50 protein-coding genes and 2 pseudogenes (1 of these 52 cut by a window edge) are annotated in these 56,080 nt (G+C 74.3%); 29 read left to right on the plus strand and 23 right to left on the minus strand.

Translation table 11 applies throughout. The annotated features are described in order from the left end of the window. Window positions 1-183: 183 nt before the first annotated feature. Both AB0O82_RS19445 and AB0O82_RS19450 read left to right on the plus strand, forming a co-directional pair. Complete coding sequence (locus AB0O82_RS19445) at window positions 184-1,311, plus strand: NUDIX hydrolase (protein WP_363585192.1); 1,128 nt, start codon at window positions 184-186, stop codon at window positions 1,309-1,311. 154 nt (window positions 1,312-1,465) lie between these two features. Beyond that, entirely contained in the window at window positions 1,466-1,882 is a 417-nt protein-coding gene (locus tag AB0O82_RS19450) for a DUF6188 family protein (RefSeq protein ID WP_363585194.1), read from the plus strand. Between the two features lie 71 nt (window positions 1,883-1,953). Here the strand turns inward: AB0O82_RS19450 and AB0O82_RS19455 are convergent, their stop codons facing one another. The 5 genes from AB0O82_RS19455 to AB0O82_RS19475 form a co-directional block, all read right to left on the minus strand. Beyond that, entirely contained in the window at window positions 1,954-2,328 is a 375-nt protein-coding gene (locus AB0O82_RS19455) for a hypothetical protein (protein ID WP_063350272.1), read from the minus strand. 77 nt (window positions 2,329-2,405) lie between these two features. Further along, window positions 2,406-2,801, minus strand: coding sequence for a roadblock/LC7 domain-containing protein (locus AB0O82_RS19460; protein ID WP_350879110.1), 396 nt, complete (start codon window positions 2,799-2,801; stop codon window positions 2,406-2,408). Window positions 2,802-2,883: 82 nt separating this feature from the next. Next, on the minus strand, window positions 2,884-3,924 hold the full coding sequence (locus AB0O82_RS19465; protein ID WP_363585197.1) for a hypothetical protein: 1,041 nt from the start codon (window positions 3,922-3,924) through the stop codon (window positions 2,884-2,886). Window positions 3,925-4,012: 88 nt separating this feature from the next. Further along, window positions 4,013-4,396: a hypothetical protein gene (locus AB0O82_RS19470; protein WP_063350270.1), complete on the minus strand. Its 384-nt coding sequence runs from the start codon at window positions 4,394-4,396 to the stop codon at window positions 4,013-4,015. A 667-nt stretch (window positions 4,397-5,063) separates the two neighbouring features. Further along, complete coding sequence (locus AB0O82_RS19475; protein WP_363585199.1) at window positions 5,064-5,672, minus strand: TetR/AcrR family transcriptional regulator C-terminal domain-containing protein; 609 nt, start codon at window positions 5,670-5,672, stop codon at window positions 5,064-5,066. 271 nt (window positions 5,673-5,943) lie between these two features. Here AB0O82_RS19475 and AB0O82_RS19480 point away from each other — a divergent pair, with 271 nt between their 5' ends. Beyond that, window positions 5,944-7,554, plus strand: a complete 1,611-nt coding sequence (locus AB0O82_RS19480) for an amidohydrolase (RefSeq protein WP_363585201.1) — start codon at window positions 5,944-5,946, stop codon at window positions 7,552-7,554. A 147-nt stretch (window positions 7,555-7,701) separates the two neighbouring features. Beyond that, entirely contained in the window at window positions 7,702-9,264 is a 1,563-nt protein-coding gene (locus tag AB0O82_RS19485) for an APC family permease (RefSeq protein ID WP_363585203.1), read from the plus strand. A 73-nt stretch (window positions 9,265-9,337) separates the two neighbouring features. On the opposite strand, the gene AB0O82_RS19490 is transcribed toward AB0O82_RS19485, so the two are convergent. Continuing rightward, window positions 9,338-10,327 carry an MsnO8 family LLM class oxidoreductase gene (locus AB0O82_RS19490; protein WP_363585205.1) on the minus strand — a complete coding sequence of 330 codons (990 nt, stop codon included), beginning with the start codon at window positions 10,325-10,327 and terminating at the stop codon, window positions 9,338-9,340. An 89-nt stretch (window positions 10,328-10,416) separates the two neighbouring features. Next, window positions 10,417-11,607 (minus strand): peptidoglycan-binding protein, encoded by a 1,191-nt coding sequence (locus AB0O82_RS19495; protein WP_363585207.1) that lies wholly within the window; start codon window positions 11,605-11,607, stop codon window positions 10,417-10,419. A gap of 374 nt (window positions 11,608-11,981) precedes the next feature. On the opposite strand from AB0O82_RS19495, the gene AB0O82_RS19500 reads away from it, so the two are divergent. The 13 genes and pseudogenes from AB0O82_RS19500 to AB0O82_RS19560 all read left to right on the plus strand — a co-directional run bounded on the left by AB0O82_RS19500 (window position 11,982) and on the right by AB0O82_RS19560 (window position 27,370). Beyond that, window positions 11,982-13,307: a DUF6271 family protein gene (locus tag AB0O82_RS19500; RefSeq protein ID WP_363585209.1), complete on the plus strand. Its 1,326-nt coding sequence runs from the start codon at window positions 11,982-11,984 to the stop codon at window positions 13,305-13,307. Next, window positions 13,304-13,807, plus strand: coding sequence for a GNAT family N-acetyltransferase (locus AB0O82_RS19505; protein WP_363585211.1), 504 nt, complete (start codon window positions 13,304-13,306; stop codon window positions 13,805-13,807). The genes AB0O82_RS19500 and AB0O82_RS19505 overlap by 4 nt, the downstream gene beginning before the upstream one ends. A 109-nt stretch (window positions 13,808-13,916) precedes the next feature. Beyond that, window positions 13,917-14,930 carry an alcohol dehydrogenase AdhP gene (gene adhP, locus AB0O82_RS19510; RefSeq protein WP_363585213.1) on the plus strand — a complete coding sequence of 338 codons (1,014 nt, stop codon included), beginning with the start codon at window positions 13,917-13,919 and terminating at the stop codon, window positions 14,928-14,930. A gap of 301 nt (window positions 14,931-15,231) precedes the next feature. Continuing rightward, on the plus strand, window positions 15,232-16,221 hold the full coding sequence (locus AB0O82_RS19515; protein WP_363585215.1) for a hypothetical protein: 990 nt from the start codon (window positions 15,232-15,234) through the stop codon (window positions 16,219-16,221). 209 nt (window positions 16,222-16,430) lie between these two features. Continuing rightward, a pseudogene (locus AB0O82_RS19520) lies at window positions 16,431-18,029 on the plus strand (AMP-binding protein); the annotation flags it as partial. A gap of 57 nt (window positions 18,030-18,086) precedes the next feature. Further along, window positions 18,087-18,458, plus strand: a pseudogene (locus AB0O82_RS19525) (thioesterase family protein); the annotation flags it as partial. Window positions 18,459-18,508: 50 nt separating this feature from the next. Beyond that, on the plus strand, window positions 18,509-20,875 hold the full coding sequence (locus AB0O82_RS19530; protein WP_363585312.1) for an FAD-dependent monooxygenase: 2,367 nt from the start codon (window positions 18,509-18,511) through the stop codon (window positions 20,873-20,875). 17 nt (window positions 20,876-20,892) lie between these two features. Continuing rightward, complete coding sequence (locus AB0O82_RS19535) at window positions 20,893-21,864, plus strand: carbon-nitrogen hydrolase family protein (protein WP_363585217.1); 972 nt, start codon at window positions 20,893-20,895, stop codon at window positions 21,862-21,864. After that, a complete protein-coding gene (locus AB0O82_RS19540) occupies window positions 21,861-23,078 on the plus strand; it encodes a cupin domain-containing protein (protein WP_363585219.1) in 1,218 nt (405 codons plus the stop codon). Before AB0O82_RS19535 ends, AB0O82_RS19540 begins: the two co-directional genes overlap by 4 nt. Window positions 23,079-23,130: 52 nt before the next feature. Further along, the gene (locus tag AB0O82_RS19545) at window positions 23,131-24,033 is read left to right on the plus strand and encodes a fumarylacetoacetate hydrolase family protein (protein ID WP_363585221.1); all 903 of its coding nucleotides are present in this window, start codon (window positions 23,131-23,133) and stop codon (window positions 24,031-24,033) included. Window positions 24,034-24,081: 48 nt separating this feature from the next. Continuing rightward, on the plus strand, window positions 24,082-24,840 hold the full coding sequence (locus tag AB0O82_RS19550; protein WP_363585223.1) for an Asp/Glu racemase: 759 nt from the start codon (window positions 24,082-24,084) through the stop codon (window positions 24,838-24,840). 53 nt (window positions 24,841-24,893) lie between these two features. Then, complete coding sequence (locus AB0O82_RS19555; RefSeq protein WP_363585225.1) at window positions 24,894-25,748, plus strand: PaaX family transcriptional regulator C-terminal domain-containing protein; 855 nt, start codon at window positions 24,894-24,896, stop codon at window positions 25,746-25,748. Continuing rightward, window positions 25,745-27,370, plus strand: coding sequence for an amidohydrolase (locus AB0O82_RS19560; RefSeq protein WP_363585227.1), 1,626 nt, complete (start codon window positions 25,745-25,747; stop codon window positions 27,368-27,370). The genes AB0O82_RS19555 and AB0O82_RS19560 overlap by 4 nt, the downstream gene beginning before the upstream one ends. Here AB0O82_RS19560 and AB0O82_RS19565 read toward each other — a convergent pair. From AB0O82_RS19565 to AB0O82_RS19585, 5 genes are all read right to left on the minus strand, one after another. After that, window positions 27,367-27,954, minus strand: a complete 588-nt coding sequence (locus tag AB0O82_RS19565) for a hypothetical protein (RefSeq protein ID WP_363585229.1) — start codon at window positions 27,952-27,954, stop codon at window positions 27,367-27,369. The genes AB0O82_RS19560 and AB0O82_RS19565 overlap by 4 nt on opposite strands. Window positions 27,955-28,051: 97 nt before the next feature. Then, entirely contained in the window at window positions 28,052-30,445 is a 2,394-nt protein-coding gene (locus AB0O82_RS19570; protein ID WP_363585313.1) for an excinuclease ABC subunit UvrA, read from the minus strand. 261 nt (window positions 30,446-30,706) lie between these two features. After that, window positions 30,707-31,498, minus strand: a complete 792-nt coding sequence (locus AB0O82_RS19575; RefSeq protein WP_363585314.1) for a carbohydrate ABC transporter permease — start codon at window positions 31,496-31,498, stop codon at window positions 30,707-30,709. Window positions 31,499-31,626: 128 nt separating this feature from the next. Beyond that, window positions 31,627-32,607 carry a sugar ABC transporter permease gene (locus AB0O82_RS19580; protein ID WP_063350256.1) on the minus strand — a complete coding sequence of 327 codons (981 nt, stop codon included), beginning with the start codon at window positions 32,605-32,607 and terminating at the stop codon, window positions 31,627-31,629. Window positions 32,608-32,732: 125 nt separating this feature from the next. Further along, window positions 32,733-34,043, minus strand: a complete 1,311-nt coding sequence (locus AB0O82_RS19585) for an extracellular solute-binding protein (RefSeq protein WP_363585231.1) — start codon at window positions 34,041-34,043, stop codon at window positions 32,733-32,735. Window positions 34,044-34,469: 426 nt separating this feature from the next. Here AB0O82_RS19585 and AB0O82_RS19590 point away from each other — a divergent pair, with 426 nt between their 5' ends. Next, window positions 34,470-35,363, plus strand: a complete 894-nt coding sequence (locus AB0O82_RS19590; protein ID WP_079136066.1) for an IclR family transcriptional regulator — start codon at window positions 34,470-34,472, stop codon at window positions 35,361-35,363. Window positions 35,364-35,925: 562 nt separating this feature from the next. Beyond that, complete coding sequence (locus tag AB0O82_RS19595) at window positions 35,926-36,648, plus strand: alpha/beta hydrolase (RefSeq protein ID WP_363585233.1); 723 nt, start codon at window positions 35,926-35,928, stop codon at window positions 36,646-36,648. Window positions 36,649-36,675: 27 nt separating this feature from the next. On the opposite strand, the gene AB0O82_RS19600 is transcribed toward AB0O82_RS19595, so the two are convergent. The 3 genes from AB0O82_RS19600 to AB0O82_RS19610 all read right to left on the minus strand — a co-directional run bounded on the left by AB0O82_RS19600 (window position 36,676) and on the right by AB0O82_RS19610 (window position 38,339). Beyond that, window positions 36,676-37,233: a universal stress protein gene (locus tag AB0O82_RS19600; protein WP_363585235.1), complete on the minus strand. Its 558-nt coding sequence runs from the start codon at window positions 37,231-37,233 to the stop codon at window positions 36,676-36,678. A 145-nt stretch (window positions 37,234-37,378) separates the two neighbouring features. Next, window positions 37,379-37,561 carry a hypothetical protein gene (locus AB0O82_RS19605; protein ID WP_363585237.1) on the minus strand — a complete coding sequence of 61 codons (183 nt, stop codon included), beginning with the start codon at window positions 37,559-37,561 and terminating at the stop codon, window positions 37,379-37,381. 106 nt (window positions 37,562-37,667) lie between these two features. After that, window positions 37,668-38,339 (minus strand): helix-turn-helix domain-containing protein, encoded by a 672-nt coding sequence (locus tag AB0O82_RS19610; RefSeq protein ID WP_363585239.1) that lies wholly within the window; start codon window positions 38,337-38,339, stop codon window positions 37,668-37,670. Between the two features lie 124 nt (window positions 38,340-38,463). Between AB0O82_RS19610 and AB0O82_RS19615 the strand changes: the two genes are divergently transcribed. Then, window positions 38,464-39,282, plus strand: coding sequence for an MOSC N-terminal beta barrel domain-containing protein (locus tag AB0O82_RS19615; RefSeq protein ID WP_363585241.1), 819 nt, complete (start codon window positions 38,464-38,466; stop codon window positions 39,280-39,282). Between the two features lie 122 nt (window positions 39,283-39,404). Here AB0O82_RS19615 and AB0O82_RS19620 read toward each other — a convergent pair whose 3' ends face one another. Then, window positions 39,405-39,737 (minus strand): ribonuclease, encoded by a 333-nt coding sequence (locus AB0O82_RS19620; protein ID WP_363585315.1) that lies wholly within the window; start codon window positions 39,735-39,737, stop codon window positions 39,405-39,407. Window positions 39,738-40,087: 350 nt separating this feature from the next. Between AB0O82_RS19620 and AB0O82_RS19625 the strand changes: the two genes are divergently transcribed. Next, the gene (locus AB0O82_RS19625) at window positions 40,088-41,689 is read left to right on the plus strand and encodes a carboxyl transferase domain-containing protein (RefSeq protein WP_363585243.1); all 1,602 of its coding nucleotides are present in this window, start codon (window positions 40,088-40,090) and stop codon (window positions 41,687-41,689) included. Between the two features lie 511 nt (window positions 41,690-42,200). Then, window positions 42,201-42,575, plus strand: a complete 375-nt coding sequence (locus AB0O82_RS19630; RefSeq protein ID WP_350879079.1) for a transglycosylase SLT domain-containing protein — start codon at window positions 42,201-42,203, stop codon at window positions 42,573-42,575. A gap of 290 nt (window positions 42,576-42,865) precedes the next feature. On the opposite strand, the gene AB0O82_RS19635 is transcribed toward AB0O82_RS19630, so the two are convergent. After that, a complete protein-coding gene (locus AB0O82_RS19635; protein ID WP_363585245.1) occupies window positions 42,866-43,345 on the minus strand; it encodes an HD domain-containing protein in 480 nt (159 codons plus the stop codon). 108 nt (window positions 43,346-43,453) lie between these two features. On the opposite strand from AB0O82_RS19635, the gene AB0O82_RS19640 reads away from it, so the two are divergent. The 4 genes from AB0O82_RS19640 (at window position 43,454) to AB0O82_RS19655 (ending at window position 46,617) form a co-directional block, all read left to right on the plus strand. Continuing rightward, window positions 43,454-44,377, plus strand: coding sequence for an AEC family transporter (locus AB0O82_RS19640; RefSeq protein ID WP_363585247.1), 924 nt, complete (start codon window positions 43,454-43,456; stop codon window positions 44,375-44,377). 119 nt (window positions 44,378-44,496) lie between these two features. Next, a complete protein-coding gene (locus AB0O82_RS19645) occupies window positions 44,497-44,844 on the plus strand; it encodes a hypothetical protein (protein ID WP_363585249.1) in 348 nt (115 codons plus the stop codon). Window positions 44,845-45,010: 166 nt separating this feature from the next. Then, window positions 45,011-45,898, plus strand: coding sequence for an alpha/beta fold hydrolase (locus AB0O82_RS19650; RefSeq protein WP_363585251.1), 888 nt, complete (start codon window positions 45,011-45,013; stop codon window positions 45,896-45,898). 191 nt (window positions 45,899-46,089) lie between these two features. Further along, window positions 46,090-46,617: a hypothetical protein gene (locus AB0O82_RS19655; protein ID WP_363585253.1), complete on the plus strand. Its 528-nt coding sequence runs from the start codon at window positions 46,090-46,092 to the stop codon at window positions 46,615-46,617. 58 nt (window positions 46,618-46,675) lie between these two features. Here AB0O82_RS19655 and AB0O82_RS19660 read toward each other — a convergent pair whose 3' ends face one another. Then, complete coding sequence (locus AB0O82_RS19660; protein WP_063350242.1) at window positions 46,676-46,939, minus strand: dsRBD fold-containing protein; 264 nt, start codon at window positions 46,937-46,939, stop codon at window positions 46,676-46,678. A gap of 303 nt (window positions 46,940-47,242) precedes the next feature. Here AB0O82_RS19660 and AB0O82_RS19665 point away from each other — a divergent pair, with 303 nt between their 5' ends. After that, window positions 47,243-48,181 (plus strand): DMT family transporter, encoded by a 939-nt coding sequence (locus tag AB0O82_RS19665; protein ID WP_363585255.1) that lies wholly within the window; start codon window positions 47,243-47,245, stop codon window positions 48,179-48,181. A gap of 110 nt (window positions 48,182-48,291) precedes the next feature. After that, window positions 48,292-49,521 carry a GNAT family N-acetyltransferase gene (locus AB0O82_RS19670; protein ID WP_363585257.1) on the plus strand — a complete coding sequence of 410 codons (1,230 nt, stop codon included), beginning with the start codon at window positions 48,292-48,294 and terminating at the stop codon, window positions 49,519-49,521. Window positions 49,522-49,584: 63 nt separating this feature from the next. On the opposite strand, the gene AB0O82_RS19675 is transcribed toward AB0O82_RS19670, so the two are convergent. From AB0O82_RS19675 to AB0O82_RS19685, 3 genes are all read right to left on the minus strand, one after another. Further along, on the minus strand, window positions 49,585-51,000 hold the full coding sequence (locus AB0O82_RS19675) for an MFS transporter (protein ID WP_363585259.1): 1,416 nt from the start codon (window positions 50,998-51,000) through the stop codon (window positions 49,585-49,587). Then, complete coding sequence (locus AB0O82_RS19680) at window positions 50,997-51,650, minus strand: helix-turn-helix domain-containing protein (protein ID WP_363585261.1); 654 nt, start codon at window positions 51,648-51,650, stop codon at window positions 50,997-50,999. The genes AB0O82_RS19675 and AB0O82_RS19680 overlap by 4 nt, the downstream gene beginning before the upstream one ends. Window positions 51,651-51,764: 114 nt before the next feature. Then, window positions 51,765-52,469, minus strand: a complete 705-nt coding sequence (locus AB0O82_RS19685) for a hypothetical protein (RefSeq protein WP_363585263.1) — start codon at window positions 52,467-52,469, stop codon at window positions 51,765-51,767. Window positions 52,470-52,786: 317 nt separating this feature from the next. Between AB0O82_RS19685 and polX the strand changes: the two genes are divergently transcribed. Continuing rightward, entirely contained in the window at window positions 52,787-54,556 is a 1,770-nt protein-coding gene (gene polX / locus AB0O82_RS19690) for a DNA polymerase/3'-5' exonuclease PolX (protein WP_363585265.1), read from the plus strand. 134 nt (window positions 54,557-54,690) lie between these two features. On the opposite strand, the gene AB0O82_RS19695 is transcribed toward polX, so the two are convergent. Beyond that, window positions 54,691-55,569 (minus strand): PfkB family carbohydrate kinase, encoded by an 879-nt coding sequence (locus tag AB0O82_RS19695; RefSeq protein WP_363585267.1) that lies wholly within the window; start codon window positions 55,567-55,569, stop codon window positions 54,691-54,693. A gap of 3 nt (window positions 55,570-55,572) precedes the next feature. Next, a protein-coding gene (locus AB0O82_RS19700) for a pseudouridine-5'-phosphate glycosidase (protein ID WP_363585269.1) crosses the window boundary here: on the minus strand, window positions 55,573-56,080 show its 3' portion. 476 nt of this gene lie beyond the right edge of the window; the window shows 508 of its 984 coding nt (coding positions 477-984); its start codon lies beyond the right edge, outside the window; it ends in the stop codon at window positions 55,573-55,575.

Genomic DNA, 56,080 nt, shown 5'->3' on the forward strand with positions numbered 1-56,080 from the left:
GCCACCAGGTTCGACAAGACCGCCGTGTCCTACCAAGCCGCCGCCACCCTCGCCTCACTCCTCATGTGGGCCTGACCTTTGACGACACTGCCTAGGACGGCTCGTGGGGGGAACCATGAAAGGGGTCCGCCGAGTCGTCGGGGGGACACGGCCTTCGAACCGGGCCTGACGGAGGGAGCAGCGGTGGACGCGTCATCCGGGAGCGGGCGGGAGTTGCTGGCGGCGGCGGGGGTGCTGTTCCCGGACGGGCGGGGGCGGGTGCTGGTGGTGCGGTTGCCGTACGACCGGAAGCATCCGGTGGCGATCCCGGGCGGCGGGTGGGAGCCGCAGGACCGGTCCCCACGGGAGACCGCGCTGCGCGAGGTGGTGGAGGAACTCGGGTTCACGCCCCGGCTGGGGCCGCTGGCCTGCGTCGACTGGACGCTCGACCACTTCCGGCCGCCGATCGCCGCGTACCTGTACTGGGCGCAGCCACTCACCGCCGAACAGGCCGCGGCGATCCGGCCGGACGCGGCGGAGGTCGGCGGCTGGGCCTGGCTGACCCCGGACCAGGCGGGCCACGCGCTGCCGCCCCTGCTGTCCCGCCGGGTCACGGCCTGCCTGCGGGCGCCGCGGTCGGCCGGTCCGCTGGAGCTGGAGGACAGCAGGCCCGTGGGGCACACCCTCGACCACCTGCCGGCGGACGAACCGCCGCCCGCGTACACCGGGCTGGCCGGGGTCACCGCCCTGGGCCCCGCCCCCGGCGGGCCGGCGGCGGGGCCCGGGTACGAGCCGCCGATGGACCGGGCCACCTACATCGCCACCCGCCCGCGGATCCGGGCCAAAGCCCGGGCCCTGTTCACCGACGACGCCGGGCGGGTCCTGCTGGTCCGGCTGCGGCCGTGGGACGGGCCGCGCGGCCGGGTGCCGTACTGGACGCTGCCGGGCGGCGGGATCGAGGCGGACCGGGAACTGCCCCGGGCGGCCGTCCGGCGCGAGATCCGCGAGGAACTCGGCTGGGAGGTCGAACCGGGGCGGCTGCTGGCGCTGGACTGGCAGCCCGGGTCGGCCGCCGACCCGGAGGCCGACCCGGCGACCGGGCGGGACACCGCCGTGCTGGTGTCCGTGTTCGACGGGGGCACGGTAACGGAGCGGATGCTCGGTTCGATCGCGCTGCCGGAGGAGGAGCTGGTGGAGTGGCGGCTCTGCGGCCCCGCCGAGGCACGGGCGCTGCTGACCGGCCCGTCCTGGGCCCGGACGGCCGCCGCGCTGGCCGCGCGGGAGCGGGCGGGCGGGCCGGCCGAGCTGGTGCGCGGACGCACCGCCGGGTAGCGGCGGGCGGGCCGGGCGAGCTCAGGAGGGTTCAGGAGGGTTCAGGAGGGCGAGTCGGGGGGGGACCGGCCGGGTGGGTTGGTCGGACCGGCTGGTCGGACGGGGCTGTCGGGCAGGGCGGACAGGGCCGGGTCGGGTGGGTCACACTGGGGCCATGCAGAACGGGATCACGCAGCACGGGATCACGGAGGCGCTGGCCGGCCGGCGAGTGGCGTCGGTCAGCGGCGGCGACCGGCTGGACCTCACCCTCGACGGGCCGGTGACCGTCCGGGTGGCGCACGAGTTCCGCCTCGCCGCGCCCTCCTTCACCGCCCCGGCGGAGGTCGAGCACTACTTTCCGGCGCTGACCATCCGCCCGACCGGCACCCTGCTCGCGCTCGTCGGCCGGACCGTCGACACCGCCGAGATCACCCTCGCCGGCGGCCTGGAGCTGGCCTTCGCGGAGGGCGGCGCGCTGTCCGTCCCGCCGCACGCGCAGCTCGCGCCGTGGAGCGTGGAGACCGCGGAGGGGGCGATGTGCGCGGCGCTGCCGGGCGGCGAGGTCCGGTGGACGGCGCCCGGCGCGGCCTGAGCCGACGCCGGGCCGACGCGTCGTCCGGTCGGACTCTCCGGCCTGTCCGCCTGTCCAAGCTGTCCGGCCTGTCAGACCTCCAGGTCGGCCTCGATCCTGGTGAGCTGGTGGCGGGCCATCGCCAGGTTGGCCCGCGCCTTGTCCAGCGCCAGGTAGAGGAAGAGGCCCTTGCCGGTGCGGCCGGCGAGCGGCCGGATCAGGTGGTACTGGCTGCTGAGGGTGATCAGGATGTCCTCGATCCCGTCCTGTAGGCCGAGCATGTCCATGGTGCGCATCTTGGCGCGAACCACGTCCGTGTTCCCCGCCGCGGCCACGTTGAGGTCCAGCCCGCCGGGGCCGTCGAGGGTGGCGAGCGCCATGCCGCTGTTGTAGTCCACGAGTGCCGCGCCGATGGCGCCCTCGATGCTGGTCATGGCCTGCTTGAGCGCGCCGGCTGCGTCGGTCATCTGGGTAACTCCCTTTCGGTGGTGGTGTGCTGGGGTGGTAGGTGCGGTCGGGCCGGGGGCCTGACCGGTCAGGCCGGTCAGGCCGGGTCGCGGGGGTCCTTGGGCAGGAGGCTGTCGCTGAGCAGCCCGGCGATCCGCTGGGCCGAGCGGCGGGCCTCCAGGTGCAGCCGGCCGACATTGACGTCCGGGTGCGCCAGCAGCGCCAGCACGCAACTGCCCCCGGCCGCGTAGGTGGCGACGTAGCCGTGCTCGCCGCGCACCAGCGACTCGCGGAACTCGCCCTGGCCGGTGGTGTCGGCGAGCCGCTGGGCCAGCGACAGCGAGGCCGCCGTCATCGCGGCCAGGCCGGAGGGTTCCGCCCCGTGGGTGTCGTGCGCGACCAACAGGCCGTCCACGCTGGCCACCAGGCCACCCGCGAGGTGCGGGACGCGCTGCTTGACGGCGCGGAGCTCGGCGAGCAGTTCGGTCTCCAAGGCGATCAGTTGTCTCCTTCCGACACGCTGCTTGAGCGCCCGCCTCATGGCCGGGACGGCGGGGTCGCGGGTGGAGAGTGGTTCAAAGTCGGGCCTCCAGAAGGGTTCGGACCCGGGTCAGCAGCGCGATGTCCGGGTCGGGGACGGCCAGCGAGTGGGCCGTGGCCGTGGTGGGCGGGTGATCGGAGTGGGTGGGGGCCACGGGACCGGACGGCGTGGCGCCGGTGAGGGTGGCGCCGGGGACCCGGCGGTGCAGGCCTCCCGGCGGGCGGGCGGGGGCCGACGCCTCGGGGGCCGGCGCCTCGGCTTCCGCGACGGGCGTCGCGGGCCTCGGCGCCCCAGGTACCACAGGCGTCGCGGGTGCCACGGATGTCGCGGGTGCCACGGATGTCGCAGCGCTCGGTGCCACTGCCGGCGCGGCGTGCCGCGGGGCGGCGAGCAGCCCGGCGGCGGCCAGGCGACGGACGTCCGCCGTGACGCCGAAGCCGGACCGGCCGAGCAGGCGCGCGAGGTCCGCCGGGGTTCTTCGGCCGTCGGCGTGGTCCAGCAGTTCGCGCCGGCGGCGGCCGGGCGGGCGGTTCGACGGCCGTGGGACCGGCACCACCGGGCGAACCGGCGCGGTGTCGAGCTGCGGCCAGGGCCAGATCCGTTCCAGCAGCCGGCCCCGGCGCTCGACCTCGCGGCGCAGCCGGCCGGGGTCGACCGTGGCCACCGGGCCCAGCCAGTGCCGGGCGTCGGGCTCGAACCGCCAGACGCCACCGGTCCGGTCGGCGAGGACGAAGAACGCGGCGTCGAAGAGCGTGCCCAGGTGGCCGAGTTCGAGCTCGCCCCGGGTGAGCAGCCGCCGTTCGACCAGGGCCTCACCGACCCGGGCGCGCGGGCCGTGGAGCCGGAGCAGTTCCGCCCACTGCCCGGGGGTGATCCGGCCGCAGCCGGTGAGCAGTTCGGCCAGGCCGGGCGCGCGCGGGGAGTCGGCGTGGGCCACCTGGCCGTCGACGAGGTGCAGGCTGCCGAGCGGGCCGCGCAGGGCGCCGGTGGCGCGGCGGGCGGCGAGCAGGCCGAGGGCCTCGCCGGGGGTCTGCGGCGGTGCGGGCGGGCGGACGGCGGCGGGCGCGGCGGTCATCCGGGCCACCGGCCGGTGGAGCGCGGGCGGCGGGGGCGGCCCGTCCGGCGTGCTGGCCGAAACCCGATGGCCGCGGTGGGCGTCCCGTTCACCCCAGCACCAGTTCCTCGGCGAGCGCCTGGAGGCGGTAGCGGGCGGCGGCGAGGTTGCCCTGGGCACGGTCGAGCCAGAGGTGGAGGACGAGGCGGCTGTCGAAGACGGTGTCGATGAAGCAGATGAGGTGGTAGCTGCGGCCGGCGGTGACGATGACGTCCTGTAACGGCGACCGCCGGTCCTCCGCCCCGGTGAAGGTCTGGCTCTCAACGGCCGCCCGTACCAAGTCGGTTGTCTCGGCGGCCGCGGTCTCGTGGTCGCCGGTCGGGCACTCGCCGAGGCTGCCGAGCGCGAGTCCGCTGCTCCAGTCGACCAGGCTCGCGGAGCGTGCCCCGGAGATCGACATCGCTCCGGCGAGGCATTCGTCGATACCCGGCACACCGGCTCCTTCGAGGGGGTCTGGGCAGCCGGGCGCAGCACGGCACGGCCGGGCCGCCACCAGCAGTGGCGGGCTCGACACGGAAGGCTACTGCCGGATTCCATATGACGAACATTCCAATGGCATATTCACATCAGTAGCATCCACTTCCGGCCAAGGTATGACGAGGCGTCAGCCATCGCCGCCGGGCGAACCCGCTGGCCCGGGGACGGTCGCGGCCCGCAGTCCACCGCCACCCGCCGACCACCTGGCAGGGGAGCTTGGCCGAGAACCGGCCGCACGGCAGGGTTTCGACCGCCGTCATGCGGTAGAAGGACCGGGCGAGCAGGTCTACACCACCGGGTCGCCGCCCGACTGCCGCCGGGGCCCTCGGGCATGACGAAGGAGCCCCGGGCATGACGAAGGGGCCCGTTCCGCTGGACGGAACGAGCCCCTTCGGGTGGAGCGCCAGGCCCGGGTCGCACGGACTCTTCCTACTGAAAGTAGGACGTGCTCTGGTAGCACCGCTGACGCCTGTTCGGGAGGTTGTTTCCCTCCCGACGAGAAGAACATTAGCAGGTCATCACGCCTGCTCAGAAACCGGAGGGAGGAACGGGACCGGACCCGGCGGAACGGCGGCGACCCAACCCCGGCGCGGCGACCCCGACAGCCCTGGCACGGAGGGCGGTCAGGGCAGCAGCGCCCGGTAACCCGCGATCAGGGCGGTGAGGCCCAGCTCGAAGGCCCGGTCGGCGCGTTCGCGGCCGGCGGGGACGGCATCGAGGGCGTCGGCCAGGCGCGGGGTGGCGTCACGGTCGACGGCGTCGACCATGACGTCCGGGGCGACCAGGTCGAGGGCGGAGCCGAGGATGAAGCTCTCCAGGGCGGTGATCACGCCCATCACATCCCGTGCGGCGAAGCCCGCGCCCTCCAGGGTGGCGACGGCGCGCTCGTACAGCGCGTGCATGAACGGTTCGGCGAGCGGGGCGGTGGCGAGCAGGCGCACGATGCCGGGGTGTTCGGCGAAGGCGTCCCGGTAGGCGTGCGCCCAGGTGCGCAGCGCCGCGTCCCAGGGCTGGTCCCACATCGACTGCTCGCCGATGGTGCGGACGAGTTCGGCGCGCATCAGGGCGACGATCTCGGCCCGGCCGGCGACGTGGTGGTAGAGCGCGGAGGGGCTGACCTTGAGGGCGCCGGCGAGGCCGGGGATGGTGAGGTCGCCCGCCTCGTCGACCAGCCGCAACGCGGTGTCGACGATGCGCTGCCGGTCCAGCAGGGGTGTGCGCGGCCTGGCCATGCCGGTTCCTCGTCTTTCGGGGAGTCCTTCGGGGAGTCCTTCGGGGGCCCTCGGGGAGTCCTTCAGGAAGCCTTCCGGAGGATCTTCGGGAGGGCGAGGGGCCGGAGAGCCCTCCGGAGAACCCTCAAGATCATCGTTACCCAAGCGTTACTGAATGGCTTTCAATAAAACTCTTCCGCACCCGCCGGTGCCGCGCCTACGGTAACCGAACCCCATTCGGTTTAGGCAGGTCGTCCTCGTCACCTGCCGCGCCCCGGAGAGGACGCTCCCCATGCGTGCCGACACGATCTTCACCGGCGGCCGGATCCACACCGGAGACCCCGCCCACCCCGCCACCCACGCCCTCGCCGTCACCGCCGGACGGATCACCGCCCTCGGCGACCCGGCGCTCGCCCTGCGCGACGACCGCACCGAGACCGTCGACCTGGCCGGCGGCGCCCTGCTGCCCTCCTTCGGCGACGGCCACCTCCACCCGCTGCTCGGCGCCATCGGGCTGCGCGGCGTGCCGGTGCGCGACTGCACCAGCCTGGAGGAGGTCGTCGAGGCCGTCCGCACCTGGGCCGCCCGGCACCCCGAGGCCGAGTGGATCACCGGGGACGCCGTCAATCCGTGGCTCGCCGAGGGCGGCCTGTTCGACGCCCGGCTGCTCGACGCCGCCGTCCCCGACCGGCCCGTCCTGCTACGCACCATGGACCACCACACCGGCTGGGCCAACAGCGAGGCGCTGCGCCGCGCCGGGTACGGGCCGGACACGCCCGACCCCGTGGGCGGCGAGATCGTCCGCCGCCCGGACGGCTCCCCGCTCGGCACCCTGCGCGAGTTCGGCGCCCTCAACCCCGTCCTCGCGCTCGTCCCGCCGCCCCCGCTCGCCGAACAGGTCGCCGCCCTGCGCGAGACCACCGCCGCACTCGCCGCCGCCGGGCTCACCTGGCTCCAGGACGCCTGGATCGAGCCCGCGCAGGTCGACACCTGGCTCGCCGCCGTCGCCGAGCACGATCTGCCCGTCCGGGCCGGGCTCGCCCTGCTGCTCGAACCGGACGGCTGGCGCGCACGGCTCCCCGCCCTGGCCGCCGACCGGGAGCGGGTCGAGGCCGGCGGGCGCGGCCGGCTCACCGCCCGGGCGGTCAAGTTCTTCGCCGACGGCGTCGTCGAGTCCGGGACGGCCGCCCTGCTGGCGCCCTACAGCGACTGCCCGCACTCCCACGGCGTCGCCAACTGGACCGGCGCCGAACTGGCCGACGCCGTCACCGCCGTCGACGCGCTCGGCTTCCAGCCGCACATCCACGCGATCGGCGACCACGGCGTCCGGATCGCCCTGGACGCCGTCGAGGCCGCCACCCGCCGCAACGGCCTGCGCGCCCGCCGCCCGGTGATCGCCCACGTCCAGCTGGTCGACCCGGCCGACCTGCCCCGCTTCGCCGAACTCGGCGTGATCGCCAACTTCGAACCGCTGTGGGCCCAGACCGACCCGCTGATGACCGAACTCACCCTCCCCCGGCTCGGCCCCGAGCGCGGCGCCCGGCAGTACCAGATCGCCGCGCTGCTGCGCGGTGGCGCCCGGGTCTCCTTCGGCAGCGACTGGCCGGTCACCCGGTACGAGCCGCTGGCCGGTCTCGCCACCGCCGTCACCCGGCAGACCCCGGACGGCCTGCCGGCCGGCGGCTGGCTGCCCGAGGAGCGGATCGGCCTCACCGAGGCCCTCGCCGCGTACTCGGCGGGTGTCGCGCACCAGGCCTTCGAGGAGGCGGAGTGGGGCGTGCTGCGGCCCGGGATGCGGGCCGACCTGGTGCACCTGGCGGCCGACCCCTACGCGGTGCCGGCCGACGAGCTGGCCGCCGTCCCGGTGGCCGGGACCTGGCTCGGCGGCCGACGCACCCACTGAAGCCGACGCACGCACTGACCCAGGGCGGGCCCCCCGTACCCGCCCGCCGAAACGCCCCCCACGGCGTCCGGTCCCCGTCGACCGCCCGCACCCGATCGGCGGCCGACCGCTCTACCCTCGTCCGTACGACCCCAGGAGAGCTCCCCCATGACCCTGCCCTCCGACGCGGCCTCCCCGACCGCACCCGGCTCCCCCCGCACCGGCCCCGGCACCGGCCGCGCCGGGCCCGACACCGGGCCCGACAGCACCGGGCCCGGCACCGCAACCGCCGGCTCCACCGGCCCCGCCCGCCTGGAAGGCGGCGTGCTCGGCACCGGCGACATCGTCTTCTTCGTCGTGGCCGCCGCCGCACCGCTGACCGTGATGGCCGGCGTGGCACCGTTCGCGATCGCCTTCGGCGGCATCGGCACGCCCGTCGCCTACCTGGCCACCGGCGTCATCCTGGCCCTCTTCGCGGTCGGCTTCACCACCATGACCGCGCACATCCGCAACGCCGGCGCGTTCTACGCCTACGTCACCCGCGGCCTCGGCCGCCCCGCCGGGCTCGGCGCCGCGCTGCTCGCGGTGCTCTCGTACAACGCCATCCAGATCGGCATGTACGGCGCCTTCGGCTTCTTCGCCCACACCACCGCCGCCGACCTGCTCGGCCTGGACCTGCCCTGGCCGGTCTGGGCGCTGCTCGGCGTCGCGGTGGTCTGGCTCCTCGGCTACCGCTCGATAGACCTCGGTGCGAAGGTGCTCGGCGCGCTGCTGATCGCCGAGACCGGCATCCTGCTCGTGCTCGCCGTGGCGGTGCTGGTGCGCGGCGGCGCGCACGGGCTCGACCTGTCCTCGTTCGCCCCGCACAACGTGTTCTCCGGGGGCATGGGCGGGGTGCTCGGGCTCTCCTTCGCCGCGTTCATCGGCTTCGAGGCCACCGCCATCTACCGCGAGGAGGCCCGCGAACCACGGCGGACGGTGCCGCGCGCCACCTACGCGGCGATCGCCTTCCTCGGCCTCTTCTACACCTTCATCACCTGGATGATCGTGCAGGCCTTCGGCGCCACCGAGGCCGTCGCGACCGCCACCGCCGACCCGGCCGGGATGTTCTTCACCGCGATGACCGACTACGTCGGCGCCTGGGCCACCGACCTCCAGCGGGTGCTGATCGTGACCAGCCTGCTCGCCGCGCTGCTCGCCTTCCACAACACCATCACCCGCTACGGCTACGCCCTCGCCACCGAGCAGGCCGCCCCGGCCGCGCTCGGCCGGGTCCACCCGCGCCATGGCTCCCCGTGGATCGGCGGCATCGCGCAGTCGGTGCTGGCGGCGGTGGCCGTCGTGGTGGCGGCGCTGATCGGGGCCGACCCGTACAACCAGTTCTTCCTCTGGGTGAACTCCCCCGGCGTGGTCGGCATCCTGGTGTTGCAGGCGCTCGCCGGGCTGTCCGTGTACGCCTTCTTCCGTCGCAATCGCGAGGCGGCCGCGAGCGCCGGGGCGTTCCGGACGGTCGTGGCGCCGGTCGCCGCCACCGTGCTGCTGTGCGGGGCGACGGCGCTGGTGGTGTGGCGGCTGGACCTGTTCACCAATGCCGGACCGGAGGTCAACTGGCCGCTGGTGGCGATCGTGCCGGTGGTGTTCCTGACGGGCGTCGCCATCGCGCTGCGGCTGCGGGCGCGGCGGCCCGAGGTGTACGCCCGGCTCGGGATGTCGGAGGTCGACGCGGGCTGAGCTCGGAGGTCGACGGGCCGAGCAAGGCGGCGCCGCAGGGCTGGCCCACCCGCCTCGGCCCCGGCCGGCGGCCTCAGGCCTGGCCGACCGCCTCGGCGAGCAGCCGGTAGGAGTCGAGGAGGGCGGCGCGGTCGTAGGTGCTGGTGGTGACCAGGAACTCGTCCGCGCCGCTGCGCGCCACCAGGGCGGCGAGTTCGGCGACGGCCCGCTCCGGGGTGTCCGCGATGTGGCCCTTCAGCGACTGCTCGTAGGCGGCCTGCTCGCGCGGGCTCATCGGCAGGGCCAGGATCTCGGTGGCGGGCGCCAGCGGCGGGAACTCGCCGTGGGTGCGGGAGTACGCGCCGGACCACGCCTCCGGAACGAGCAGTTCCCGCGCCCGGTCGGCGCTCCCGGCGACCGCGACCGTGCCCGAGACCACCACGTACGGCTCGGCGGCCTGCGCCGAGGGGCGGAACCGGCTGCGGTAGCGGTCGATCGCCGCGAGCATCCGTTCCTCTCCCCGGACGGCGGCGATGACCAGCGGCAGCCCGGCGTCGGCCGCCAGGTCGGCGCCCGCACCGGTGGCCAGGACGAAGGCCGGCACCCGCAGGCCCTCGGCCGGGCGGGCGTGGACGCCGGGGTGGGCCTGCTGCGAGCCGTCGAAGTAGCCGAGCAGTTCGGCCAGCTGGGCGCCGAAGTCGTCCGCGGAGTCCTTCTCCCGGCCCAGCGCCCGCCGCACGCCGTCGGTGAACCCGACCGAGCGGCCGAGCCCCATGTCGATCCGGCCGGGGAAGAGCGAGGCGAGCACCCCGAACTGCTCGGCCACCACCATGGGCTGGTGGTTGGGCAGCATCACCCCGCCCGTGCCGACCCGGATCCGGGTGGTGGCCGCCGCCACCGCCGCGGCGAGCACCGTCGGCGCCGATCCCGCCACCCCGGGCACGCCGTGGTGCTCGGAGACCCAGAAGCGGTGGTACCCGAGCCGCTCGGCCTCGCGGGCGAAGGCCACCGTGTCCCGCAACGCCTGCGCCGGCTCCTCGCCCCGTCTGGTCCGGGAGCGGTCGAGGACGGAGAGCCTGGTCATGGGCGCAGCGCTGGTCACGCGGTGGACAACGCCCGCCGCCGAGCCGGGCATTCCCCCCTCCGCCATGCCCCGGTACGGACGGGCCCCGGTCAGTCCGTGACGGCGAAGCCCTGCGCCGCGCCCAGCCGGTGCAGCGAGTCCTGCCCCGGGATCCCGTCCGCGGCGGCGTCGGCGTACCCGCACCGGCGCTGCCACCCGGCGTAGGCGGTGACCGTCAGGCTGCCGAACGAGCCGTCCACCCAGCGCTGTTCGAGCAGCCCCTCGTCCGCCAGGGCCTGCTCGACGATCGCCACCTCGGCGCCGTACGTCCGGTGCCCCTGTTCGGCGCCGGGGTCGGTCCGGGCCGCCGCCACGACGTGCGCGAGCGACACCGTCCGGGGACCGGGCAGGTAGCCGAGCAGCCGCCGCAGCGAGCTCTCCCCCGGCACGCCGTCCGCCGCCTGGCCGGAGTAGCCCAGACTCCGCTGGTAGTCCGCGTAGTTCTCGGTGTCCGCGTCGCTCCAGTTCGGCCCGGGGCCGGAGCGGTAGTGGGCGCCGAAGCCCTGGGCGACGAGCCCCCGGCCGACCACGGTGACCTGGTAGCCCTGGGCGCCGTAGCCGTACGGGAGGCCGTTGATGGTGGTCTGGTACCGGGCCGGGGTCGGGTCCGCCGGGGGGTGCTGCGAGGGCGAGGGGATCGGGGTGCCGGGGCCGGCCGTGAAGTCGGGCCAGGAGCCGGGGTCGGTGTGGTCGTTGAACGGGACGTGGGCGTGCGCGTACCAGCCGCCGCTGGCCTCCCACACCTGCTCGTCGCGGTCGCTGGTGAAGTCGACCGGCCGGCCCATCGGCCACACGTCGGGCACGCCCCAGGAGGCGATCCAGGCGTGGATCCGGTCCCAGCCCGCGCACGGGGTGTCGACCAGCCGCGGGTACACGGTGCCCTGGTAGGTGCAGTAGGGGAAGAACACCGCCTCGATCTGGATCACCACGCGCCCGGCCCGGTTGGTGCGGGTCGGGCTCGTCGTCGGGCTGAGCAGGCTCTTCGAGCGGGAGTCGGCCGGGAACAACTGGGCGATCCGGCCGCTGAACGGGTCCCAGACCAGGTGCGGCGCGTCGCCGGCGCCGCTGCCGGTGAAGTAGTTCACCAGGTCCTCGTAGGTGCACCAGTCCTGCGGCGCGGCGGCGGTCGCGTTGCGGTCCCAGGTGATGTGGGCGATGGCTCTCGGGGGGTACTGCTGGTCGGTCGGCGCGTGGTCGCCGAGGTCGTGGATCTCGGCACCGGGCAGCCACAGGTCGGACATGCGGTCTCCTCCAGGCGGCGAACGGACGTCGTTGCGGGTATCGGCAGGTTCGCCCTCCGGATTGACCCCAACGGCGCAATGCACGGCAATGAACCACCCGTGCTCGCGCGCCCGTTCGGATCTGTGACGGGAATTCGTCCTCGCGTACGGACCCGGAGGCCCGCACCGCGTGCCGCCGGACCCGCGCTCCACCCTGCCCGGAAGGAAGCCCGAGAGGCTCCGGAAAGCCGTCGGGCGGGGGCGCATTCCACCCCGCCGCAGCCGCTCTGTCAATCGTTGACTTCGGAACTGGTCTAGTCCACGGTGGTGCGCGAAAAGCACTCATACCGTCATCACCGCCACGATTCTGACGAACCGACGGAGATTCCACCGTTATGCAACGAGTCTGCCTCGCCCTGCCCACCATGCGATCCTGCCCCGACACCATCGTGGAACTCGCCGAGGAGGCGGCCTACGCCGTCGCGAACTTCGACGTCGAGGTGCACCTCCTCATCCTCGACACCACCGACGCCGCCCAGTTCGCGGAGAACGCGGGCGCCGTGGCCGCCCTGGAGCCCACCCCCGGCGTGGTCGTCCACCACCTCGGCAACGCGCAGCAGCGGGAGTTCCTGCGCCGGGTGGCCGAGCGCTCCGGCGCCGCCGACCCGGAACTGCTGCTCGACATGATGCTCCCGCCGGCCGTCGCGTACGGCTCCTGCGTCAACCGGCTCTTCCTGGGCGCGGCCGCCCTGGGCTGCACCTCGGCGCACCTGCGCAACGACGACGCCGACTTCCAGGTCGTCGACGGTCGGAAGATCTTCCCGATCCACCACGAGCTGCTCTCGATCGGCCGACCGGCCGGCGAGGCGGCGGCCGGTGTGACCCGCTCCGAGCTCGACCCGGCCGACGCGGACAAGCCGGTGATGCTGGTCAGCGGCTCCTTCATCGGCGAACTCAACGTGGACATCAGCGAGATCCACGAGTTGGACCCGGACATCTACCGCGACGTGGTGCGCCTGTGGACCCCGCCGGTGTGGCCGGAGGAGGACCGGGACGCGATGGTGGACGTCTCGTTCAAGGGCGCCGGCTCCGAGCCGTTCACCACCGACGAATCCGTCCTCGGCGTGCCCGACATCTGGGACGTCTACATGTGCAACATCGCGCTGGACCACCGGGCCTACGAGGTGCTGCCGCTGCTGCCCTCGGTCAAGACCATCGGCAGCGACTACGCCCTGCTGCACGCCATGGTCCACTCCCGGCTGCCCGGCGTCGTCCACAACCGCCACATCGTCAACTACTACACGCCCGAACGCCGCATCGGCGCCGGCTTCATCTCCTACCAGATGCGGTTCGTCAAGTTCCTGCTGTCGATGCTGTACCTGTACCCGGTCTACGGCGGGATGATCGACCTCGGCCGCGGGCTGCTGGACGAGCGGCACGGGCTGAAGGTCGAGCCGATCCTCGACCTGGTGCGGGGCAGCGTCGACTGGGACCGGGCCGGGAACGAGTACTGCCTGGACGTCCTGGACCGCTCCTACCGCAAGCTTGGCGGCAAGTACGCCGAGCTCGCGGACGCGGTGGCCGAGCAGCGCCAGCAGCTCCTGGACGAGGCGCAGGAGGACGCCGAGCGCTGGGCGGTGCTGATGGGAGCGTGGGCGTCGCTGGTGGCCGCCTCCCGCGCGGAGGGGCTCGGCACCGCCTCGGAGGTTGCGGCCGGGTGAGCGAGGACCTCCGGATCCGGCTCCTGGCCGAGGGCGACTGGGATGCCGTGGTCGCCCTGGAGCACGACGCCTACGCGGCCGACGGACTGTCGGAGGGCCGGGAGGCACTGCAGTCCCGCGCCCTCGCCTCGCCGCGGACCTGCTTCGTGCTGGAGCAGGACGGCGCCGTCCGCGGCTACCTGCTGAGCCTGCCGTACCCACCGCTGCGCTGCCCGGACCTCGACCGGCCGGAGGAGGCGGTGTTCGCGTCGGACAACCTGCACGTGCACGACCTGGTGATCGCCGAGGACCTGCGCGGCCGGGACGTCGCACTGGGGTTCATCCGGCACTTCCGGGAGCAGGCGTCCGAGCAGGGCTTCGAGCGGATCTCCATGGTCGCGGTCCGCGGCACCGACATCCTGCTGCGGCTGCTCGGCTACCGCGCCCACCGCGAGGTGACGGTGCCGTCCTGCTACGGCAAGCGCGCCGTCTACATGTCGATGCCGGTGGCAGCCGGCTGACCTTCACTCGTCCGGAGTAGTCCGGGCTGCGGCACTCACCCCGTCGAGTGATGCTGCTGACGGCTGCGCCCAGCCGCCAGCAGCATCACCACCGACCGAGGGAGAGCGCATGAAGGCCGCCGTCGTCCACGACTTCACCGCGCCGCTGGTCATCGAGGACCGCCCCGTCCCCGAGCCCGCGCCGCACCAGGTCAGGGTCAGGATCGAGGCGTCCGGCCTCTGCCACACCGACATCCACGCCGCCCACGGCGACTGGCCGGTCAAGCCGAGCCCGCCGTTCGTGCCCGGCCACGAGGGCGTGGGGATCGTCGAGGCGGTCGGCGGGGAGGTGCGCAACGTGCGGGTCGGCGAACGGGTCGCCATCCCCTGGCTGGCCGACGCCTGCGGGCGCTGCGACCAGTGCGTCTCCGGCTGGGAGACGCTCTGCCTCCAGCAGCACAACAGCGGCTACTCGGTGGACGGCGCCTACGCCGAGTACGCGCTGGCGCACGGCGACTACGTGGTGCCCGTCCCGGACGGCCTCGACCCGCTCGACGCCGCGCCGCTGTCCTGCGCGGGCGTCACCACCTACAAGGCGCTCAAGGTCTCCGGCGCCCGCCCGGGCACCCGCGTCCTGGTCTCCGGCATCGGCGGGCTCGGCCACCTCGCGCTCCAGTACGCGCGGATCTTCGGCGCCGAGACCATCGCGGTCGACGTCACCGACGACAAGCTCGCCCTGGCCCGCGAACTCGGCGCCGACCACGTCCTCGACGCGCGCACCCAGGACGTCGCGGCGGAGGTCCAGCGGCTCGGCGGCGCCCACGCGGCCATCGCCCTCGCCGTCAGCAACGCCTCCTTCCAGGCCGCTTACGGTGCGCTGCGGCGCGGCGGCACGCTCGTGCTGGTGGCGCTCCCGGCCGGCGGGAAGCTCGAACTGCCGGTGTTCGAAACCGTGTTGAACGGCACCAAGGTGATCGGCTCGATCGTCGGCACCCGCCAGGACCTCGCCGAGGTCTTCCGGCTGCACGCCCTCGGCCGCACCCGCGTCATCCTTGAGCCCCGCCGCTTGGAGGAGGTGAACGCCTGCTTCGACGAGGTGCTGGGTGGCAAGGTCTCCGCCCGGCTGGTCTTCGACCTGCGCTGAGCGGCCTGCGCTGAGCAACCTGCGCTGAACCCGGCCCCGGCCGAACGGGTGCGCCCACCGGTCAGCCGCGCCCGCCGGTTCGCCGCGCCCGGCACCCGTCCGTCCGCCGTCGGGACGCGGCTCGCGGCCGATCCGCCCCCTTGACCGGCCCGTTCGGGCACCAGAGGCCCCGCGGGTCACGCCCGCCCCACCCCCGTCCGGGCCCGGTTGCAGTTCCGTCTCCGTTCCGTCCGGCGGGGGGCGCGGCGCCGCCCGGTCCGGGATCGTGGGGGCAACGACTCGTTGGGCGGGGGGAGTTGCCGTGGGGGACGGCCAGGAGTTGGTGCCCGTGGTGGTGGGCGTGCTGGTGCGGGCGGCCGAGGGGGTGGCGGGCGGCCCGGGGCGGTCGGTGGCGGATCTGGTGCGGGTGCGGCTGCGGGCGACGCCGGAGGGCGCCCGGGCCGTGGACGCGGTCGAGGCGAACCCGGGGGACGCCCGGGCGCGGGGTGGGCTGACCGCCGCCGTCGGCGAACTGCTCACCACGGACCCGGCGTTCGCGCGGTACCTGGCCACCACCGAGCTCGGCCGGCCCGCCGACCCGCCGACCGTCCACCTCCGGGTCGATCCGGCCGTCGCCGGGGCCCAGGCCCGGGCCGCCCGGATCGGCGCCGCCCCCGTCCTCGTCACGCTGGCGCTGATCGTGGTCACCGCCCTGGTCGCCGTCGGGATCAACCTGGGCTCGCGCCCGCTGCTGCGGCCGGGCGGGCCCGACCTGGCCCACGCCGGGCGGACGCTGCGCGACCCGGCCCAGGTGCAGGGCGTGCTACCCGACCTGCGGGCCATGCCGGGCGGCTGGCAGGTGGAGAGCGGCCCACAGTCGGGAGCGGGCCCGGGCGAGGACGTGCCCTGCCTGCTCCCGGACGCCTGTGACCAGCAACTCGCCTACGCCACCGTGACGTTCCGCGCCGTGACCACGCACAGCGCACAGTTCACCGTGGTCACCTTCGCCTCCGCCGACGCCGCCGGCCGGGCCTTCGACGCGATGCTCGCCCACGTCGGCGGCGCCGACGCGGCCGCCGCCGTCCCCCTCCCCTCGATCGGCGACCAGCGCGCCGCCCGGACGCACGGCGCGGAAGGGGCGGAGGCCCTGGTGCGGGTCGGCATCACGCTGCTGTACGTCCGCGATTCGGGCCCGGGCTCCGACGCCGCCACTCCGGTGCTGGCCCTGTTCGCCCGACTGCTGGCCGAACGCGCCCAGCAGGCCGAGGACGGCCGCGAGCCCGACGCCGCCGCCCAGGGGGCCACCGCCTGACCCGGCCGCCCGCAGCCCCTGCTTGAACGCGCCGCACCCCGACCGAACCGGTCGCCGGGTGCGGCTGCCGTTGCGCCGGGACACGGGTGGGGCCACCGGTGAGGCCGCGAGGGGCCCGCTCCCCCGAATGCGTGTATCGCTCTCTTGACTGGCGTCACCAACACGCCATACTGGCCTCACTCCCCGCTCGCACGATGAGGTGCCCGCCCATGGAGCTATCCCCCTCCGCGCACGTGGACACGTTCTGCCGCGACCATCTCCCACCCTTCGACCAGTGGCCAGAACTCCGCTTCGACATACCGGAGTTGTTCTATCCGGACCGGCTGAACTGCGCCCAGGCGCTGCTCGACGGAACGATCGCCCGGTACGGCCCCGACCGCCGCTGCCTGCTCACCCCGACCGGCCAGTGGACCTACGGCGAACTGCGCGACCACGCCGACCGGGTGGCCCGGCTGCTGACCGAGGACCTCGGCCTGGCCACCGGCAACCGGGTGCTGCTCCGCGGCCCCAACACCCCCTGGCTGGTGGCCTGCTGGCTCGGCGTCCTGAAGGCCGGCGGCGTCGCCGTCAGCACCATGCCGCTGCTGCGGGCCGCCGAACTGACCGGACTGCACCGGATCGCCCGGCCCGCCATCGCCCTGTGCGACCACCGCTACCTGGACGACCTCGCCCGGGCCGAGACACCCGGCCTGCGGGTGCTCGCCTTCGGCGGGCCCGGCCCCCAGGACCTGACCGCCCGCTGCGCCGCCAAGAGCGGCGGCTTCACCGCCGTGCCCACCGCCGCCGACGACGTCGCGCTGATCGCCTTCACCTCCGGAACCACCGGACGGCCCAAGGCCACCCTGCACTTCCACCGCGACGTGCTCGCCAACGCCGACACCTTCTCCCGCCACCTCCTGCGCCCCACCCCCGACGACCTGTTCGCCGGCACCCCGCCGCTCGCCTTCACCTTCGGACTCGGCGGCCTGGTGGTCTTCCCGCTGCGCGCCGGCGCCGCCAGCCTCCTGCTGGAGCAGGCCACCCCCGAGCAGCTCGCCGAGCAGGTCCACCGGCACCGGGTCGGCGTGCTGTTCACCGCGCCGACCGCCTACCGGGCGATCCTGGCCGCCGGGCTCGCCGACCGCCTGTCCGGCGTACGGCGTTGCGTCTCGGCCGGCGAGCACCTGCCCGCCGCCCTCTGGGAGGCCTTCCACGCGGCCACCGGGCAGCGGCTGATCGACGGCATCGGCGCCACCGAGCTGCTGCACGTGTTCATCTCCGCCGCCGACGGCGACATCCGCCCCGGCGCGACCGGCCGCCCCGTCCCCGGCTACCGGGCCGCCGTCCTGGACGAGCAGGGCCGGCCGGTGCCGGACGGCGTGCCCGGTCTGCTCGCCGTCAAGGGCCCGACCGGCTGCCGCTACCTGGACGACGAGCGCCAGCGCGACTACGTCCGCAACGGCTGGAACCTCACCGGCGACACCTACGTCCGCGACCGGGACGGCTACTTCTGGTACCAGGCGCGCAACGACGACATGATCGTCTCGGCCGGCTACAACATCGCCGGCCCCGAGGTCGAGCAGGCCCTCGCCGCCCACCCCGACGTCGCCGACTGCGCGGTGGTCGGGGCGCCGGACGAACGGCGCGGCACCGTGGTGAAGGCCTACGTGGTGCTGCGCGAGGGCGCGCCCACCGGGCCGGAGCAGGTGCGGAGCCTCCAGGAGCACGTCAAACGGACCATCGCCCCGTACAAGTACCCGCGCGCGGTCGAGTTCGTCACCCGGCTGCCGCGCACCGCCACCGGCAAGCTGCACCGCGCCGAGCTGCGCCGGCTGGCCGCGACCGCCCCGGCCAGTGTGGCGATCGAGCGCCGGGTCGAGTGGTCCGACACCGACGCGGCCGGTCACTACCACTTCTCGGCCGTCCAGCGCTGGGCCGAGGCCGCGGAGGCGGCGCTGCTGCGCCGGCTGGGCCTGGCCGAGCTGTTCGGGCGGATCCCGCGGGTGCACTTCGAGGCCGACTACCGCGAGCGGCTCTGGTTCGGCGACCTGGTCCGCACCGAGCTGCGGGTGGTCCGGGTCGGCGGCTCCTCGCTGCACTACGCCTTCGAGGTGCACGGCCCGCACGGCCTGGCCGCGTCCGGGCGGATGTCGGTGGTGCACGCCGCGCCGAACGCCAAGGGCGCCGAACCCTGGCCCGCGCCGGTGCGCCGCGCGCTGGCCGAGGCCGGACCGCAACAGCCGGAGGTGGTGCGGTGACCACCGCGGCCCGCACCACCACCACCGCCCGCACCACCGCGGCCCGCCGCATCGCGAACCCCACCACCGCCCGCCGCATCGCGGTGATCGGCGCCGGTCCGGGCGGGCTCTACTTCGCCGCGCTCGCCAAACGGCTGGCACCGCACCGGGAGATCACCGTCTTCGAACGCGACGGCCGGGAGGACGAGTTCGGCTTCGGCGTGGTGTTCTCCGACGAGACGCTGGACGGCATCGCCCAGGCTGACCCGGAGGTCTTCGCCGCCATCGGTGCCGAGTTCGCCCGCTGGAGCGACATCGACGTGCGCTACGCGGGCGAGGTCCGCACCTGCGGCGGGCACGGCTTCGCGGCACTCGACCGCAACCGGCTGCGCGCGATCCTGCAACAGCGCTGCGAGCAGCTCGCGGTGGACGTGCGCTACCGCACCCCCGCCCCTCCGGTCGACCGGCTCGCCGCCGAGTACGACCTGGTGGTCGCCGCCGACGGCATCCACTCGGGCACCCGGGCGGCCTACGCCGACACCTTCCGGCCCGACCTGGACGAGCGGCACTGCCGCTACATCTGGCTCGCCACCGACAAGGTCTTCGAGGCCTTCACCTTCATCGTCGAGCGGTTCGACTTCGGCACCCTCCAGGTGCACGCCTACCCGTACAGCGCGACCCGTTCCACCTTCATCGTGGAGATCGCCGAAGACGCCTGGCGCCGCGCCGGGTTCGCCGCCCTCGCCGCCCGGGAGCCGGCCCGCGGCGCGAGCGACGAGGCGAGCGTGCGGCGCTGCGCGGACCTGCTCGCCGGGCACCTGGACGGCCACCGGCTGATCCCGAACGCCTCCCGCTGGATCCGCTTCACCACCGTGCGCAACGCCCGCTGGCGCCACCGCAACGTGGTGCTGCTCGGCGACGCGGCGCACTCCGCGCACTTCTCGATCGGCTCGGGCACCAAGCTCGCCCTGGAGGACGCCCTCGCGCTCGCCGCGAGCCTGCACGAACAGCCGGCGCTGGAGCAGGCGTTGGCCGCCTACGAGGCGGAGCGGCGCCCGGTGGTGGAGTCCACCCAGCGGGCCGCGCAGGCGAGCCTGGAGTGGTTCGAGACGGTGGAGCGGCGCACCGGGCAGGGCGCCGACCGGTTCGCGTTCAACCTGCTCACCCGCAGCCGCCGGGTCACCTACGGCAACCTGCGGGCCCGCGACCCCGACTTCGTCGACGCGGTGGACGCCGCCGCCGGCGGCCCGCCCGGTGTGCCGCCGATGTTCCGGCCGCTGAAGCTCGGCGCCCTGGAGCTGCGCAACCGCGTCGTGGTGCCCCCGCTCGCCACCTTCACCTCCACCGACACCCTGCCCAGCGGCTTCGACCGGGCCCAGCTGACCGCGCACGCGCTCGGCGGCGCCGGGCTGGTCCTCGCCGGGATGGCCGCCGTCAGCCCCGGGGGCCGGGCCACCGACCGCTGCCCGGGGCTGTGGAACGACCGCCAGGAGACGGCCTGGCGCGAACTCGTCGACGCCGTCCGCGCGGTGAGCGACACCCCGGTCGGCCTCCAGCTGACCCACGCCGGCCGCCGGGGCGCCACCGCCGCACCCGGCCCGGACGGGATCGGGCGTCCACTCGCCGACGGCTGGCCGCTGCTCGCCGCCTCCCCGCTCCCCTGGGGCCCGGACAGCCCTCCCCCGCACGCGGCCACCGCCACCCAACTGGCCACCGTGGTATCGGACTTCACCGAGTCGGCGGAACGCGCGGCACGGGCCGGCTTCGACGCGCTGGAGCTGCAGTTCGGCCACGGCCACCTGCTCTCCGGCTTCCTCTCACCGCTGACCAACCACCGCACCGACCGCTACGGCGGCCGGCTCGCGCACCGGCTGCGGCTGCCGCTGGAGGTGCTGGCGGCCGTCCGCGCGGTCTGGCCTGCCGGGCGGCCGCTACTGGTGCGGATCTCGGCCTGCGACTGGGCGCCCGGCGGCACCACCGGACCGGAGGCCGTCACGATCGGCCGCGCGCTGGCCGACGGCGGGGCGGACGCGGTGGACGTGTCCACCGGCGAGGTGGTCGCCCACCAGCGGCCGCCGTACGGACGCGGGTACCAGACCCCGTTCGCCGAGCTGATCCGCGCCGCCACCGGCCTGCCGACCATCGCGGTCGGCGCGATCTCCGGGCACGACGACGCCAACTCCGTGCTCCTGGCCGGGCGGGCCGACCTGGTCGCGATCGGGCGGGCCCAGCTGTACGACCCGCTCTGGACGCTGCACGCCGCCGCCGAGCAGGGCTACACCGGGCCGGGCGCGCACTGGCCCGGCCCCTGGTCGGCGGGCAGCCGCAGACCACCGGGCCCGAACGCCGACCGGGTCGCACCGCGCCTGCACCTGCTCGCCGAGCCCGCCGCGCCGGTGCACCGCCGCTGGCCGCCGCCCACCCCCGAACCGCGCTGAGCAGCCGAGGAGGAACCATGCCCGACCTGCCCCGCTTCACCGCCGCGGCCGTCCAGGCCGCCCCCGTCTACCTGGACCCGGCCGCCACCGTCGACAAGGCCGTCGCCCTGATCCACGAGGCGGCCGGCCACGGCGCCGCCCTGGTGGTCTTCCCCGAGGTCTTCGTCCCCGGCTACCCGTACTGGAACTGGACGATGAACCCGGTGCAGGGCTCGCCCTGGTACGAGCGCCTCTACCGCGCCGCCGTCGACGTCCCCGGCCCGTACGTCGACACGCTGCGCGCCGCCGCCCGGCAGGCCGGCGTGGTGCTGGTGATCGGCGTCAACGAACGCGGCCAACACAGCCTCGGGGTGCTCCACAACACCTTGCTGATCATCGGCGCGGACGGAGAACTCCTCGCCGTGCACCGCAAGTTGGTGCCGACCTGGGCCGAGAAGCTGACCTGGACGCCCGGCGACGGCAGCTCCCTGCGGGTGCACCGCACGGCCGTCGGCCCGCTCGGCGCGCTCGCCTGCGGCGAGAACACCAACACCCTGGCCCGCTTCACCCTGCTGGCCCAGGGCGAACTCGTCCACGCCGCCAGCTACATCGCCCTGCCGGTGGCCCCCGAGGACTACGACATGGCGGAGGCGATCGCGCTGCGCGCCGCCGCGCACTGCTTCGAGGGCAAGCTGTTCACCGTGGTCTCCTGCTCCACCATCTCGCCCGAGATGGTGGACCTGATCGCCGGCGACGACCACCAGGTGCGCAAGCAACTCGCCCGCCCGCGCAGCGCGTTGTCCGGCATCTTCGGCCCCGACGGACGCCCGGTGGGCGAGCCGCTGGTGGACGAGGAGGGCATCGTCTACGCCGAGATCGACCTCGGCCGGTGCATCCAACCCAAGCAGATGCACGACATCGTCGGCCACTACAACCGCTTCGACGTCTTCCGGCTGCACGTGGACAACCGCCCGCTGCGGCCGCTGGTGTTCCCGGAGGAGCAGGCATGACCAGCGACGACGGCACGACCGACCGCCACGGCACGACCGACCGCCACGGCACCACCGACCCCCACGGCACCGCCAACCCCCACGGCACCACCGACCAGGGCCGCACGGCCGACCACGACGACGACCAGCTCGGCCGCGCCAGGGTCACCGACAGCCCCGAACTCACCGCCTACTACGAGGAACTGGCCGAGCACGAGGCCGGCGCCCTGTGGACGGTGGCGAACGAGATCGAGCCCTGGTACCCGCAGCCCAAGTCGGTGCCGGTGCTCTGGCGCTACGCCGACCTGCGCCCGCTGGTCCGCAAGGCGCTGCCGCTGGTCAAGGCCGACGACGCCGGCCGCCGGGTGGTGATGCTGGTCAACCCCGGGCGCCGCGAACTGAGCGCCGCCGTCGGCCTGCTGTACACCGGCCTCCAGATCATGGGCCCCGGCGAGGCGATGACCGCGCACCGCCACCAGGCCGCCGCCCTGCGCTTCGTCCACGAGGGCACCGGCGCCTGGACGGTCGTGGACGGCCAGAAGCTCAGGGTCGGCCCGCGCGACTTCGCCATCACGCCCAACAACTCCTGGCACGAGCACGGAAACGAGTCCGACGACGCCCCGGTGATCTGGCAGGACGGCCTGGACATCCCGCTGGTCAACATGCTCGACGCGAACTTCTACGAGGTCCACCCGGAGCTGTACCAGCGGCCCGGCCCGGTGGTGAACTCCTCGCTGCTGAGCTACGGCGGCAACCTGCTCCCGTACGGCGTCGAGACCTGGAGCAGGCCCTACTCCCCCCTGCTCGGCTGGCCCTGGGAGCCGAGCTACCACGCGCTGTGCCGACTCGCCCGCGCCACCGGGGGATCGCCGTACGACGGCGTCATCATGGAGTACACCAACCCGGTCACCGGCGGCCCGGTGATGCCGACCATGGCCGCCCACCTGCAACTGCTGCGCCCCGGCCAGGCCACCCGCGCCCACCGCCACACCGGCTCGGTGGTCTACACGGCGGCCAAGGGGCGCGGCGTCTCGGTGATCGCCGGGCGGCGCTTCGAGTGGCAGCAGGGCGACGTCTTCGTCGTCCCGTCCTGGGCCTGGCACGAGCACGCGAACCTCGACCCCGGCGAGGACGCCTGCCTGTTCTCCTTCAACGACTTCCCGGTGATGCACTCGCTCGGCCTCTACCGCGAGGAGGCCCACCCGGCGCACGACGGGCACCAGGGCCCGGCCTGACCCACCGGACACGCGCCCCACCACCGCCCGGCAACCCCGAGGAGCCCCGACCATGCACCTGTTGACCTACTGCGCGGACGGCGACGAGACCCCGCGCCTCGGCGCCCGGCTCGGCGACCAGGTCGCCGACCTGACCGCCCTCGCCACCGCCGCCGGCGCCCGGCTGCCCGACGGCCTGCTCGACCTGGTCCGGGCCGGCGAGGCCGCGCTGGCCACCGCCCGCACGCTGCTGTCCCACGCCGGGCCCGGCCACCCCGCCGTCCGCCCGCTCGCCGAGGTCTCGCTGCGCGCGCCCCTGCGGCCCGGCAAGATCGTCGGTGTCGGCCTCAACTACGTGGAGCACGTCGCCGAATCGCACCGCACCCTGGACACCGAGCGCGAACTGCCCGACCGGCCGGTGCTGTTCAGCAAGCCCGCGACCGCCGTCACCGGCCCGGGCCAGCCCATCCGGCACAACGCCGACCTGACCAAGCAGCTCGACTGGGAGTGCGAACTCGCCGTGGTGATCGGCGAGCCGGCCTTCCGGGTGGCCGAGCGGGACGCCTGGCGGCACGTCTTCGGCTACAGCATCGTCAACGACGTCAGCGCCCGCGACCAGCGCCGTTCCGGGCAGTGGTTCTTCTCCAAAGGACAGGACAGCTACGCGCCGTTCGGCCCGGTCGTGGTCACGGCCGACGAGATCCCCGACCCGCAGGACCTCGACCTTTCACTCAGGGTCAACGGCGAGCTGCGACAGGACTCCAACACCCGCCACATGCTGTTCGGCATCGCCCGCCTGATCGCCGACATCTCCTCCGGCGTCACCCTCGAACCGGGCGACGTGATCGCCACCGGCTCCCCGTCCGGCGTCGGCGCCGGCCTGGTGCCGCCGCAGTTCCTCCAGCCCGGCGACCTGGTCGAGGCCACCATCGAGCGGATCGGCACCCTCGCCAACCCGGTGGTCGACGCCCGCTGAGCGGAGCACCCCACCCCGGCCAGCTCCCGAGAGGAGCCCCAGCACCCCATGACCACCTACCGGATCGGCCAGATCGTCCCCAGCTCCAACGTCACCATGGAGACCGAGGTCCCCGCCCTGCTGCGGGCCCGCGAGGCGGTCGCGCCCGAGCGGTTCACCTTCCACTCCAGCCGGATGCGGATGACCAGGGTCACCCCCGAGCAACTGCGCGCCATGGACGCCGAGTCCGACCGCTGCGCGGCCGAACTCTCCGACGCCCGGGTCGACGTGCTCGGCTACGCCTGCCTGGTCGCCGTGATGGCCACCGGCCCCGGCTACCACCGCGAGGCCGAACAGCGCCTGCACCGGCGCACCGCCGAGAACGGCGCCCCCGCCCCCGTGGTCACCAGCGCGGGCGCCCTGGTGACCGGCCTGCACACGCTCGGCGCCAAGAAGGTCGCCCTCGTCACCCCGTACCTGCGGCCGCTGGCCCGGACCGTGGTCGACTACCTGGCCCACGAGGGCATCGAAGTGCTCGACTACGCGGCCCTGGAGATCCCCGACAACCTCGACGTGGCCGCCCACGACCCGGCGCGGCTCCCCGCCATCGCCCGGCGTCTCGCCCACGCCGAGGCCGACGCGGTGGTGCTCTCGGCCTGCGTGCAGCTGCCCTCGCTGTCCGCCGTCGAGGAAGCCGAACAGCAGCTCGGCAAGCCGGTCGTCTCGGCGGCGATCTGCACCGCCCACCAACTGCTGCGCGCCCTCGGCCTGCCGGCCGTCGCCCCCGGCGCCGGGCACCTGCTCTCCGGCGCCTACGCCCAGGCCTGACGCCGGGCTCCCACCGCTATGATCACCACGAGCTGCCGGGGAGGAGGCGCACCATGTCGGAGAGCACGACCCGGCCCAGCTCGCTCATCCACACCGTGTACGGCGAGTTCGTGCGCCGCCTCGGCGGCTGGATCTCGATCGCCGACCTGATCGCGCTGATGGCCGAACTCGACGTCGACGGCCCGGCGGTGCGCTCGGCCATCTCCCGGCTGAAGAAGGCCGGCACCCTGTTCCAGGAGCGCCGCGACGGCACCGGCTACCGGCTCGCCCCGGCGATGGACCCGGTCTTCGAGGAGGGCGACCGCCGGATCTTCCACAGCCTGGAGCCCGCCGAACTCGCCGACGGCTGGGTGGTCGCGGTCTTCTCGGTGCCCGAGTCCGAGCGCGCCCACCGCCACCAGCTGCGCTCCCGGCTGAGCTGGCTCGGCTTCGGCAACGCCGCCCCCGGCGTCTGGCTGGCGCCCGCCCGGCTGCTGCCGGACGCCCGGCGGCTGCTGGAGCGCCTCGGGCTGAGCGCCTACGTGCACCTGTTCCTGTCCGCCGAGTACGCGGGCTTCGCCGAACTGCGCACCGCGGTGGCCGGCTGGTGGGACTTCCCGGCGATCGAGGCGCAGTACGCGGCCTTCGACGACGCCTGGCGCCCGGTCGCCGCCGAACTGCGCGGCCGGCCGCGGGTCGACCCGGTCGAGGCGTTCCGCGACTACGTCCCGATGCTCACCCAGTGGCGCCGGCTGCCCTACCTGGACCCGGGCCTGCCCGAACCGCTGCTGCCCGCCGACTGGAACGCCGTCGCCGCGCGGGCCGTCTTCACCGAGCTGCACGCGCTGCTCGCCGAGCCCAGCCTGCGGCACGTCGAGAAGGTCACCGGCCTGTCGGCCGGCGCCCCACCCCACCAGGAGCCGCGATGACCGACCCCGCCCCCGCCGACCTCCTCGTCCGCGCCGCCGCCGTCCACACCCTCGTCCCCGGCCGGCCGCCGCAGCGGGCGATCGCCGTCACCGGGGCACGGATCACCGCCCTGTCCCCCGACCCGCACGGCCTGGACGACCTGGTCGGACCGGCCACCGAGGTCCTGGACGCCCCCGCCGCGACGGTGCTGCCCGCCTTCGACGACACCCACACCCACCTGATCCTGGCCGGCCACAGCGTCCACGGCGTCCCCGTCCACCGGGCGCGCGACCTCGCCGCGTTCCTCGGCCTGATCCGCGAACGCGCCGCCCAGACCCCGCCCGGCCAGTGGATCCACACCACCGTCAACTGGCAGGAGGTGCTGCTCGCCGAGCAGCGGCTGCCCACCACCGCGGAACTGGACGAGGCCACCGCCGACCACCCCGTCCTGGTCCGCCGCGGCGCCTACAACATGGTGCTCAACTCGGCCGCGCTGCGCCTCGCCGGCATCACCGCCGACACCCCCGACCCGCCCGGCGGCCTGCTCGAACGCGACGACCGGGGGCGACTCACCGGGCGGCTGGTCAACAAGGCGGTCGAACTGGTCGAGCGGATGCTGCCGCGCCCCGCGCTCGCCGAACGGGTGGCCGGCCTGCGCGCCGCCTCCGCCGGCTACGCCGCCACCGGCATCGGCACCGTCCGCGACTGCCTCGTCCCGGTCGAGGACCTCGACGTGCTGCTCGCGGCCCGGGCCGCCGGCGCGCTCGCCGTCCGGGTCCGGGCGCTGGTCTCCGGCTTCGCCGCCCGCACCCCCGAGCAGGTCGACGAGCTGCTGGACCGGATGGACGCCTGGCGCGCCGCCGGCGAGGACGACGACCTGCTGCGGCTGTGGGGGGTGAAGTTCGGCATCGACGGCGGCTTCGAGGCCGGCGCGCTGGAGGAGCCGTACCAGGACCGGCCCTGCTACCACGGCCGGCTGCTCTGGGAGCCGAAGGAGCTGGTCGCGGCCGTCGACCGGGTGGTCGGGCGCGGCTGGCGGGTCGGCGTGCACGCCTGGGGCGACCGCGGCCTGCGCACCCTGCTGGACGTCTTCGAGGAGGTGCTCGACCAGCGCCCCGGCCTGCCGCCCGGCACGCTGGTGGTCGAGCACGGCGGACTGGCCCGGGCCGACCAGCGGGCCCGGGCGATCGCGCTCGGCGTACCCGTCACCGTGCAGCACCCGCTGCTGCACGACGGCGCGCTCGCCCAGCAGCGGGCCTGGGGCGAGGAGCGGACCGCCGGGATCTTCCCGCTGCGCGAATGGCTCGACGAGGGCGCGCTGCTGGCCGCCGGCTCGGACTTCCCGGTCGGCCCGTACGGCGCGATGGTGTCGGTGTGGGGCATGACGACCCGCCGGACCACCGCCGGGGTGGTGGGGCCCGAGCACGCCGTCGACCGGGCCGAGGCGGTCGCGCTGCACACCGTCCACGCGGCCCGGCTGATGGGCGAGAGCGCCGAACGCGGCAGCCTGCGGCCGGGGGCGCTGGCCGATCTGACGGTGTGGCCGGTCGATCCGCTGAGCTGCCCGGTGGACGTGCTGCGCGAGCTGCGGCCCGAGCGCACGGTCGTCGGCGGGCGGACCGTCCACCCGGCCCAGGCCTAAGGACCGTCCGGCCGGACCTCCTGGAGCAGCCCCCAGGTGAAGTCGGCGGTGCACGGGCGCGCCCGCCCGTCGGCGTCCGGGGCGGTGAAGTCGAGCTGGAAGCGGGTCGGCGCGCTGCCCTCGCGCGGCCGGGCGGGCGGAAACGCGGCGCCCAGGTCGGCGACCACGCAGCTCCACGGCGCGAGGTCGGCGAGGGTGCGCAGCCCGGGCGCCGGGGCGTCCGGTCCGCGCACCAGCCACTCGTTCAGCAGCGGCCGACCGGCCTGCGCCGGACCGAGCAGGCTCTCGAAGCGCAGCTCGGGCCAGAGCGGCAGCGCCCACTGCCGCGCGGTGCAGGCGAGGTCCCCGATCCGGCGCGGCACCACCGCCTGCGGCGGGCCGAGGACGGCGGCGCAGCGGTCGGCGCCGCGTGGGAACCGGGGCGAGCGGACCATCGCCTGCCAGCGCTTGTTCGCCTCCCGCATGGCGGCCCGGGTCGCGCCGAGCCGCCGCACGGCCTGCTCGACCGGTTCCGGGTTGAAGTCGGCCATCCGGCGCAGCAGCACGAGCTGGAACTCGGTGGCCCCGAAGCCGTGGATCGCCATGGCAGCAGGGTAGTGCCCGGGGCGTGGCACCGCCCTGCCGCCGAAGCGTTCGACCGTCGAAGGGGTCGAACGCCGAAGGGGTCGAACGCCGGGGCCGTCAGCCCCCGACGTAGGCCGCGAGGTGCTCGCCGGTGAGGGTGGAGCGGGCGGCGATCAGGTCGGCGGGCGTGCCCTCGAAGACGATCCGGCCGCCGTCGTGGCCGGCGCCCGGGCCGAGGTCGATGATCCAGTCGGCGTGCGCCATCACCGCCTGGTGGTGCTCGATGACGATGACCGACTTGCCGGAGTCCACCAGCCGGTCGAGCAGCCCGAGCAACTGCTCGACGTCGGCGAGGTGCAGGCCGGTGGTCGGCTCGTCGAGGACGTAGACGCCGCCCTTCTCGGCCATGTGGGTGGCCAGCTTGAGCCGCTGCCGCTCGCCGCCGGACAGCGTGGTGAGCGGCTGGCCGAGGCTGAGGTAGCCGAGCCCGACGTCGGCGAGGTTGGCGAGGATGCGGTGCGCGGCCGGGATGCGGGCCTCGCCGGTGCCGAAGAACTCCTCGGCCTCGGTCACCGGCATCGCGAGCACCTCGCTGATGTCGCGGCCGCCGAGGTGGTACTCCAGCACCGAGGCCTGGTAGCGCTTGCCCTCGCACTCCTCGCAGGTGCTGGCCACGCCGGCCATCATCGCCAGGTCGGTGAAGACCACCCCGGCGCCGTTGCAGTTGGGGCAGGCGCCCTCGGAGTTGGCGCTGAACAGGGCCGGCTTGACGCCGTTGGCCTTCGCGAAGGCCTTGCGGATCGGCTCCAGCAGCCCGGTGTACGTCGCCGGGTTGCTGCGCCGGGAGCCGCGGATGGCGCCCTGGTCGACGGACACCACGCCCGCGCCCGTGGGGATCGAGCCGTGCACCAGCGAGCTCTTCCCGGAGCCGGCGACGCCGGTGATCACGGTCAGCACCCCGAGCGGGATGTCGACGTCGACGTCGCGCAGGTTGTTCGCCCTCGCGCCGCGGATCTCCAGGGTGCCGTTCGGCTCGCGCACCGCCTTGCGGACCGCGGCCCGGTCGTCGAAGTGGCGGCCGGTGACGGTGCCGCTGGACCGCAGCCCCTCGACGGTGCCCTCGAAGCAGACCGAGCCACCCGCCGTCCCGGCGCCGGGTCCGAGGTCGACGACGTGGTCGGCGATCGCGATGGTCTCCGGCTTGTGCTCCACGACCAGCACCGTGTTGCCCTTGTCCCGCAGCCGCAGCAGGAGTTCGTTCATCCGCTGGATGTCGTGCGGGTGCAGGCCGGTGGTGGGCTCGTCGAAGACGTACGTGACGTCGGTGAGCGCCGAGCCGAGGTGCCGGATCATCTTGACCCGCTGCGCCTCGCCGCCGGACAGCGTGCCGGACGGCCGGTCGAGCGAGAGGTAGCCCAGCCCGATCTCCACGAACGAGTCGAGGGTGTGCCGCAGGGTCCCGAGCAGCGGCGCCACGGCCGGCTCGTCGAGGTCGCGGACCCAGGCGGCCAGGTCGCTGATCTGCATCGCGCAGGCGTCGGCGATGCTGGTCCCGCCGATCAGCGACGACCGGGCCGCCTCGCTGAGCCGGGTGCCACCGCAGTCGGGGCAGGCGGTGAAGGTGACCGCCCGGTCGACGAACGCCCGGATGTGCGGCTGCAGCGCGTCCCGGTCCTTGGTGAGCATCGACTTCTGGATCTTCGGGATCAGCCCCTCGTAGGTGAGGTTGACCCCGTTGACCTTGACCTTGGTCGGCTCGCGGTGGAGGAAGTCCTGCATCTCCTTCTTGGTGTACTTGCGGATCGGCTTGTCCGGGTCGAGGAAGCCCGAGTTCGCGTAGATCCCCACCGTCCACCAGCTGTCGGTCTTCCAGCCGGGGATGGTGATCGCGCCCTCGGAGATCGACTTGGTGTCGTCGAAGAGCTGGGTGAGGTCGATGTCGGAGACGCTGCCGCGGCCCTCGCAGCGCGGACACATGCCGCCGGTGATGCTGAAGCTGCGCCGCTCCTTGACGGTCTTCCCGCCGCGCTCGACGGTGACGGCGCCCGCCCCGCTGATCGAGGGGACGTTGAAGGAGAACGCCTTGGGCGAGCCGATGTGCGGCTGCCCGAGCCGGCTGAAGAGGATCCGCAGCATCGCGTTGGCGTCGGTGGCGGTGCCGACCGTGGAGCGGGGGTCCGCGCCCATCCGCTGCTGGTCGACGATGATCGCGGTGGTCAGCCCCTCCAGTACGTCGACCTCGGGCCGCGCCTGGGTCGGCATGAAGCCCTGGACGAAGGCGCTGTAGGTCTCGTTGATCAGCCGCTGCGACTCGGCGGCGATCGTGTCGAACACCAGGGAGCTCTTGCCGGAGCCGGAGACGCCGGTGAACACCGTCAGCCGCCGCTTCGGGAGCTCGACGCTGACGTCCTTGAGGTTGTTCTCGCGCGCGCCGTGCACGCGGATCAGGTCGTGACTGTCGGCACCGGGTGCCGCCGGCGGCTGCGCGGCCGTCCTCGTGGGCTTGCTCATCGTCTTCCCCATCTGTGCGGCGGAGCCGCCGTCGCGGTGGCTGATCACCGGCCGCCGCACCGGGGAGGGGAGCCCCGTCCACCGGTGCCGGCCAGGCATGGCGGAAGCCTAACCGCCGTCCCGAGGACGGCCCGGCCGGTGGGCCCGCGGATCGGCGTCCGGTACCGGCCGCACGGCGTGGCACGATCGCAGGGCGGCCGGACGGGGGGAGCCCGCCCGACCGCCCCGGTCGGCCTCAGTCCTTCACCACGCCGGCCGGCGTCAGTCCTTCACCGCGCCCGCCAGCCCGGACACCAGCTTGCGCTGGACCGCGATGAAGAAGATCAGCACCGGCACCGTCATCAGCGTCGACGCCGCCATGATGCCGCCCCAGTCGTTCTCGTCCGGCTTGAAGAAGACCAGCAGCGCGGACGGCAGGGTCTGGTTCTGGGTGGCGCTGATGATGAAGGTCTTCGCGAAGACGAAGTCGTTCCACGCGGCGATGAAGGAGAACACGCTGGTCGCGGCGAGGCCCGGGGCCACCAGCGGCAGCAGGATCCGCCACAGGATGCGGGTGCGGCTGGCGCCGTCGATCTGCGCGGCCTCCTCGATCGACACCGGGACGGCCGCGACGAAGCCGCGCATCATCCAGATGCCGAACGGCAGCGAGAACGCCAACTGCACCAGGATCAGCGAGGCGAGGGTGTTCAGCCCGATGCCCGGCGCGAACCGGCCGGCGTCGCGGAACATGAAGAACAGCGGGATGGTGAGCGCCTCGACCGGGATCATCTGGGCGATCAGGAACATCACCATGATGGTGGTGCGGAACCTGAACCGGAACCTGGTCACGGCCACCGCCGCCAGGAACACCACGACGGCCGAGAGCACCACCACCGACACCGCGATCACCAGGCTGTTCACGAAGTACCGGCCGAAGCCGTCCACGCTGAGCACCTGGCGGAAGCTCTCCAGCGTGGGGTGCGCCGTCCACGGCTTCGGATCCAGCGACCGCACCTCGCCCTTGGGCTTGAAGGCGGACAGCACCATCCAGAAGATCGGGAAGGCGGTGACCATGGCCAGCACGATCGCGCCGGTGTTGGCGGCGAGCCGCCAACGGCCGCGGGTGTTGCGGGTGGTGCGGCTCCGGGCGGTGCCGGTTCCGCCGGTGCCGGTCCGGGAGTCCCGGACGGGGTTCAGGGCGCTCACAGTTCGTTCCCCGTCCGTCGCAGGGTGCGGATGTAGAGGACCGTCGGGATCACCAGGATCAGCAGCATGATCACGCCGATCGCCGCGCCGAGCCCGTACTGCGAGGAGGCGAACGCCTTCTGGTACGCGTACACGTTGAGCACCAGGTTCTGGCCGGCGATGCCGCCGCCCTCGGTCATCACGTAGATCTGGGTGAAGACCTTGAAGTCCCAGATCACCGACTGGATCACCACGATGGTCAGGATCGGCCGCAGCATCGGCGCGGTGATCCGGCGGAAGGTCGTCCAGGTGTTGGCGCCGTCCAGGGCGGCGGCCTCCATGATCTCCTCCGGGATCGCCCGGATCCCCGCGTAGAGGGTGACCATCACGAAGGGGAAGGAGTGCCACACCACGACGGCGCCGACGATCAGGAACGCCGTCCACTTGTCGTAGAACCAGTTGAACTCGTGGAAGCCGGTGAGCCCGAGCTTCACCAGCGTGTGGTTGACCAGGCCGAGGTTGGTGTCGAACAGGAAGCTCCACACCGTCGAACCGGTCATCGCCGGAGCCGCCCAGGCCGCCATCGCGGCGGTGGTCAGCACCAGCCGGGGCCACCGCCCGACCTTGGTCAGCAGGACGGCGAGGGTCGCGCCGACGGCCAGGGTGGCGACCACGCAGAACGCGGCGAACCCGACCGTCTGCAGCAGCACCGACCAGAACTGGCCGTCGCTCAGGATCTTCGAATAGTTGCCGAAGCCGACGAAGGAGGTCGGGGCGCCCCCGGAGGCCTGGGCCTGCCCGAAGTCCAGCACGGACAGCAGGCCCAGCTGGTAGATCGGGTAGGCGACCAGCGGGATCAGGATGACCGCGGCCGGCAGGAGCAGCAGCAGCGGGGGCCGGCGGCGCCGGCCGCCCGAGGGTGCGGCCGGCGCCGTGCCCCCACGGCGCCCGCGCGGGGAAGGCGGCGCCGTCGGGGCGGTCGTGGTGGATGCGGACACGTGCGGGACCTGCTCTCTTCCGCGGACCAGGAGGTCGGTGCGGGACCAGGAGGTGGTACGGAACCAGGGGTTGGTACGGGGGTTGGAGGCGGGGCCGGGGGTCGGAGGCGGGTGCGCGGCCGCCGTCAGTGCGCGGCGAAGGCCGAGGTGATCTGGTTCGCGGCGTCGCCCGAGGCCTTCGCCACGTCCGCCTTGCCGGTGACCACCTGCTGCAGCATGGTCGGGATCACCGCCTGGGCGTCGATCTGCGCCCACGCCTGGTCGAGCGGGACGAACCTGGTGCCGGCCGCGATGGTGTCGGTGAACGGCTTCAGGAAGGCGTCCTTGGCGGCGACCTTGCCGCTGACGGACTTGAGCGTCGGCAGGTTGCCCATCGCGTCGTACATCTGCTCCTGGTACGCCGGGCCCGCCAGCAGTTCGGCGAATTCAAGGGCGAGCGTGCGGTGCTTGGCCGCCTTCATCACGCCGAGGTTGTTGCCGCCCGCGAACGCCGGGGCGATCGAGCCGGCCTTCTCCCCGGGCAGCGGCACCACGCCGTACTTGCCCTTCACCGGGCCCCCGTCGACCTTGCTGCGGCTGGAGTTGGGCAGGATCGCCATCGCCGACTTGCCGGCCGCGAACAGGTCGACGGTCTTGCCGCCGGTGAGGTCGGCGCACTGCTGGGCGGGGCAGCCGTCGGCGCCGAAGAGATCGGTGTAGCGCTTGATCCCGGCCTGCGAGGCGGGCGAGTTGATGGCCGCCTTGTACGCGGAACCGTCCTTGGCGGCGATGTCGCCGCCCGCGTCCCAGACGAACGGCAGCGCCCCGAAGGTGTACTTGCCGCCGACGGCGATGCCGAAGGTGTCGGGGTTCGCGGCGTGGATCTTCTGGGTGGCGGTGACAAGTTCGGCGTACGAGGTCGGCGGGGTCAGCCCGGCCTCGGTGAACAGGTCGCTGCGGTAGTAGAGCGCGCGCACGGCGACCCACCAGGGCAGGCCGTACGTCTTGCCGTCCACCACGGCGGTCTTGACGATCGCCGGGTCGAGGTCGCCCTTGTCCTGCCACTTGTCGAGGTCGGCGCCGATCTCGGCGAGGCCGCCGGCCGCGACGTAGCCGGGGAGGTCGGTGTTGCCGAACTCGACCAGGTCCGGGGCGCTGCCCGGGTCGTTGAAGGCGCCCTTCATCTTGGCCGCGCGGGCGGAGGCGTCGGTGTCGATGTAGCTGACCTTGACGGTGACGCCCTGGTGGGAGGCCTGGAACTCGCTCACCGCCTTGCCGACCACGGCCTCCTTGGCCGCGTTGCCCGCCTCGTTGTACAGCCAGACCTGGAGGGTGCCGGTCCGGTCGTCGGCGGCCTTGTCGCCGGCCGGCGCGGCGGTGCCCGGCGCGCAGGCGGTCGCGGCGAGGCAGCTGGCGGCGAGCACGGCGGCCGCGGCAGTCCGTCTGATGAGTCGCATGGGTGGAGAACCTCCCCTCCCGACAGTTGCCGCCGAGACGTGCGCCGCTGGGGACGGGTACGTCGAAGCAGGCCCTGACCGGGGCCGATGGTGGGTGTGGGTGGAGGACGGCCCGGACGCGTTGGGGGGCGTCCCGGGCAGGCCGGTACGGGGGTACGGCAGGGCGGACCGTTCGGGTGGGGCGGCGTCGCCTGCTCGATGGCAGGGACGTTAAGCGCGGGCGATCGGCGCCAACAAGAGGGGGTTCGGGAAGTTTTGCACTGCACAACGTTGTGTCGAAGAAGCGGCGTTGCGGACGCGAACGGGTACCTTCTGACAACCGCCGCCGTCGAGCGGGGGGAACACCGGCAGCACGCGGCAGCAGCACACGGCTGCAGTACACGGCAGTGGCACTCGACAGCGGAACGAGACAGGGACGGACCACCCATGACGGAGACGGGGCCCGACGCGGAGACCGAGCGGCCCGCGGGCACGGCGGCCGACAGACCCACCGGCGCTGCGGCCGAACGACCCTCGGGCGCAGCCGCCGGGCGCAAACCCGCGACCGAACGCAACCAGTCGTCCTCGCTGCGCCGCGCGCTCGCCGTCCTCGGCCACGTCCGCGACCACAGCGACGGGCGCGGCGTCCCGCTCGCCCAACTCGCCGAAGCGCTCGGCCTCAACAAGAGCACCGTGCTGCGGCTCGCGGGCCCGCTGCTCGACGAGCACCTCCTCGACCGCGACCGCGAGACCGGCTGGTTCCGGCTCGGCCACGGCTCACTGCGCCTCGGCCAGGCCTACCTCTCCACCCTCGACCTGCGCAGCGTCGCCGCCGAACACCTGCGCCGACTCCAGCGCGAGGCCGGCGAGACCGTCCACCTGACCGTCTGGCAGGCCCCCGGAATCGTCTACCTGGACAAGGTCGAGGACGAGACCAACGTCCGCATGGCCTCCCGCGTCGGCAGCCGCGCCCCCGCCTACTGCACCGCCACCGGAAAGGCCATCCTCGCCTGGCTGCCCGACGAGGCCGTCACCGAGGTCGTCGCCGCAGGCCTGCGCCCGGTCACCGCCTGGACCATCTCCGACGAGACCCGGCTGCGCGCCGACCTCGCCCGGATCCGCGCCCGCGGCTACTCCATCGACGACCGCGAGAACGAACCCGAGGTCCGCTGCGTCGCCGCACCGATCTTCGACCACGCCGGCGAGGTCACCGCCGCCCTGTCGGTCTCCGGCCTGACCTCCCGCATGACCGCCGCCCGCGTCCGCGCCCTCGGCCCCGTCGTCGCCCAGGCCGGGCTGCGGATCTCCCGCGAACTCGGTTCCGACCGCCAGCCGTCCTGAGCCCCGGCCCGGCCCAGGCCGGGGCTTCCGGGCTTCCGGGCTTCCGGCCGGGGCTATTCCGAGGGCAGCAGGACCCGCTGCTCCACCGGGGAGGACAGGATCACCGACGTCGCCGTCCGACCGAGCACGGAGATCGCCTCCCCAAAAGCAAACAAGGCCCGGCACCTTTAGAAAGGCACCGGACCTCATCCGACAATTGGAGCGCCAGGCCCGGATCGCACGGACTCTTCCTACTGAAAGTAGGACGTGCTCTGGTAGCACCACTGACGCCTGACGAGGAATCATCTCCCTCGCGACACCCAGAACAATACCAGCCCCACACCCACACACCGAACCCCGACCAACCCGCACCCCAAAAGCAAACAAGGCCCGGCACCCTTTGAAAGGCACCGGACCCCGTCCGACAATTGGAGCGCCAGGCCCGGATCGCACGGACTCTTCCTACTGAAAGTAGGACGTGCTCTGGTAGCACCACTGACGCCTGACGAGGAATCATCTCCCTCGCGACGAGAAGTACAGTACCAGCTCCGTGATCAATCACCGAACCGGAGGCGAACCCCGCATGACGAGCGCTCAACCCGAGGCCACCCCGTACGCCGACGGACGGCTCATGGACGTGCACCGCCCGCCCGCCGACACCGCCGGGCCCGCGCCCGTCGTACTGCTGTGGCACGGCCGGGGCCCCGACGAGCGCGACGTGCTGCGGCCGCTCGCCCGGGAGGCCGCCGGGCTCGGCCTGCTGGTGCTCGTCCCGGACTGGCGCTCCGACCGGCCTGACGGCGGCCGCGCCGAGCTGCTCGCCTCGCTCGCCCACGCCCGCCGCACCGCCGCCGCGTACGGCGGGGACCCGGACCGCCTGGTCCTGGCCGGCTGGTCGCTGGGCGGCCGGGAGGCCATAGCCGTGGCCACCCACCCCGACACCCCCGCCGAGCGGCGTCCCATCGCCGCCGTCGGCATCTCCTCCAGCTACGCCCGCCTGGCGATCACCACCGGGGACGCCCCTCTCGACCTGCTGGCCGAGCAGCCCTCTCCCGTCCCGCTCTGGCTGGTCCACGGCACGGAGGACGGGGTGCTGGACATCGAGCACACCCGGCAACTGAGCGCTGCTCTGACAAAGCAGATGTCCGCGGTACGGGTTCTCGAACCCGCCACCGACCACGCGGGCGTCATCATGACCGTGTACGACGCCGAGGCGGACCGCTGCCTCCCCACCACCGCCGAAGCGGTGCTGCGTGCCGGCCGCCGGACCGCCACCGTCCTCGCCGAGGCCGCCGGGCTGTCGTAGGTAGCGGCACCACAGGCAGGGCGCGGCCTACCGCCCCGCGACGAGGGAGCGCAGGCCGTGGCCGCGTTCCATGGCCTCCAGGTCGCGCTGCAGCGGCGGCCGGGGGACGGCCAGGACGGGGCAGCTCGCGTGCCGGACGCAGTAGGCGGTGACGGAGGGGCGCAGCGCCCGGGAGAGGCAGCCGCGGCTGCTGCCCGCGCCGAGGACGAGCAGGTCGTCGGGGTGGTCGGCGAAGCGGACCAGGGTGTGTCCGGTGTCGCCGCGGACGGCCTGGCAGCGCAGCCGGACTCCGGCGTAGCGGCCGGCGAAGGCCTCGTCGAGGGCTTGCCGGAGCCGGGCGACGGCGGCGTCGCGGCCGGCGGTGATGGCGGCCGGGCAGGGTGTGCGGCGGTAGCCGATCTCTTCGCCGGGCGAGGTCCAGCAGAGGAGGGCGAGGACCTCGGCGTCGGTGCGGTGGGCTTCGGCGACGGCGTGGTGGAGGGCGGCGAGGCTGCCGAGCGAGCCGCTGACGCCGACGACGATCCGGCCCGCGCGGTCGGCCCGCTCCGCTGCCCCGTCCGCGCCGGATATCTCGCTGTCCGCCATGGTGCGCCCCGCCTCTCGGTCCGTACCGCCGTGCTGTGCTGTCGTCCTCCAGCAAAGCGGGCCGGCACCGCACCTCCGGCGCCCGTTGACACGCCTCTGACGCGCGCGCGGGTGTTCCGTACGTGTCCCTGATGCCCCGGGGTCGCTACGACGCGGTCCGGTACGCCTCCAGGTGGTCGGCCAGCGCTGCGGGGTGGCCGGGCATGGGGCAGTGGTCACCGGGCATCACCGCCACCACGTCGTGGCCCCGCCGGCGCAGTTCGGCCTCCAGCAGGTGCCGGTACCACGGGCCGGACGCGGCCCCGGGAATCAGCACGTACGCAGCCATCGTCAGTGACCTCTCCGCAGCGCAACGGGCAGTCCGGACATCCTCCTCCATCCTCGTCACGGCACTCTGGTGAAGGCCGACCGTTTCCCGGTGTGAAACGGCTTGCCTATCCCTCCGGTGGTTCGGCTTCCCAGAGGTCGGCGAACATCCGGTCCAGGTGTTCCTCCCCGATCGGGGGGACCGGCAGCGGGTGGGTGGCCTGGGTGCGGAAGCCGTCGAGGAGCAGGGCGAGGTAGCGGCGCCAGAGGTCGGGGCGCAGGTCGGTGGTGGCGGGCAGGGCGCGGCAGAGCGGGCCGAGCAGGAAGAGCAGGTCCATGGTGACCACGTCGCGCCGCATGGTGCCCTGGTCCTGGGCGCGGGCGATGAGGGCGCCGACGGTGGCGGCGTTCCGGCGGCTGATCTCGATCATGCCGGGGATGGTGGGGATGGCCTGGGTGACGAGGTCGTTGATGCCCCGGTCGGCGGCGACGAGTTCGAAGATGCGCTCGAAGTAGTGTTCGAGCGCGGTCCAGGCGTCCTCGGCGGCGAGGGCTTCCTCGCCGGCCCCGGCCAGGCCGACGGCGGCGTCGGCGAACACCTCGCCGATCAGCGCCTCGCGGGTCGGGAAGTGGCGGTAGAGGGTGGCGTTGCCGACGCCGGCCTCCTTGGCGATCTGGTCCAGCGGGACGTCGAGGCCGTGCCGGGAGAACATGCCGCGGGCGGCGGCGAGCAGCAGGTCGCGGTTGCGCTGGGCGTCGCGCCGGAGCCTTCCCGGGGGGTTCGCGCTGCTCGGTGCCATGTCCCGACCCTAGCAATCCCGGGGGCGGGTGGTCGGGCGGCGGTCAACTACCCTACGGAGGCGTTGATTCCGCGAGGGGTCCGGAGCGGCTCGCGAGGGGCCGCGGTGAGTCGAGGGGGCGGCCATGGCCGAAGTGGTGGAGTTGCGGTACTACCCGGTGAAGGGGTGCGCCGGGGTCGAGGTGGCGCGGGCGGAGCTGACTCCGGCGGGGCTGGCCCACGACCGGGCGTTCATGGTGGTGGACGAGGACGGGGTGTTCCGCTCCCAGCGCCGGGACCGCCTGCTGGCCACGGTCCGCCCGACGGTCGGGGAGGACGGCCGCCGGCTGACCCTCGACGCCCCGGGTGTGGAGCCGGTGACCGTCGCCGTGGACACCGAGGGTCCGCGCCGGGCGGTGCAGCTGTTCGGCGCCCCGTTCTTCGGGATCGACCAGGGCGAGGAGGTGGCCGGCTGGCTGTCCGGGGTGCTGGGTGCCCGCAGCCGGCTGGTCCGGGTGCCGCCGGAGCACGACCGGGTGACCGACGGGCTGGTACCGGGCACGTCCGGCTACGCCGACAGCTGCGCGGTGCACCTGCTGTCCCGCGCGTCGCTGGAGCGCTTCAACGCGCTGAGCGGCGGACTCCCCGTGCCGGCGGACCGGTTCCGCCCGAACCTGGTGGTGGACGGCTGGGACGAACCGCACACCGAGGACCTGGCCCGCCGGATCACCGTGGGCGGCGCCGAGTTGGCCTATGCCAAGCTCGCGATCCGCTGCTCGGTGACGCTGGTCGACCAGTCGACGGGCGCGAAGGCCGGTCCGGAGCCGCTGCGGACGCCGGCCGGCTACCGCCGGGCGGCGGTCGGCGGGGTCGCGTTCGGCAGCAAGTTCGCGGTGCTGCGGCCCGGCACGCTGCGGGTCGGGGACGAGCTGGTGGTGGACGCCTGGGGGCCGTCCGAGCTCTGAGGCCGGTCGCGGCGGGCCGCCGGGGCGGGCGGGGGGCCGCCCCTCGGCGATCCGGCGGGCCCGTCGTTCCGGCGGCCCCGGCGGAGACGTGCGCCGGGGCCGGGAGGGGCGTGGGGCGCGTGTCAGCAGCCCTGGTCGATCAGCGAGAACGTGACGTAGTGGTCACCGGTGTAGTAGTCCTCCTGGGTCGCCTGACCGGTGATGATCCGGCGGGTGCCGCGGGTCGGGGCACCGGGCGTGATGACGGTGTACTCGTGGTAGTAGCCGTTGGACTGGCTGGGCAGGACGTGCTCCCTGTTCTGGAACACGACGCCGTCCTGGGAGTACGGGAACGGCCCGTCGGTGGCGATCAGGTTGAGGGTGTCGGTCGCCTCGGGCGGGAGGGCGGACAGACACACCGTGCCGCTCACGTCGGCGTGCGCCTCGGTGGCGACGGCGACGGGCGCGAGGGTCATCAGGGCGACGGCGGTGACGGCGGCAGCGCGGGTCTTCCACGCGCGTAGAGTGCGGGTCATGTCCACCAGTGTGACCAGCCACCGACAACTCCGGAAGCCCTGCGACAAACTATTAACCGACGGGTAACTCACCTGTCTGACCAGCGACTTGAGCCGTATCCCAGCTCCGACCCGAGCCCGGCCGGCGCCGTCCACGAACCGCCCGGACACCCCATGGGTCGACCGCCGTCGAACTAGCAACCCGACCGCTGTCGGCTCCTCACAGCTTCCTCACGTTCGCTCCCCGCTCCAGTCGCGCCGCATAGAGTGACGGATCATGTCGGACCGGAACGACCGCTGACGGGGTGGGCATGAACACGGGGACGAACACGAGCGCGGGCACGGGACCGCACCCGGCCACAGCCACGGGCGCGCCGCTGACCGCGCGGCAGCTGATCGGACTGCTGGTCGACCCTGGCGCCTTCCAGGGCTGGGACGAGCCGCCGGCCGACCCGCCCACCGACCAGGCCGACCCCGGCTACCGCGCCTCGCTCGACCGGGCCCGCGCACGCACCGGTCTCGACGAGGCCGTCCTCACCGGTGCCGGCCTGGTCGGCGGGCGGCCGGTGGCGCTGGTCGCCTCCGAGTTCGGCTTCCTCGGCGGCTCGATCGGCGTGGCCACCGCCGAGCGGATCACCCGCGCCGTCGAGCGCGCCACCGCCGAGCGGCTGCCACTGCTCGCCCTGCCCGTCTCCGGCGGGACGCGCATGCAGGAGGGGTCGGCGGCCTTCCTGTGCATGCTGCGGATCACCGCCGCCGTCCAGGCGCACCGCGCGGCCGGTCTCCCCTATCTCACCTATCTACGGAACCCGACCATGGGCGGGGTCTTCGCCTCCTGGGGCACGCTCGGCCAGCTGGTGTTCGCCGAGCCGGGCGCCCGGCTCGGCTTCCTCGGCCCGCGCGTGTACGAGGAACTGCGCGGCGTGGAACTGCCCCCGGACGTGCAGCGGGCGGAGACGCTCGCCGGACGCGGCCTGGTGGACGCCGTCGTGCCGCCGCAGGACCTGCGCGAACTGGTCCGCCGCACGCTCGCCGTCCTCGCCACCACCGCGCCCGCCCCGGGCAGCACGGACACCAGCGGCACCGGCGCCCCCGGTCCCGGCCCCGGCCTCGCTCCCGACCCCACCCCCGACGGGGCCGCCGAACACCCCGACGCCTGGGACTCCGTCCGCCGCACCCGTCGCCCCGACCGCCCGGGCACCCGCGAGCTGCTGCGCCACACCGCCGAGGAACTGGTGCTGCTGGACGCCCCCGGCGGGCGGGACGGCGCGCTGGTCCGCGCCCTCGCCGTCCTCGGGGGTCGGCCGGTCCTGGTGGTCGGCCAGCAGCGGCAGACCCCGGAGCACGAGCGCCCGTTCACCGCCGCCGACCTGCGGGCCGTCCGGCGCACCGCGCGGGTGGCGGAGCAACTGGGGCTGCCGCTGGTCACGGTCGTCGACACGGCCGGGGCCGAACTGTCCGCGCAGGCCGAGCTGGACGGGATCGCGGTCGAGATCGCGCACTGCCTGACCACCCTGCTGGCGCTGCGCACGCCCGTCCTGGCGGTGCTGCTCGGCCAGGGCTCGGGCGGCGGCGCGCTGGCGCTGCTCCCGGCCGACCGGGTGCTCGCCGCCGGGCACGCCTGGCTGGCGCCGCTGCCACCGGAGGGCGCGTCCGCGATCGTCCACCGGGACGGCGGGCACGCCGCCGAGCTGGCCCGCTCCCAGGGCATCGGCGCGGGCCACCTGGCGGAGGTCGGGCTGGTGGACGAGGTGGTCGAGGAGCGGCCGGACGCGGCGGACGAGCCGGAGGCGTTCTGCGCGCGGCTGGGACGGACGGTCGGTGCCGCGCTCGGCGGGCTGGCGGCGCTGCCGGAGCCGGACCGCCTCGCGGCGCGGGCCCTGCGTCACCGCCGGCTCGGCGACCTCCGCTGAACCCCCGCCGGGGCCCGACGGTCTCCCCCGGGCCCCCACGGGTGTGGCGCCGGTCTCAACGGCGGCGAGATCGTCTGTACCCAACGTGCCGACGGCAGACCGGCGGGTGACGGCCTCAGCGGCCCAAACGGTGAGTGCGCTCACACCGGAATGCGGTCCACGACGGGCGATAGTGGCAAGCCTCGGGCACCCGCGCCCCGCCCCGCCGACGGGGCGTTCGCGCAGGCCACCGCCGGTCGGCGCGCTCCGCGCAACCGACCCTTCGAATCCACGGCGGCCACCCCCCGTACGACCGGGGGTCGTAACAAGGGGGTCTTGGCGACGCCCGATCCGGCATGCCAACAATGGCTCAGTCGTCAGCCGCACCGGCACCTGTCCCGCCGGTAGCGACTTACTGCCAGGTCACGCCCCACGACCATTTCGGCCCCTGTCCGGCCATGGTCCAAGGCGGGGCGTGACCCGGCCCAACCCGATTGAGGTCCTGTTCTTCATGCCCACTTTCAAGCTCCGCATGCGCACTTCCGCCGCGATTCTCGCCGGCGCCGCCGGTCTGACCGCCCTGGGCGCGGGTGTGCTGCCCGCCACCGCGAACGCCGCCACCCTGTCCCCGCAGGCCGTGGCCGCCCAGATCGTCCCGGCGAACCAGCTGGCCTCCTTCAGCCAGATCATCGCCCACGAGTCCAGCTGGAACGTGACAGCGACCAACGCCAGCTCGGGCGCGTACGGCCTGGCCCAGGCGCTGCCGGGCTCCAAGATGGCGACGCACGGCTCCGACTGGAAGACCAACGCGACCACCCAGATCAAGTGGGCGCTGGACTACATGAACTCCCGCTACGGCAGCCCGAACGCCGCCTGGACCTTCTGGCAGGCCAACCACTGGTACTAAGCCGACCACCTCGGCTCACCGGACTCCACCCGCATCCTGACCACTCCCCCCTCACCCCGGGGGTCGGACAGGGATCACCGGGGTGACCCCAGAGGGCCCGGGCCCGCGCGATCCGCGTGGCCCGGGCCCTCTCGTGGTTCCCACGCACCTCTCGCGGGTCGCGCGGTGCCTCCCGCCGTTCGCCCGACCCGCCCCCGGCTCACCCGGCCCGCTCCCGGTTCGCCCGACCCGCCCCCGCCTCGCCCGACCCGCTCCCGGCTCGTCCGGACGCCCGGGCCGCGCCCCGTCGCTCAGAGCTCGCCGGTGAGCCCGAGCAGTTCCCGCATCCGCGCGTACTTGGCGGCCAAGCGCTCGGCGGTCGCGACGTCCAGCGCGGCCAGCCGGGCCGGGTCCGAGTTGTGGGCGAGGTCGGCACGCTTGACCAGCAACGCGCCCGGCGTGGCCAGGACCCGCGCGGTGTACGCCTCGACCGGCTCGTCGGGGCGGCGGGTGAGCGCGTCCACGATCGTCTTGGTGGCCTCGGACAACGCGGCCCCCGCCAGCCACTCCCGGCTCAACCGGTCGTCCTCGACGGTGTCGTGCAGCCAGCCCGCCGCGATCTGGGCGTCACTGCCACCGCGCGCGGCCGTCCCGTGTGCGACCGCCGCGATGTGCTCGCCGTACGGGTGGCCGTTCTTGTCGACCTGCCCCTCGTGCGCGCGGCGGGCGATCGCCTCCACCTCGGCCAGGCTCAGGTACTCGGGTTCCATCGGCGCGTTCTCGGGCTCCATCGGCTCATCGTAGGCCCGTGGTCTCCCCGTTCACGCTCACTGGTTTACTGCCCCGGGGCGGGAGACCCCCGGCCCACCCGGCAGACCGTCCGAGCGATCCGAGGAACCATGCCATCCCTGCACCCCCTGCTGTCCGGATTCGCCCCGATCTGGGCGCTGACCGGGGTCGGCTACCTGGTCGGCCGGACCGGGCTGCTCGGGCCGCACGCGGAGCCGGTGCTCAACCGGTTCGTCTTCCACGTGGCGATGCCGGCCTCACTGTTCCTGATGATCGTCCGCACCCCGCTGGACCACTTCGCCAACCCCTCGATGCTCGCCTTCACCGCCGGCACCGTCGTCTCGATCGGCCTCGGGCTGCTCGCCGGGCGCCTGCTGTTCCGGCGCAAGACCGGCGAGTTGGCGATCGGCGCGATGGCCTGCGGGTACGTCAACTCGGCCAACCTCGGCATCCCGGTGGCGATGCAGCTCCTCGGTGACGCCTCCTTCGTCGCACCGGTGGTGCTGTTCCAGATCCTGGTGGTCACGCCCGCGGTGCTGGCCGTCCTCGACGGCGGCGCGGCCGGCCGCCGGGCCCTGCTCACCCTGCCACTGCGCAACCCCATCCTGTTGGCCACCGCGCTCGGCGCCGCCGCCTCCGCCTGCGGGTTTCACCTGCCCGCCGAGCTGAACCGCTCCTGCGAACTGCTCGGCGGCGCCGCCGTGCCGACCGCCCTGGTCGCCCTCGGCATGTCGCTGCACAACCGCCCGCCGGCCACCGGCCGTTCGCGCCACGCCGAGGTCGGGCTGACCGTCGCGGTCAAGACCCTGATACAGCCGCTGGTCGCCTTCGCGGTGGCCGGCCCGCTGCTCCACCTCCCCGCGCACCAGCTCCTCACCGTGGTGCTCTTCTCCGCCCTGCCCACCGCGCAGAACGTCTACGTCTACGCCCGCGAGTACGGCCAGGGCACCGGGCTCGCCCGGGACTCGGTGCTCTGGTCGACCCTGGCGTCGATGGCGACCCTGTCGGTGATCAGCTGGTCCCTCGCCGCGTAGCCGGAGCCTTCCGGAGAGGTGACGACCACCCGTACACGGCACGACAGTTGTCCCCCACGAGCCGTACAAAAGCGGGGAACCGGGGCCCTCGTCGGACTCCCGGTGGAATGCTGGCGCCCATGAGCCAACCGGACCTTCGTTCCGCAGAGTTCCACCACTGTCCGTCCGTCGTCACGCTGCCGCAGACGGACGTGGACCACTACAACACCGTTCCGCGCGGTGCCTTCCTGATCGATCCGCGCCTGCGCTGCGACCTCGCCGGCGGGCACGGCGGCACCCATTCCGCGCTGGTCCAGGGCGTCGGCTTCGACCTGCACTGGGCGTCCTGGCCCGAGTACCTGGTCGAGGTCGGGCCGCGCTGCCCGGCCGTCGGCCCGTACGAGGGGCCGGAGCCGCCGCGCGACCCCAACATCTGCCTGCTGCGCGAGGACCACCCCGGGCCGCACTACGGCGAGACCTGGTTCTGACGCCCCGCCGGTCACTCCCCCAGACCGGTGGTGCCCGCCGAGTTCGATCCCAACGCCTCCCCGGGCCGGCCGGGGTCACCCCCCGGCCGGCCCGGGAGGCGTCCACCAGTTGGATCAGCGCCCGCAGATCGGCCGGGCGCTGCCTTCACCCCCGCGGAGTCCCATCATGTCCGCCCGCACCACGCCCTCCCCCGCCCGCACCGCCGCCTTCCTCACCGCCTACGACGCACTGCTGGCCCGCTGGCCCGTCCAGGTCGAGCACCTCACCGTCCGAACGCCCCACGGCACCACCCGGATCAACGCCTGCGGCCCGTCCGACGGCCGCCCCCTCGTCCTGCTGCACGGCGGCGGCGCCACCTCCACCATGTGGTTCGCCAACGTCGCCGCGTGGACGGCCGCCGGGCACCGCGTCCTCGCCCCCGACCTCATCGGCGACCCGGGCCGCAGCGTCCACGACGGCGCCCCGCTCGCCGGCGTCCCCGGGCTGCTCGGCTGGTTGGACGCCGTCCTCGACCAACTCGGCCTCCCCCGGGCCGACTTCTGCGGCCACTCCTACGGCGGCTGGATCGCCCTGGAGTACGCCCTGCACGCGCCCGCCCGGGTCGGCCGACTCGCCCTCCTCGATCCCACCCAGTGCTTCGCCGGCTTCCGCCCCGACTACCTGCTGCACGCCCTGCCGCTCTTCCTCCCCCGCCGCACCGCCGCCCGGGCCCGCGCCTACCTCGACTGGGAGGCCGGCGACGGCCCCCGCCCGGACCCCGGCTGGCGCGAGGTCTACGCCCTCGGATACGCCGACTTCCCCGCCACCCGCGTCGTCACCGGCCCCCGCCCCGGCCTCGACCGGCTGCGCTCCCTCACCACCCCGACCCTCGCCCTGTTCGCCGAACACAGCCGCACCCACCACGCCCCCCGGGTCGCCGAGGCCGCCCGCCGCGCCCTACCCGAGGCGACGGTCGCCGTCCTGCCGGGCCTCTCGCACCACCACCTGCCCATGGCGGGCGCGGCGGAGATCAACGCCCGGCTGACCGGATTCCTCGCCGCCCCCCGCGGCTGACGGCAGGGCCGTTCGGACGGCACGGGCGCCACGCCCGCGGCGAACCGGCCCTGCCCGGCCGCTGCGCACAAGCCGCCGGCGACGGATTGGCCCGAACTCGCCAGAGTCGCCAAATCCCTTGTACCGCACTCGACTTGGCGCTGGCAGACTGACACCGCCACGTCGGCCCACTCACACCTCACGGAGCAGCCATGCCCGCGTTCGTCCGACGCCTCGCCCCCGCGGCGGTGCTCGCGCTCACCGCGCTGGCCGTCACCCCGGGCAGCGCGTCCGCCGTGGACCGTGACGGGCCGGCCGTCGCCGCCTCGGCGGGCGAACACCCGGGGCTGACCTGGACCGCCCTGGAACAGCGCGCCGGTGTGGTGCACGTCGGCACCGACAGCGCCAGCAACCCCTACCTCGGGGACACCGCCGCCGACACCGAACTGCCGGTGCTCTGCCTCCACCAGGACGGCCGCCCGGCCCCCACCGGGATCCCCACCGCCGGCTTCCACAGCTGGGCGGGCGGGGAGGTCGCCGCGACGGCCCCGACGGCCGGGTCCGACCTGAGCGGCCGGGACGACGCCGACGGGCTCTGCGAGGACTCCTTCGGCGCCGGCTGGCGAATGGCCGAGTTCCACGACGGGCAGGGCTGGTCGCTCTGGGCGGCCGGCACCCTCCCGGCGGGCACCCGGTTCTGGACGGCGATCAACGACCAGCCGGCCAACCCCTGGTCCTGACGTCCGCGTGGTCCCGGGCCGTCCCGTGCGAGCGCGGGACGGCCGACGGGGGCGGGGATCAGTAGATCAGGTACCCCGGGCGGTGTCCTTCGTCGTCGATCTCCCCGGTGGCCTGCGCCCGCAGCTTGCGGGACAGCTCCTCCAGGGCTCGGGAGGCCGCGACCTCCTCACCGATCCTGGCGAGCGGGCGGTCGTCCGTGCTCTTCATCGACTCCCCGTGGGCGCGCAAGCCCGGCGCCCGCGCACCGGTCAGTCTGGCCTCGCACGCCGTGTGCACTCCGTCTTCCTCGAAGCTCAGCTCCACGTCCCACTGGTTGTGCATGCCACACCTCCTGGCAGCGGCCCCCTCGCGCCTGTCCGGACCGGCACGGACGGTGAGCCGTGGCGGCCGCTCACACCAGCGTGCGCCCGTCCGGCCCGTGGCGGCAAGCGGGCCCGGCCCGGGGCTGCGGACCCGACCGGGAACCAGTTCCCCCACCACGGGTCTCCCGGCCGCGGCTGCTCTCCGCCGCCGGCCGGGCCGCGTCGCCGCCCCGGCGGTACGCTGACGGAAGCGCGCCGCGACCGCCGACCGAACCCGGACCCGCCGGCGCGGCGCGGGCAGTGACAACCGGGTGGTCCCTCCGTGGCGGTCTTCCTCCTCGCCCTCGGCGCCGCCTGCTGCCTGGGCCTCGGCTTCGTCCTCCAGCAGCACGCGGCGCAGCGGGCGCCCCGTGCCGACCTGCTGCACTGGCGGCTGCTCCTGGACCTGATGCGGATGCCCGAGTGGCTGCTCGGCACCGGGTTCATGGTGTGCGGACTGATCCTGTCCGCGCTCGCCCTCAACCAGGGCGAGGTCTCGCTCGTCGAGCCGCTGCTCGCGACCAACCTGCTGTTCGCCATGGCGCTCTCCCGGGTGCTGACCCGCCAGACCCTCGGCCGCTCGGGCTGGGCCGGGGTGCTGCTGCTCGGCCTCGGGGTGACGGCGTTCATCGTGGCCGGCCGGCCCAATGGCGGCGGTGCGCCCGCCGGGGAACTGCGGCACTGGCTGGTGGTCGGCACGGTGGTCGGGCTGACCCTGCTTCTGGTCTCGTTGGCCCGGCGGCTGCCGCTGTTCGAGGAGGCCACCCTGCTGGCCCTCGCCGCCGGTCTGCTCTACGGCCTCCAGGACGCGCTGACCCGCACCACCACCCAGCGCCTCGACCACAGCGGGCTGGACGCGGTGCTGCGCAGCTGGCAGCCGTACGCGGTGGTGGCGGCGGGCGTGGTCGGGCTGCTGCTGGTGCAGAGCGCCTTCGAGGCCGCGCCGCTGCGGATGTCCCTGCCGGCGCTGACCGCCGCCCAGCCGCTGTCCGGGATCGCCTGCGCGGTCGGCTTCCTCGGCGACCGGCTGCGGGTCACGCCGGGTGCGCTGGCCTGGCAGTCCGCCGGACTGCTGGCCATCGTGGTCGGGGTGATCGTGATCGGCCGCCACCCGGCGATGCCGGGCAGCGTCCGCGAAGCCCCGGAGAGCGTCGGGGCGCCACCGGAGGACGAGCGGCCCGAGGAAGGCCCCGGAGGCCGTCCGGGAAACGGTCCGGCCTGACCACCGGTGCCGGAGCGTAATTCGCTTGACCGGGCCACGGGTCAACGCTGCACTGTGGCGAGGCACACGGGCCGTGGTGCCGTCGTCATCCAGGGGAGGAAGCGGTAACGATGGAGATCCGTCCGACAACCGATCAGGACCTCGACGTCTACGTCGACACGCTCCATGCCGCGTTCGGGCTCTTCCCGGAGACCCCGGCCGACGGCGGCGGGCTCTGGTGGTCGGCGACCGAGATGGACCGCAACCTGCTCGCCGTGACGGCGGACGGGCGGCCCGTCGGCACCGCCGGCGCGTACACCTTCGAGCTCACCCTGCCCGGTGAGGCCCTCGTCCCCACCAGCGGGGTGACCGGCGTCGGCGTCCTGCCCTCGCACCGGCGCCAGGGCGTGCTCACCGCGATGATGCAGCGCCAGCTCGCCGAGTTTCGGGCCCGCGGGGAGTTCCTCTCCGTACTGCTGGCCTCCGAGGCCGTGATCTACCGCAGGTTCGGCTACGGACCGGCGACCTACACGCAGCGGCTGACGGTGCCGCGCCATCAGGCCGCCTTCGCCCTCCCCCGGGCGCGCGGAACGGCCGACACTGCGGCGCCCGGCCCGGGCACCGGCTCGATCGAGCTGCTGCGGCGGGCCGAGTGCGGCGAGATCCTGGAAGCGGTCTACGACCGGTACCGCCGCGCACAGCCCGGCGCACTGTCCCGGCCGCACCGCTGGTGGGCCTTGGGCGCGGGCCGGCCCCCGGTCTCCTCGGCGTCGCGCTACGTCGCCGTCCACCGGGATGCCGACGGTGTCCCGGACGGCTACGCCTGCTACTCGCTCGGCGACGGCACCTTGACGGTCGACGAGACCATCGCCACCGACGACGCCGTCGCCACGGCCCTGGCCCGGTTCGCGCTCGAACACGACCTGGTCTCCCAGGTCGTGTTCAAGCACGTTCCGTCCGACCACCCGCTGCGTTGGCAGCTTGCGGACTTCAACGCCGGCGAGGGGAGCAGCAGCACCGACTGGCTCTGGGTGCGGCTGCTGGACGTCCCGCGGGCGCTGACCTCGCGCGGCTGGTTCGTGGACGGCGAGCTCGTCCTCGACGTCGACGACCCGTTCCTCGGCGAGCACGGCCGCTACCTGCTGACCGTCCAGGACGGGAAGGCCGAGTGCGTCCCGACGGACCGGGAGCCCGACCTGTCCCTGGACGTGAGCGACCTGGGCTCGGTCTACCTCGGCGGCACCACCCCGAGCACGCTGGTGCGCGCCGGGCACATCCGGGCCCACCGCCCGGGCGCGGCCGCCCTCGCCGACGCCCTCTTCAGCGCCGAGCGCGCCCCGCACTGCCTGCACTGGTTCTGACCAGCTGGTTCTGCCCGACTGGTTCCGGCCGCACGCTCGCCTCGCCGCCCCTGTGCGACAGGCCTACGGGCGCGCCGGGACCGACGCGGGCGCGAGCTCGGGCTCCGTCGCCGGCTCAGGCCCTGTCCCCGGCTCGGGCTCGGGCCCTGTCCCCGGCTCGGGCCTCGCCTCGTCGGCAGTGCCCGTCCGGCCGCGCCGGCGGTCCATCTCACGCCACTCCGGCCGCAACCCGGCCAGGTTCGTGGAGGCGAAGTAGAGGGCGCCGCCCGCGACCAGGGTGGGTATCAGCCCGACGAGGCCGACCGCTGCGCCGGCCAGCAGGCCGCCGAGCGGGATACCGGCCCAGGCGAGGGAGTCGCCGAGGGCGTGGACGCGGCCGAGCAGGTGGCGGGGCACCCGCTCGAAGAGCACCGCGCCGAGGATCGGGTTGAGGAAACCGCCGCCGAAGCCGCCGACCGCGAAGACCGTGAGCACCACCCACAGCGGCGCGCCGCACGCGAGCACCAGGAAGCGCGGGGCCCCGACGAGCAGGAAGCCGGCGAAGAACACCGTCCGGCGGGGCAGCCGGTGGGCGACGGCCGCCGCGATCAGGCTGCCGACGACCGCCGTGATTCCCCCGGCGGTGCCGGTCAGGCCGATGGCGGCCGGGCCGTTCCCCGACTCCCGCGCCCAAACCGGGAGGAGGACCGTGATGAACCCGGCGTCGAGCAGGTTGGTGATGCCGACCAGCACCGTCACGGTGAGCAGCAGCGGATCGGAGCGCAGGAAGGTGAAGCCCTCGCGGAACATCCGCCAGTAACCCACCGGTTCGGCCCCGGACTTGGACTCGGACTCGGCCCCGGCGGCCTGCTCGCCGGCGGATGCCAGGGCCGCCGCGCGCCCCATCCCGCGCGGCAGGGCGAAGGCGATGACGAGGGACCCCAGGGCGAAGGTGGCGGCGTTGAGCGCCAGCCCGGCCAGCGGGCCCATCAGCGCGACCAGCCCGCCACCGACCGCCGGGCCGACCGTGGAAGCCAGCCGTTCGGTGACGCCGGAGAGACCGGTGGCGCGCTCCATCGGCACCCGGGCGCGGTCGGCGGCCTCCGGGACCATGACCGACTTGGCCAGATCCCCCGGGCCGCGCATCGCGCCGATCACCGCGACCATCGCCAGCAGCACCCCGAACGGCAGCAGCCCCAAGGCGTGCAGCAGCGGGACCAGCCCGGCCGCGACGGCGCTCACCAAGTCCGTCGTCCAGGACACCACCCGCGGCCCGAGCCGATCGACCAGCGGCCCGGTCAGCGCCTTGACCAGCACGTACGGCGCCATCTCGGCGAAGGCGACCAGGCCCGTCATGGTGGCGCTGCCGGTGGTGGCCAGGACGAACCAGGGCAGGGCGATGGCCGAGACACGCGTCCCGGTGATGGAGACGGCCATCGCGGAGAGCACCCCGACCAGCGGTCGGAGGCTACGCGCGGGCGCGTCGGCGACGGTGGTCATCGGGACCCCGCCTCACCGGTGTCGGTGTCGGTGTCACTGTCGGCACCAGCGCCGGTGCCGACGCTCGCGTCGGGCAGCACGTGCACGACCACGGAGACCCGCTCGGTGCCCTCCGGGGCCGGCCCCTCCGCGTCCAGCACGCGGTAGCGCCGCACCACCGCGGACAGATCAGCGGCCAGTTGCCCGGCCTCCTCGGGGGTGAGCTGCAACAGCACGTCGCTGAGGCCGACCGCCTTGCGCCACTCCCGCGGCATCGTCTCGAAGGCGTCGACCGACCGCTGTGCGGTCAGGGCGTGGGCGGTGAGGACGGACCGGAGGAAGCCGACGGCCGTGTCGGGCTCCTCGTCGGCCATGTCGTCACCCGTCCAGACGGTGAACTTGTGGGCCGAACGCCACCACCGCTCACGGGCGTTTCCGCGCTCGGGATCCTCCTCGACGAAGCCCGCGGCGGCGAGCTGGCGGAGGTGGTAGCTGGTCGCCCCGGAGTTGAGCCCCAGCTGCTCGGCGAGCCTGGTCGCCGTGGAGGGGCCGTGCTTGCGCAGCAGCCCGACCAGCTGCATGCGCACGGGGTGGGCCATCGCCCGCATGCCCTTGGCCGTGAGGACGATGTGGGGGTCATCGCTGTGCATCCAGCCGCGTTCATCGGTCATGGCAGGAGCGTAGAACCGCAAAGACATCTTTGCAAAGGGTTTTTTGCGAAGATGTCTTTGCGGTGAGCAAGAGGGTCGCGAAGGGCCGCACGCCGACCGTCCGCCGGCCTTCCGTCAGTCGTGCGCGACCACCAGCAGCAGCACCACCGTCAGCCCGCCGCCCGGCGTGGCCTCCACCGCCAGCCGCCCGCCCGCCGCCAGCACCAGGCTGTGCACGGCGGGCCCGACCGGCCCGTCGGCGCGGGCGCCCGCGAGCAGCCACTCCCGCGCCCCGGGCAGCTCGGACGACCCCCGGTCGGCCACCCGGATCTCCACCCGCCCGCGCGGTCGCGCCGCCCCGCTCAACCCGGCCGCCCGCAGGGCCGTCGCGGCCGGGCCCGGCCCGCCCGCCACCTCGGCGCGGACCAACACCCGCCCGCCGGGCGGGTTGCGCCGGATCGCGTGGTCGACCAGGCCGGCGAGCGCGGCCTCCAGCCGCCGGGCGTCCGCGGCCACCACCGGCAGCCCCGGCGCCAGCCGGGTCGTCACCGCCGCCGCCCGGCCGCCGCCGCGCACCACCTTGCGGACCACCTCGGCCACCTGGACGTGCCGTGCCTGCGGCTCGCAGCCGGCCTGCCGGCCGGTCCACTCGACGCGCTCCAGTTCCGGCCGGGACAGCTCCCGGGGCCCGGCCATCTCGCCCGGTCGGAACGGTCCCGGTTCCTCGCCCGCCACCACGCCGCCGGGCCCGCCCGTACGGCCGGGGCCACCCGGCCCGCCGAGGGCGCCGAGTGCCCTGGCCCCCGATGCGACATAGCCCCAGAGCTTCCCGCTTGCCATCGCCCTGCCCCTCACGCATCGCCGGCGGCCGTCATCAGTACCGCGGCCGACCGGCGCGGGCCGCTTCCCAGGCCCTGCTGTCAGCCTGCACCTCACTCGTTCGGGTGACAATCCGGCTCCGGGACGCGAACCGGGCACCACCCCCGCCGGTCGGCCGGTGCCACACCCGCCGACCGGCGGGGCAGGCCCGGGCTCCGGCCCGCCGCGGGCCCGCGACGCGGCGCCGCCGACCCCGGGCCGGGCCTCACGAACTCCCTTCGCCCGCCCGGAGGTCCGCCGCCCGGGCCGGAGCCCGGAGACCCCCCTAGACTGGCCCCATGCCCCGGCTCAACGACCAGGTGCGGGAGCTGCTCCAGGAGTACGCCGACCTGATCAACATCACCGGCGGGGACGCCTTCCGGGCGCGGGCCTACGAGAAGGCCGCCCGCGCGGTGGGCGGCCACTCCGAGGACGTCGCCGGCCTGGACGCCAAGGGCCTGCAGCAGATCCCCGGCGTCGGGAAGTCCACCGCCGAGAAGGTCGCCGAGTACCTCACCACCGGGCGGATCACCGCCCTGGAGGCCCTTCGCGTCGAAGTCCCGTCCGGGGTCCGGGAGATGACGGCCGTGCCCGGCGTCGGCCCCAAGCGCGCCCTCGCCCTCTACCGCGACCTGGGCATCGCCTCCGTCGACGACCTGGCCGAGGCGGTCCGCTCCGACCGGCTGTCCGGCGTGGCGGGCTTCGGCGAGCGCAGCGGCGAGAAGATCCTGCACGGCATCGAGTTGCTGCGGCGCTCCGGCGGCCGCACGCTGCTCGACGCGGCCACCGAACTGGCCGAGCAGCTCGTCGCCGCGCTGTCCGCCGTGCCCGGCTGCACCCGCTGCGCGTGCGCGGGGTCGCTGCGCCGGATGCGCGAGACGGTCGGCGACGTCGACGTGCTGGCGACGGCCGCCGACTCCGCCCCGCTGATGGCCGCGCTCACCGGACTCCCGTACGTGGCCGAGGTGATCGCGAGCGGTCCGACCAAGACCTCGGTGCGCACCACCGGGGGCGTGCAGGTGGACCTGCGGGTCGTCCCGGAGGAGGACTGGGGCGCGGCACTCGTCTACTTCACCGGATCGAAGGCGCACAACATCAGGCTGCGCACGATGGCCGTCCGGGCCGGGCTGAAGCTCTCGGAGTACGGCCTGTTCCGGACCGCCGCCGAGGGAGCGGACGGCGAGGAAACGGACGGCGAGGGCGCGGACGGCGCCAAGGTGGCGTCCGCGACCGAGGACGAGGTGTACGCGGCACTCGGCCTGCCGTGGATCGCGCCGCCGCTGCGCGAGGACCGGGGCGAGATCGAGACCGCCCTGCGCGGTGAACTCCCGGATCTGGTCCAGGAGTCGGACCTTCGCGGCGACCTGCACACGCACACCGACCTGACCGACGGCCTGGCCACCCTGGAGGAGATGATCGACACCGCGGCCGCCCGCGGCTACTCCTACTACGCCGTCACCGACCACGCACCGGACCTGGTGATGCAGCGGATGACGGACGAGAAGATGCTCGCCCAGCGCGAGCGGCTGCGCCGACTCGCCGACCGCCACCAGAAGCTGCGCCTCCTGCACGGCACCGAGCTGAACATCGGCCCGGACGGCGGGGTGGACTGGCCGCCCGGGTTCCTGGCCGGCTTCGACGTCTGCGTGGCCTCCGTGCACTCGCACTTCACCGCCGACCGGGCCGCCCAGACCCGCCGGCTGATCCGCGCCTGCGAGAATCCGCACGTGCACGTCATCGGCCACCTCACCACCCGGAGGATCGGCCGCCGCGGCCCGATCGACGTCGACCTGGACGCGGTGTTCGCGGCCGCCGCGCGCACCGGCACCGCGATCGAGATCAACAGTTCCCCGCAGCGGCTCGACCTGCGTGACGAGGACATCCTGCGGGCGAAGCGGCACGGCGTCCGCTTCGCGATCGACAGCGACGCCCACGCCACCGGGCAGCTCGCCTACCCGCGCTTCGGCATCGGTACGGCGCAGCGCGGCTGGCTCACCGCCGAGGACGTGATCAACACCTGGCCCTGGCAGCGGCTGAAGCGTTTCCTCCGCAAGGACGCGCTGCGCTGAGCGGGCCGCCGGGCACCCGGTGGGCGGCCCCCGGGCACAGGGCCGCCCACCCTATGGTCAGCTCGACACCGCCCCGAGCCCACCCCGCCGCCGCCCCGACGCGGTCCCGAGCCCACCCCGACGCCTCCCCGAGGTCACCGCTCCGCGAACGAGGCCCCCGGCGTGGCCAGCACCCGGGCCGCGCTGCGGTGCCCGAGGCCGGCGGCCAGGTGCAGGTCGCCGGCCTCCAGGAAGCCGGCCAGGAATCCCGCCGCGAAGGCGTCCCCGGCGCCGGTGAGGTCGCGCACCTCGCTCACCGGCGGCACGGGCACCGTGAACGGCGCGTCCCCGGGCACGTCGACGGTGGTCGCCTCGGCGCCCGCCTTGGTGACCACGGTGGTGGCCGCCAGCCGGGCCCGCTCCGGCCCCGGCAGCCCGCCCACCAGCAGGCCCAGGTACTCCGCCTCGGACCGGTTGGCGAACACGAAGGTCGGCGCCAACTCGGCCAGCAGGGCGAGGAAGCGCTCCCGCCCGTACTGCTCCAGCATGCCGGTCGAGGAGGCGTCCACCGAGGTGGTGCCACCCGCCCGTCGGACCCGCGCCAACGCGTCCACCGCGGAGCGGCCGACCGGATCGCCGTCGAAGGAGTAGGCGGGCACGTGCAGGTGGGTCAGGCCGGCCAGCCACTCGTCCGGCACCCGGTCCAGCAGCTTGGCCGCGCCGCGGTCGGGCAGCATGGTCCGTTCGCCGGTCTGGTCGATCAGGACCACGATGCTGCCGGTCTGGCCGCGCCGGGCGACCCGTACGTCCACGCCGTGCCCGGTCAGCTCGGCGACGACGCCGTCCCCGACCGGGTCGGCGCCGACGCAGCCGATGAACCGGGCCGGGTACTGACCGGCGGCGAAGCTCGCGACGTTCGCCGCGCTGCCGCCGCGCCGCCGGAAGACCTGGGCGCTGGAGTCGGTGCCGTGCCGCAGCGGGCCGTCGACCCAGACGACGATGTCCTCGACGAGGTCGCCGAGCACCCCCAGCACGGGTCAGGCCCCGCTGCGGGCGGCGGCCGCCAGCGCGGTCGCGATCTGGCCGCCGAGCCGGACGTTGCCCCGGTAGACCTCGACGTTGACCTCCAGGCTGCGGCCCTGGGTGTCGCGCTGGATGTGGTCGAGCAGGAACGGCGTGGAGGCGTTGCCGGTGACGCCCTGGCGCTCGGCCTCGGCCCAGGCGCGGGCCAGGATGCCGTCGAGTTCCTCCGGCGGCAGCTGCTTGGCGGGGTCCACCGGGTTGGCGATCAGGACGGCCTGCGGCAGGGCGAGGCGGTCGCGGGCCTCGATGAGCCGCGCGGCCTCCTCGGGCGACTCGACGCTGAAGTTGATCTCGTGGCCGGAGTCGGTGACGTAGAAGCCGGGGTACTTGCGGGTGCGGTAGCCGATGACCGGGATGTTGAAGGTCTCGAAGCGCTCCAGGGTGGCCCGGATGTCGAGGATCGACTTCACGCCCGCGCTGATCACGGTGACCGGCGTGGCGGCCAGGGTGGTCATGTCGGCC

It is taken from the genome of Kitasatospora sp. NPDC088264 (assembly GCF_040685715.1).
Lineage (GTDB): Bacteria > Actinomycetota > Actinomycetes > Streptomycetales > Streptomycetaceae > Kitasatospora.

Coding starts and splice junctions, on each gene's coding strand:
- AB0O82_RS19555 (WP_363585225.1), top strand. CDS start 24,894: ATGTCGGAGAGCACGACCCGGCCCAGCTCGCTCATCCACACCGTGTAC.
- AB0O82_RS19615 (WP_363585241.1), top strand. CDS start 38,464: ATGGCCGAAGTGGTGGAGTTGCGGTACTACCCGGTGAAGGGGTGCGCC.
- AB0O82_RS19620 (WP_363585315.1), bottom strand. CDS start 39,737: ATGACCCTCGCGCCCGTCGCCGTCGCCACCGAGGCGCACGCCGACGTG.
- AB0O82_RS19630 (WP_350879079.1), top strand. CDS start 42,201: ATGCGCACTTCCGCCGCGATTCTCGCCGGCGCCGCCGGTCTGACCGCC.
- AB0O82_RS19625 (WP_363585243.1), top strand. CDS start 40,088: ATGAACACGGGGACGAACACGAGCGCGGGCACGGGACCGCACCCGGCC.
- AB0O82_RS19680 (WP_363585261.1), bottom strand. CDS start 51,650: ATGACCGATGAACGCGGCTGGATGCACAGCGATGACCCCCACATCGTC.
- AB0O82_RS19545 (WP_363585221.1), top strand. CDS start 23,131: ATGCACCTGTTGACCTACTGCGCGGACGGCGACGAGACCCCGCGCCTC.
- adhP (WP_363585213.1), top strand. CDS start 13,917: ATGAAGGCCGCCGTCGTCCACGACTTCACCGCGCCGCTGGTCATCGAG.
- AB0O82_RS19605 (WP_363585237.1), bottom strand. CDS start 37,561: ATGGCTGCGTACGTGCTGATTCCCGGGGCCGCGTCCGGCCCGTGGTAC.
- AB0O82_RS19660 (WP_063350242.1), bottom strand. CDS start 46,939: ATGCACAACCAGTGGGACGTGGAGCTGAGCTTCGAGGAAGACGGAGTG.
- AB0O82_RS19685 (WP_363585263.1), bottom strand. CDS start 52,469: ATGGCAAGCGGGAAGCTCTGGGGCTATGTCGCATCGGGGGCCAGGGCA.
- AB0O82_RS19485 (WP_363585203.1), top strand. CDS start 7,702: ATGACCCTGCCCTCCGACGCGGCCTCCCCGACCGCACCCGGCTCCCCC.
- AB0O82_RS19675 (WP_363585259.1), bottom strand. CDS start 51,000: ATGACCACCGTCGCCGACGCGCCCGCGCGTAGCCTCCGACCGCTGGTC.
- AB0O82_RS19585 (WP_363585231.1), bottom strand. CDS start 34,043: ATGCGACTCATCAGACGGACTGCCGCGGCCGCCGTGCTCGCCGCCAGC.
- AB0O82_RS19595 (WP_363585233.1), top strand. CDS start 35,926: ATGACGAGCGCTCAACCCGAGGCCACCCCGTACGCCGACGGACGGCTC.
- AB0O82_RS19655 (WP_363585253.1), top strand. CDS start 46,090: ATGCCCGCGTTCGTCCGACGCCTCGCCCCCGCGGCGGTGCTCGCGCTC.
- AB0O82_RS19650 (WP_363585251.1), top strand. CDS start 45,011: ATGTCCGCCCGCACCACGCCCTCCCCCGCCCGCACCGCCGCCTTCCTC.
- AB0O82_RS19640 (WP_363585247.1), top strand. CDS start 43,454: ATGCCATCCCTGCACCCCCTGCTGTCCGGATTCGCCCCGATCTGGGCG.
- AB0O82_RS19500 (WP_363585209.1), top strand. CDS start 11,982: ATGCAACGAGTCTGCCTCGCCCTGCCCACCATGCGATCCTGCCCCGAC.
- AB0O82_RS19475 (WP_363585199.1), bottom strand. CDS start 5,672: ATGGCCAGGCCGCGCACACCCCTGCTGGACCGGCAGCGCATCGTCGAC.
- AB0O82_RS19490 (WP_363585205.1), bottom strand. CDS start 10,327: ATGACCAGGCTCTCCGTCCTCGACCGCTCCCGGACCAGACGGGGCGAG.
- AB0O82_RS19610 (WP_363585239.1), bottom strand. CDS start 38,339: ATGGCACCGAGCAGCGCGAACCCCCCGGGAAGGCTCCGGCGCGACGCC.
- AB0O82_RS19565 (WP_363585229.1), bottom strand. CDS start 27,954: ATGGCGATCCACGGCTTCGGGGCCACCGAGTTCCAGCTCGTGCTGCTG.
- AB0O82_RS19570 (WP_363585313.1), bottom strand. CDS start 30,445: ATGAGCAAGCCCACGAGGACGGCCGCGCAGCCGCCGGCGGCACCCGGT.
- AB0O82_RS19550 (WP_363585223.1), top strand. CDS start 24,082: ATGACCACCTACCGGATCGGCCAGATCGTCCCCAGCTCCAACGTCACC.
- AB0O82_RS19480 (WP_363585201.1), top strand. CDS start 5,944: ATGCGTGCCGACACGATCTTCACCGGCGGCCGGATCCACACCGGAGAC.
- AB0O82_RS19600 (WP_363585235.1), bottom strand. CDS start 37,233: ATGGCGGACAGCGAGATATCCGGCGCGGACGGGGCAGCGGAGCGGGCC.
- AB0O82_RS19645 (WP_363585249.1), top strand. CDS start 44,497: ATGAGCCAACCGGACCTTCGTTCCGCAGAGTTCCACCACTGTCCGTCC.
- AB0O82_RS19495 (WP_363585207.1), bottom strand. CDS start 11,607: ATGTCCGACCTGTGGCTGCCCGGTGCCGAGATCCACGACCTCGGCGAC.
- AB0O82_RS19560 (WP_363585227.1), top strand. CDS start 25,745: ATGACCGACCCCGCCCCCGCCGACCTCCTCGTCCGCGCCGCCGCCGTC.
- AB0O82_RS19455 (WP_063350272.1), bottom strand. CDS start 2,328: ATGACCGACGCAGCCGGCGCGCTCAAGCAGGCCATGACCAGCATCGAG.
- AB0O82_RS19540 (WP_363585219.1), top strand. CDS start 21,861: ATGACCAGCGACGACGGCACGACCGACCGCCACGGCACGACCGACCGC.
- polX (WP_363585265.1), top strand. CDS start 52,787: ATGCCCCGGCTCAACGACCAGGTGCGGGAGCTGCTCCAGGAGTACGCC.
- AB0O82_RS19575 (WP_363585314.1), bottom strand. CDS start 31,498: ATGGTCACCGCCTTCCCGATCTTCTGGATGGTGCTGTCCGCCTTCAAG.
- AB0O82_RS19535 (WP_363585217.1), top strand. CDS start 20,893: ATGCCCGACCTGCCCCGCTTCACCGCCGCGGCCGTCCAGGCCGCCCCC.
- AB0O82_RS19670 (WP_363585257.1), top strand. CDS start 48,292: ATGGAGATCCGTCCGACAACCGATCAGGACCTCGACGTCTACGTCGAC.
- AB0O82_RS19465 (WP_363585197.1), bottom strand. CDS start 3,924: ATGACCGCCGCGCCCGCCGCCGTCCGCCCGCCCGCACCGCCGCAGACC.
- AB0O82_RS19590 (WP_079136066.1), top strand. CDS start 34,470: ATGACGGAGACGGGGCCCGACGCGGAGACCGAGCGGCCCGCGGGCACG.
- AB0O82_RS19635 (WP_363585245.1), bottom strand. CDS start 43,345: ATGGAGCCCGAGAACGCGCCGATGGAACCCGAGTACCTGAGCCTGGCC.
- AB0O82_RS19450 (WP_363585194.1), top strand. CDS start 1,466: ATGCAGAACGGGATCACGCAGCACGGGATCACGGAGGCGCTGGCCGGC.